Genomic DNA, 52,554 nt, shown 5'->3' with positions numbered 1-52,554 from the left:
CTTCGTATGTGCATTTGGAAGCACTGGAAAACTCCGCAGAATAGAGCAAAGAATCTTATAAAACTTGGAGTTCCTAAATGGGCTGCATGGAGAACCGCATATTCAAAAGGATATGCAAGAGTCTGTCATGCATCTGATATATCCCAAGCTATAAGCAATAAGAGATTAGCCTCATTCGGACTAATCTCTATGGTAGACTACTACACCAAAAGGTGTGTTACTTGTTAAGTTGATTGAACCGCCGTGTACCGAACGGTACGCACGGTGGTGTGAGAGGTCGGAATTTCTCAATTAAGAGAAATTCCTCCTACTCGATTTGTTTGCCTTCCCCTTGGGGGGAAGGTGGCACGAAGTGCCGGATGAGGGGCTACGCTGTAAAGATGAGGGGCTTAAGCCGTAATAAACGTTCCAGCCTTCCCCTTAAGTGCTGTAGAAACTTCCGCAAGCGATGTGATAAGCACGCTGCCTGAAGGGTTCTTCTTAAGGAACTCGATAGCTGCTTCAATCTTGGGAAGCATATCTGTTGCACCAAAGTGTCCTTCTCTGATGTACTGCTCTGCGGTAGATACGTTCATGCGCTCGATGGGAGCCTGGGTATCTTTTCCGAAATCTGTATATACGCAGGGAACGGAGGTAAGGATAATCAGTCTGTCCACATTAAGGTCAGCCGCAAGTTTTCCTGCGATCGCATCCTTCTCGATTACTGCTGATGCACCCTTAAGCACGTGATTCTGCTGGATTACCGGGATTCCGCCACCGCCGCAGGCGATTACGATCTGGCCTGCATCCGAGAGAACGCGGATAGTGTCAATCTCGACAATATCAATCGGCTTGGGAGCCGCTACTATACGAAGATAACCTTTTCCGGGAACTTCCTGAACGAAGTTTCCTTTTTTAATTTCATTATCGGCATCCTCTTTTGACATGTATCTTCCGATAACCTTGGTGGGAGCGTAGAAGGCTTCATCGTAGGGATCAACTGTAACCTGTGTGAGGATGGTACTTACAGGTGTTGATATTCCGCGGCTTGTAAGCTCGCTCTTAAGTGAGTTCTGAAGATCGTATCCTACATAACCCTGGCTCATGGCGCTGCAGACGCTCATGGGTGCGGGGGTATAGTCTATATAAATTCTGTGGAGCTCAGTCATAGCCTTGTGGATCATGCTGACCTGAGGGCCGTTACTGTGGGTGATAGTGAGCTGATACCCGGTCTGGGCGAGGTCTGCAAGAGCCTTCGCTGTGACCTGAACGGCTTCCTTCTGCTCCATTGTGGTATAACCAAGTGCTTCATGTCCAAGGGATACCACTGCCTTCTTGTTTTCCATAGCGTTACTCCTCCGTTAATAACTGTTTTTTAGATTGTACCACATAGACTGTGGTAGGTGTCAGAGAAAATCCTCACATTTTAAGCTTGTTGTGACGTCTGTCGTAGGTCATAATGCCGTTAACCTCTTCCTCAACATCTGAGAGCTGAGTGTAAACAGCACCGGCAAGCCCCTTCTTCTTAAGGCCTTCGATTGTTTCCTTCATAAGAAGGTTGTATGCCTTCTTAAAATCGGCAACAGTATCGAATTTCTTATATCCGTAAACACGGTCAACACTGCTGTGGCCTTCGATATAACATGTGTAGCCGCCATACTCGGATATTACAAAAGCGCGGTGCTTCTTGTCAGGTATAACATCGAGAGGTCTGAAATAATTATGGACACTTCTAAAGTCTCCGCCGTTTTCATCAAACCATCCGCTGGCCTGATCAATCAGTCTGTTATCAGCAAACTGTCTGGCCTGAATTGTTGCCGCGGAAGCATTGAACTGTCCCCAGCCCTCATTAAAGAGTACCCATACTGAAATGCTTGGAACGTTGATAAGATGCTGGATTGTCTCCTCCATCTCTTCAGTCCATTCCCTACGCCCTTCAGAGGAATCTCTTGAAAACATATGATAATTGATGGGGCCATCAGGCATATGTCCGAATACACCCGGGAACAGAGTGGGAAGGTAGCTGACTACCGGCTTTGCATAAGAAGAGCCGCCGCTTACCATGTCCTGCCAGACGATCATACCAAGTCTGTCGCAGTGATAGTACCATCTTGCGGCCTCGATTTTTATATGCTTCCTCAGCATGTTGAAGCCCATTTCCTTCATCTCTGTGATATCAAAGATAAGTGCTTCATCACTGGGTGCTGTGTACAAGCCATCGGGCCAGTAGCCCTGATCAAGAACTCCGTTCAGGAAATATGGCTCACCGTTTAAGAAAAAGAGGGGATGTCCCTCAGCGTCAAGCTGTCTTGTGAAGGAGCGCATGCCAAAATAGCTCCAGGCCACATCATCTCCGGCGGTTATCTGTACCTTATAGAGATATGGATCCTCAGGAGTCCAGAGGTGAGGCTTGGGCATTGTGATCTTGCAAAGATAAACATGCGTTGATGCACCCTTGCCTTCTATGTCAGGGGAGTAGGTGCTAAGCTCATCCGATGAGTGACTGATGGAACCGTAATAGTCCTCAGGCTCGAATCTGTCTCGGGTTTTGTCGCTTCTGTGAACAGTCTCACCTTCGTTTTCAGCGACAAGTATCTGTCCCTCGGAATCATAGATTTTCAGTGAAACAGGGCATACTCCGTTTGTGTGAATTGTGACATAGATCATGTCCAGATCTCTGTCGGGTATGATTCTGTAGGAGGTTATGTGGATATCGGGAACAATCTCCATCCAGACTGTCTGCCAGATTCCGCTCTGAGCAGTGTAATACATACCGCCGCGTTTTAAGGTCTGTTTGCCCCTGCTGTGAAAAGATGTATCGCTGTCATCCTGGACACAGACTGTGAGGGTTCCTTTATATTTTCTTGGAGCATCGGCAGTGCCTTCTCCATCTTCTGAGTCACAAGGAGTAAGGGCATCTGTGATATCAACAGTAAAAGGCAGATAGCCGCCGCAATGTGCTCCTGTGGGTGTTCCGTTTACAAACACTATGGCCTTCTGGTCAATCGCGCCAAAGTGCAGGAGAACTCTGGAATTCTCAGTTGGCAGAACTATATTTTCAAGCTTCTTTCTGTACCACAGATATTCATCCGGTTTTAACTGTCTTTCAACTCCTGAGAGAATCGACTCCGGTGAGAAGGGCACAAGAATTTCGCCGTCCATCTTCTTTGGGTGCACATCACTTTTTGAAAATGCATATTCCCACGTGCCATTGAGGTTAATATAGCTCTCGCGCGCAAATTGCGGGCGGGGATATTCTTTTAACACGTTGTTTTTGTCAAGTGCCTCTCCCCAGATAGTGGTGAGTCTGTGGAGTACATCGTCTTCATGTGATTTGTCTATTGCTTTGATTGCATCGATTAAATCCATTTGTGTTTTCCTCGTAAAAAATTAAAGCCATCCTTTGTTTAATTGGATGGCGCATTAAGTTCGTTTTTAATCATTTGTGTTACGGTTTGATGAAGCGATGAGATCCTGATAAAAAGCTGCATCTGATGCAGATGCGTAAGCTCCGATCCAGAAAAGCGGGATAAAACAGGAGACTGCTCCAAGTAAAACCATTGGAATAAAGCTTATGTAGAGAAGAAGTAGTCTTAATTTGCTTCCTTTCATGAGGCTCATGCTCGCCTTTAGAATATCTGATGACTTCTTATCCGGGAAATCCTGGAGAATGAAGTAGGATTGTGAAAACATCAGGCGTACATATATGTTAGCTACAGTCATCAGGATAGAAGTTACAAGCGCAATCACTATGTAGCGCACATCTATGATGGCTGTGGTTCTGGAGCTTTTCATGAGCATGGCTGACAGTACCTGAAGCGGAATCACTGTAAGAGTGTTTGCAACGGCAATCGGAACGTGCAGAAGGATTGCCTTGTCAGGATGATTTTTAAAGCCATGGAAAAGATCTGCGGTTGACACAGATTGAGAATAGACTACGTTCATAAAAAGGTATGCCAGTCCGGAGTCAAACACACCTAAAAAGAGGTTGACCAGAATGGTAGACCCAAAATAGATAAGATAAGTGAGAAGATTAGCCGGAATGATCGCGGCTGTAACGATGTTTATCATTAAGAATGCAATGATTCTATAAAGAATTAATGCACCGATTGTTGTTCCGTAATGACCAAGAAGCCTGTCTCTTGCTATGGCTTTGATCTCTTTAGCGTTTTTTGTCTGTTTCATTTGCTCCTCAATCCTATACAGCTGCATCGAAGCTTGAACCGATCAGACCACTGGCTGCATCAGCTGACTTGCGATTTTTCTGATATGGATTATCCTCGTTTTTATACATGATCTGAGTGGTGGTAAGACCGCCTGATACATAGGTACGTCCACACTCAGGGCAGATTGCTGTCTGAATTTTGACGGATGCCTGAAGGACTTTGCCATCTCCCTCGGCTGCTTTTTTATATGCGTTGGCTACATGCTCCGCCTCATGGCCACGTACTCTTGCGGGTGCTGCTTCCGGTGAAATGTGAGCAGCGCTCTTAAAGGAGACATTTTCATCTGAACCATCAATATATTTGCGGTTCTTACATGTCTCGCATTCGGCCGGTGATGAGCGCATTCCGGGTTTCTTCTCGACGGATTCGCCGGGATTAAGAGTAACCTTGCCGTCACCAACTATGGCACCTGCCGCTGCTTCGGAACCTGTTCCCTGAGCATTGCTAAAAGCAGGACCAAAAAATCCTGATGCATAAGAACTATTAAATCCAACTCCACCTATAACGCTCATAAGCACACCCTCTACTGACTTTCTACAGGAAGGTCAATGCTGATACCAAGATTGCCTGTCAGCTCCTCAAGCATATCGTCGAAGCTCTGACCGGTTGCGGCCTGAGAGTACTGATTAACCATCCTGTGTGCTTCGGGATCGGTAAATACCGTCACGAAGGATGTAACCATAAGTGCGTATCCCCCCACTAATCCGACAAGACCAAATAGAATTCCCCTTTTAGCCTGCGGATACAGCTTTCCGTTCGATTCTCTCGACAGGATAGCCATTGTGATTGCTATTCCTCCAAGTATTATGGAGAAATATGCACTCAATATGAGTGCGATTGAAATCAGCCCCAGTACAGATGCTGCCGTAGCAAATCCGACTCTCGGATTAAGCATGTTGTGAGTCTGATTGTACTCAAAATTCTCGTTCATTCCTTTATAACTGCAGATCACTTAGATGAATCATGGAAAGATAATAATCTGCAGCTTCCTCCTTTGTCACCAAAAGATGACAATATTTCAACTTAATTGTACCGCAAAATGGGGGCAAAGTGTATTAAAAATTGCTTAATTCTCAGCATTGTAAATACAATTGAAAAAGTGGTCTTTTACATAGTAAAATAAACGAGTGAATTTTATTCTCAGGTTTATAGACCAAACAAGGAGTTAAACAGGCAAAAATGGACATTTTACAGAAAATCACAGAAGAACTTAGCGTACAAAAATGGCAGGTAGAGGCTGCGGTAAAGCTTATAGATGAAGGTAATACCATACCGTTCATTTCAAGATACCGTAAGGAAGTTACAGGATCTCTTAACGACGAGCAGCTTCGTACTCTTGGTGAGCGTCTTACTTATCTCAGAGGCCTTGAGGAGAAAAAAGCGCAGGTCATTTCTAGCATAGAAGAGCAGGGTAAGCTCACAGATGAACTTAAGGAAAAGATTATAGCAGCTGAGACTATGGTTGCTGTTGAGGATCTCTATAGACCCTACAGACCCAAGAGAAAGACAAGAGCTTCAGTTGCTAAGGAGAAAGGACTTGACGGCCTTGCTGATATTATCAGAGCACAGGAGACTACAAAGTCACTGGTTGAGGAAGCTGCACCTTATGTAAATGCAGAAAAAGAAGTTAAGAATATTCAGGAAGCAATCCAGGGTGCGATGGATATCCTCGCCGAGGAGATTTCAGATAATGCGGACTTCCGCACATATATCCGTGAGGAGACATGGAACCAGGGTCTTGTGACATCTTCAGCCAAGGATGAGAAGGCTGAGAGCGTTTACGAGATGTACTACAATTTTGAGGAGCCTGTTAACAAGATCTTAGGACACAGAGTACTTGCTCTTAACCGCGGTGAGGCTGAGAAGTTCCTTACAGTTAAGATCACAGCTCCCGAGGAACAGATTTTACGTTTCCTTGAAAAGAAAACAATAACAAAGGATAATCCTGAGACTACACCTGCACTCCAGGCTGTATGCAAGGATTCCTATGACAGACTTATTGCTCCCGCAATTGAGCGCGATATCAGAAACGAACTCACCGAGAAGGCTGAGGACAGTGCTATAGGAGTATTTGGTAAGAATCTTGAGCAGCTTTTGATGCAGCCTCCCATCGCAGGAAAAACTGTACTTGGATGGGATCCCGCTTTCAGAACAGGCTGTAAGCTTGCAATCGTAGATGCAACCGGTAAGGTTCTCGACACCAAGGTTATTTATCCCACAGCTCCTCAGAACAAGGTTGAGGAAGCAAAGGCAGAGCTTAAGAAGCTCATTAAGAAGTATGATGTAGACCTCATTTCAGTAGGTAACGGTACTGCTTCAAGAGAATCAGAGCAGGTTATCGTAGAGCTTATAAAAGAGCTGGATAAGCCCGTACAGTATGTAATCGTTAATGAGGCAGGCGCTTCGGTTTATTCTGCAAGTAAGCTTGCAACAGAGGAGTTCCCTCAGTTTGATGTTGGTCAGAGAAGTGCGGCTTCAATCGCAAGACGTCTTCAGGATCCTTTGGCAGAGCTTGTTAAGATCGATCCTCAGAGCATAGGCGTAGGCCAGTATCAGCACGATATGAATCAGAAGAAGCTTGGCGAAGCACTTTCAGGCGTGGTTGAGGACTGCGTTAATAAGGTTGGCGTTGACCTTAATACCGCTTCAGCACCTCTTCTTACATATATTTCAGGTATAACCAAGGTTATTGCCAAGAATATCGTTGATTACCGTGAGGAAAACGGTAAGTTTGAGAGCAGAGATCAGCTTCTTAAGGTTCCGAAATTAGGACCGAAGGCTTATGAGCAGTGTGCAGGCTTCCTTAGAATCCATGACGGTAAGAATGCTCTTGATGATACCAGTGTTCATCCGGAGTCCTACGAAGCAGCTGAGAAGCTCATGGACAAGCTTGGTCTTACCATGGATGATGTTCGCGAGGCTCAGAAGAAGACAGCTAAAGACATAAATGCTGCAAAGAAGTCTGAGAATGAAGGAAAACAGAAGCCTGTTAAGAAGAAAAAAGAGCAGAAGGTTTTCATAAAGAATACTAACACTGCTATGGGTGCTGCACTTGCAGCTGCCCTTAACGGAACAAGCCTTGGTGGCAGCTCAGATTCTGATGCATCTACTGATGCTAATAAGGGAAAAGCCGATGCTCCTGCAAATGGAAAGGTAGCAGTTGGCGGAAGCCTTCTTAAGAGAGTAGGAGATAAAAAGAAGCTTGCCGAGGAGCTTGGCGTAGGTGAGATCACTCTTACGGATATTCTCTCAGAGCTTGAGAAGCCTTCACGTGACCCCAGAGAGAGCATGCCTGCTCCTATCCTTCGAAGCGATGTTATGGATATGAAGGACCTTAAGCCCGGAATGGTGCTCAAGGGAACAGTTAGAAATATAGTTGATTTCGGTGCATTTGTTGATATAGGTGTTCACCAGGATGGTCTTGTTCATATCTCTCAGATTACAGACCGCTATATCAAGCACCCGCTTGATGCAGTGAGCGTTGGCGATATCGTTGATGTTCAGGTAATAGAGGTCGATGTGAAAAAGCAGAGAATCGGCCTTACGATGAAAATTAAAAAATAAACCAATCAAGCCTTCTCCCTACAAGGGAGAAGGTGTCAGCGAAGCTGACGGATGAGGGTTTAGGGCATATATGGAAGGGGCTACCCGAAGGTAGCCCCTATTTCATTTTTACTTTTCGTATAGATTAGATTTTTTGAGAGAGGTTATTCTATATACAATAAACAATTTCTTATCCATTGAACGTATTTTTTTAGCACAAACAGATAAATTCTGAGCTAAAAATATGCTCACCATTATGCAACAGTTTATAGTACCAAACTTAACTTGTTTCACATTTTCCATAATCAAGAGTTATATTGGATGTATAGTCTTTTGCATTACTATTATGAAAAAAATTTTAATACTCTACGATGTAAAGATTTGTTTGGATAAAGTCAACGGATTTCCCATTGGCTGTCTAAGAATATTCATGATCAAAGAAAATCCGAGAGAAAACTCCCTCGGACATTTCTTTGATAAAACTTGTTATTTCTTAACACTCATTTTTACCTTTTTATTTGCCTTTTTTGCAGCTTTCATAATCTGCTTGGCAATCCTTGAATCTTTTTTTACGCCTTTAATAATTACTTTCTTTAGCTTTTTAGCACCTTTGAAAGTATTATTATCAACCTTTTTCAGATTTTTGGCATCAATTGTTATTTTTTGAATATTCTTGCCAGTAATTGATTTACTACTTAGCTCGGCGACAGGAAATTTTACGGCGTTAATAGTAATCGTAGATGGAATCTTTATTGACTTTTTGTTTTTGCATGCGACAACCTTTGCTTGGAAGGGATTCGTATACACATTATATGTTATTCCACAAGAATCAATTACTATAGAACAAGGCTTATCATTCGACTCTTCTTCATTGTTTGTTTCAACTAAAGGAGTAGTAGCCTCTGTACTTCCATCTTCTGATCCAGTAGGAAGATCAGATGTTTCATTAGGGATGACGTTTTCTGTAATTTGATTCTCGGATTCAGTATTATCTGATAACTCCTGTTCATTGTTTCCTGTTACAGAACTGTCAGAACTACCAACATGGATCCATATGAAATCATTAACGTTTAAGTTTTCATCAGAAAATACTACGGATATTTGTACGTCTCCGTTCGATATAGCTGTCACCTTACCATTTTGATCAACTTCGGCAACACTCGTGTCAGAAGAATGCCACACTAACTTATCTTTTGTAACTTTATTAGGCAGTATCTCCACGTCAATAGATTTGCTTTCACCAATAGCCATTGATTCAGAAGTTGAAATTATTTCAACTGATGCAAACTCCACATAAAATGGTATATCATCACCTGTAAGATTGTTTGTGAAAAGTTTAAGACCAAACTCATCTGCTGAAGGAACGCGTTCGATAATCGGATCAACGTAGGTGCCACCACAGTCGTCTCTGTATACAAACCATTTGTCTCCGCATACTTTACATACATAGTGAAACTGAAATTTTCGTTGTTCCTGACTTGGGAATGCAAGCTCAACAATTTTTTCTAATTTCGATACACAACTGTCACATGTCTCTTTATTATCATCCGAATTATCGGAATTTATAGTATTCCACTTCGCATATAATGTGTGATTTTCTTTTACACTAACAATTGTATCAGACGTAACCTGTTCTCCGCCATCAGCTTTAGTAAACCAACCTATAAATGAATAGCCTTCCCTAGCGGTTGGAACAGGCAAATTTCCATATTTGTAATTTACAAATACTGGTATTGTTGCGGTTATTTCCTCACCACCATTAGCATCAAATGAAACGGTATATGCGTTTTGTACATCAATTATTCTGTGATCTGATTTCCAACCATAACCTATTAAAACTGAACTCTTTGTTATTAACTTTGTTCTTATTCCTTCAGGAGAACTTACTAAAAACGCGCTATCCCCTATATTTCTTAAATTATTTCCATCATATTCAATCTTTGTTAAACTTGGGCATGACATGAATGCCTGCTTTCCAATTAATTTGATTGAAGAAGGAAGCTTTATCGACTCTAATCCTGGGCATTCCATAAATGCGCCAGCCCCAATTGCTTCTAGGCTATCTGGGAAAGAAGTAATTCTAATGTTCTTACATGAACAAAACGCTAACGTTTCAATTTCTGTCAAGTTATTAGGCAATGACTCAAGCTTTAGCGACTCACAGAATTGAAATGCCGTGTTTCCTATATATGTGATACTATCCGGGAGCATTTTTAATTCCAACTTTTTGCAATTAAAAAAGGCTCCAGATTCTATGCTTGTTACCGAATCAGGTATCGTTACTTTTTCAAGCATATTACAAAATGCAAATGAGCATTGTCCTATCTTTTTTAGCCCTGTTGGGAGCACTACTTCCTTTAGATTTTCACACTTATAGAATTCATATCCATCCTGATACACTGCAGATCCACGACTAGTATATGAAACCTCTTCCATAAAATTAACACCATCCATTATCGTAACAGAAGTAATCACATCGTTTTCTTTAAAAATAGATCCTTGAATTACAACGTTATAACAGCTGTTTCCGATAAATGCATATGGATAAATGATTACCTTATCATCTGTACCAATATATTTCTTTAATTTTATATTCGATTGCTTTATTTCATAATTAAATTCAGAATACCATGTTGTTAATTCTTCCTTGATCACACGATTGTCTGTATTCCAATCATAAGACTGCAGTGCATAGTTATCACTAAATAGTAGGGTTTCAGTTTTGTCTGAAATATAAAAGGCCTTTTCGCCTATCTTAGTTAAGTCCGATCCAGTATATCCGATAGCATTGATTGTCCCACACTCAAAAAATGCTTTTGCCCCAATTTTCTTTAATGATTTTGGAAGCATATTTATAGATAGTTTTGAGCAACCACTAAATGTTTCTTCTTTGATTTCACTTATACCGGATGGTAATGACAATTTTTTTAGGTTACTGCACCCGTAAAATGCTCGTGCTCCTATATCTATTGTTTTTGATGATAAAAGAATTTCTTCAAGTTTACTGCAACCACAAAAAGCATTTTCACCTATATTTATAACAAGATTGTTCATAGAAAAAGCTTTTAAGTTGCTGCAGTTTTTGAACATATTATCGCCAATAGTTACATAATCTGTTAAAATCTCAACCTCTTCTAAGTTTGTACAGCCATTAAACAATCCGTCTGTATTATTTATTATCACTCCACTTTCTATGGACACTGTCTTTATTATTACATTTTTACTAAAAGCTATATTATTAAGACAAACCTTGTATTCCTTATAGTTGTGATATGCAATACTCGGAACTTTTAAATGATTATCTGTTCCTAAATACTTCGACAATGTTATTATTTCACTTGAATCATCAATCGAATACTCATATTCCTCTATCCATTTACTAACAAGGTGCTTAAGAGCACGATTAGAGTCTTCCCAATCATAATTCAAAAGAGCTTCATTCTTTGATGCTAGGGAAGTATTTATGTTTCTCGATGAGTAGAAAGCTTTCTCGCCAATTGTTGATAAACCTGTTCCATCATACGCTATATCCTTTATTAAATAGCAGTTATAAAAAGCCCATTTTCCAATTTTCAACAAACTATTCGGAAATCTCTCAACACTAAGTTTATTGCAATTATAAAACGCAACATTTCCAATTGACTTTATCTCAGTAGGAAACTGATTCATATCTAGTGCAGAGCAGTTATAAAAAGCATAATCTCCAATATCAGTAACTTTTTCAGAAATAGATACCGTCTTCAAATTCGAACAACCATTAAACATGTAATTATCTATTATGGTCATATTATTCGGCAAAACGACGCTTTTTAAAGAAATACAACCGTCAAACATACTTGTGCCATCTTTAATGGTTACTTCGTTATTTATATTAACAGATTCAATGCTTTCATTACCTTCAAATACCGCACCACTCAAACAAATCTTTTTCTTTTTGCCTTCAAAATATTCAAATGAGCCAATGGTTAAATCAGAATTCGGTCCAATGTACCTAGTTAATAATATCTCAGTATCTGTTTGAATGAACTCAAAATTATCATACCAGTCACAGGAAAAATGATTAATGTTTATCTGATGTTCATTCCAGTCATAATCTTTAAGTTTTTTACAATTCGTGCATAAATCCAAATTTATATAGTTCGATTCATCAACTCCATATCCTGATTTATAATGAAATGCTCCTTCTTCTAGTGTTGTTAATTCTCCTTTGAATTCAAGATATGATAAAGAATCACAATTGACAAAAGCCCCATTTTTAACAACCTGTAAATTCGATGGTAAAGTTATTGACTGTAATTTTTTACATTCGTAAAATGCCTTTTCACCTATACTTGTAATATTGTCTGAAAATACTATCTTCTCCAAGTTATCACAATAGGCAAAAGCCTGATTATTAATAATCTGTAAACTTGTTGGTAAAGTTATCGACTGTAGTCTTTTACATTCGTAAAATGCCATTACACCTATACTTGTAATATTGTCTGAAAATACTATCTTCTCCAAGTTATCACAATAGGCAAAAGCCTGATTATTAATAATCTGTAAACTTGTTGGTAAAGTAATAGACTTTAAATTTTTACATCCGTAAAATGCCTTTTCACCTATACTTGTAATATTGTCTGAGAGGACTATCTCCTCCAAGTTATCGCAAGAATTAAATAATTCGTCTTCTATCTCAGTAAGACCTTCCATTCCATATATTTTGCATAATGAATCACAATCTTCAAAAGCGCCGCTGCTTATACTAGTAACACTTGATGGAATTGTTATTTCTTTTATCGTGCTCTTGTAAAAACTACAATTGATCTCTTCTAGTGATTCCGGAAGCCTTACAGAATTTAGTGTATAGTGTCCTAAATATTCAGAGTATTCTCCTATACTATATGTTTGTTTATACCTTCCTGGACCGTAATAACTAAGCACCTTAACTCCATCTGGAATGTAAAGATCTGTAATATCAAATAATGTAAGTGAAAAAACATCAGACACTTCAGCAATTTTGATATCATAATCTCCATCGGCTGGACCAACAGTACGTAATTTCGGGCAGAAATTTAAAGCATTAGCACCCATAGTTATTTGAGTTGAGTAAAAAATAACTTCAGATAATTCATTACATTTATAAAATGCACACGTATCGATATATTTTAAACTTCTTGGAAATTCTACGCTTTTCAAAGTTTTACTGTACTCAAATGCTAGTTTGTAAATCTCTTCAACGCCTTCTGGATATACTACATTCTCTATAGGAGCTCCAAGTCCAGTAATATAACTTATTTTTCCATCACTTGCGAACTCCAAATCATAACCGCCACCAATTGCTCCAGCAGTTTTAATATATTTGGATGCACTAAAATTTAGCCTTTCCAAGCTATGATTTGCAGTTATTGTAATCTTCTTGATATTTTTGCAATCACTAAACGCATATCCCCAATCAGTTACATTTTTAGGCAAAACCAATTCTTCTATTTTGGGGCAATTTTGAAATGTATTATTACTTACAACAGTTAGAGTATCTGGTAAATAAACCCGTTCCAAATTGAGATAATTCTTGCAAATAGCTTGAGATATTGATGTTACCCCTTCTTCAATTTTGACTTCCTTAATAAAGTCTCTGTATTCATCCCAAGGAGAATCTGATGTATATACATATCCAGCCATTTCACCTTGTCCAAATATTGTAAGGGTTCCATTTTCTTCAAGTTTCCATTGAAGATTATCTCCAGATTTACCGCATTCCCCTTTTATAGGATACATAGTTTGGCCTATGCCTTGCTCATCATTCACATTAGTACCTATATAGGATGTTTCGTTATCCTCAGCATGTGAATTTATTAAACATGCGTTAAATAGGCATAATGAACTAAAAATAAATAGGACATTCTTTAAAGTAAAAAAAGATTTTTTCATTAACTTATTTCTCCTGTTAATATTTGGCTTAAATCATGTTTTGCACAAAAAATAGGTGACACCGAAATGTCACCTATAGAAAACATTATTCTAATGACAAACTCCTTAACTATTAAAAGTATAATCTATCTAGTATTTTATATGTATACGAAATATGTATTTTACTATTCAAATTTCGTACTTGACAAGTAATAATTCATATATATTGTTTATAACGAACTACAAAAGTTTTATAAGACATATAAACATTATGGCGAAAGCTTACAAGTTATCTTCTCATATAAGCAAGATGCTGATAAATTGCACTTTCAGATTTACTTTATTGTATGTCCTAACAGCAGCGATTAACCATGTGATAGCCCCAACATCAAAAACAGTTTCATAGAATGGTATGAGCACACGTCTATAACATAAAAAACTATATGGTAAGAAAGTATACCCTGAATGGAGTGTAAAAAAGAGGGTTAAAGCAGAGAGATGTTTAGGAATTTGAGAGAACCATGACAAAATGCATTGCATATACATAACAGAGACCTGATGTAGAAGAAATAAGTCTATAAGCAATTATATAGAAGGAGCTATCGCATTAGATTATCTAAAGCGGTAGCCCCTATTCCTTTGGCTGAAAAACTAAGTTTTATTCAATTACATAAGTGAGAGAGTCTCTGATTGCGCCGGATCCCTGGAATCCGAAGAATGCGCCGTCATGAGGACGGATAGCTGCATTCCAGTCATCGGGGGTGATCACATAGTAATCACCTTCTGTTGCGACCTTTACGCACCATGCGGAGTCGATAGATACTTCGCTCTTCTTAAGCTTAAGTGTCCAGTTATCAACTGCTGTATCGGAATCGTTAACAACCTTTACATTAACTGTGAAGCCTGTGCCCCAGCTGTTAATTGAGAATTCAGCTGTAAGATTGCTATCTACAACTATCGGATCAGGATCTACAGGTGTAGGATCGGGATCAACCGGAGTGGGATCGGGATCAACCGGAGTGGGATCGGGATCAACAGGTGTCGGATCAGGATCAACAGGGTCAGGGTCAACCGGATCAGGATCTACCGGATCGGGATTCGGATTGGGCTTAACGGGAGCCTTGAGAACTATGAAGGAATCGATGTCTGTCTTAGCATAGGTTCCAACAAAGAAGAGGCCGTGTGTGCCCTGAAGATCCGGGAATGAGAAATACTTTGTCTCAAACTGACCGTTTGTATTGGGGAATCTGAGAGTTGTAAGCTTCTCACCTGCAAGTCTGCCATCTCTAACTTCAACGATAGAGGGCTCAGTTGTTCTGAAGGTAACACCAATAGCTGCAGATCCGTCGAATTCTACATTTTTAACAGCAACAAGTGTGCCGTTTGTGATGCCTTCAACATAAGTTACATTGCCTTCTGTCTTAACTTCGACTCTTACGATATCATCAGCGTTCTCAAGCTCAACTGTTGAATAAGGATCAACTGTTGTTACAACAGGCGCGGGCTCCGGATCGGGTTCCGGTGTTGTTGTGCCCGGAGCTGTCAGAGCTTTCCAGTAATCAAAATCTACACTTCCAATCTTTCCAACAAAATAAACTTCATGCTTTCCTGTTACACCGGAAATCTTAGTGGTGTACTCTTTGAAGCTGCCGTTTGTGTTATTTTAGATTTTAAAAATTGTTCGATAATACGGAAACGATTTATAAACAATCAGTTTACGAATACCTAAATTCAATTGTGTGCTATTATGTGAGTAGTAAAATTAATATATTAAATAACGGATATAGATTAAAGAGGAAGTATATATGTTAAAAAAATTAGATGATGAGATGAAAAGACGGTTGGCAATGACCTTTGGCGGTGTGCTCATAGCCGGATTTTCTGTCGGAATGTTTCAGTTTTCACTTATGGGAATGGATCCTTTCCAGGTATTTGCCCATGGAATCTGGACGCAGCTGCAGCACATAATGACAGGAGGAAGCCCAAGATTTTTTACGGACTATGATGCTGCTAATCCTGTGATAGGATATGGTGTCGTTTATATGTTTATCAATATGGTACTTCTGGTTTTTGATTTCTTCCTTGATAGAAAGAAATTGGGAATAGCTACATTTATTAACCTGTTTCTTTTGGGATACGTGGTTGATTTTTCATATAATTTGTGGAGAAGACTTATCCCGAATCCCACTTTCGTTATAAGGATAGTTATTTTGCTGGTTGCAATTGTGATAATATGCTTTGCTTCGGCTCTCTATTTTACCAGTGATCTGGGGGTATCCACCTACGATGCAATTGCCCTTGCACTATCGGAGCAGAGAAAATGGGATTTCAAATTTGTGAGAATTACCTGTGATCTTATTTGTACAGGACTTGGATTTGCAATGGGAGTGCTTCCGGGAATAGGAACTATAATCACTGCATTTTTCATGGGACCTCTTATTGAGTTCTTCAATGTGAAGGTGGCAAGACCGCTTAGATACGGGAAAAACAATATAGAAGCAAAGTGATATGTGGCAGAGCAATATTCGTGAGAATGACATTTTGATTGATTTTATTATGAAGAAATGTGAATAATATTTTCATTTATGAGAAATTTCTTCATTAATCTACTTGCGCTATACATATTGTTATAGTATTGTATCAAGGAGATATGAAAATTCCATATTGTAATTTCTCTTATTCAGAGTGGTGGAGATACATAGGATCTGTGAAGCCACGGCAACCCCGTACATCCGGAAGGTGCCAACCTGAGCGTAGTGAGTAATTGATCGATAGGCAGTAGCCTTAATTGATCTGCGAGCAATAAGAGGATTTGATTATCTGTTATCAGGTCCGCTTGGCGTCGCGCTTAGCGGATTTTCTTATGCGGACAGGATTCGTGCATGAATCCTGGAGTTATTCATTTTTGAGCGCCATATGCGCAGAAAGGATTTTATAATGGCAGAAAAGTTTATTTTTACTTCTGAGTCAGTTACTGAGGGACATCCCGACAAAATTTGCGATAACATCTCTGATGCTATCCTTGATGCATGCCTTGCACAGGATCCCATGAGCCGTGTTGCTTGTGAGACAACAGCTTGCACAGGTTTCGCACTTATCACAGGTGAGATCACAACTAAGGCAGTTGTTGATTACGCAAAGATTGCAAGAGAGACAATCGTTGAGATCGGTTATGACAGCTCAGAGAAGGGCTTCGACGGTAACACATGTGCAGTTATGGTTGCTCTTGATCAGCAGTCAGCAGATATCGCTATGGGTGTTGATAAGGCTATCGAGGCTAGAGAGAACAAGATGACCGACGAGGAGATCGAGGCTATCGGTGCAGGCGATCAGGGTATGATGTTCGGTTATGCTACAAACGAGACAGAGGAGCTTATGCCTTACGCTATTTCTCTTGCTCACAAGCTCACAAAGAAGCTTACAGAGGTTCGTAAGGACGGAACTCTTGCTTACCTTAGAGCTGATGGTAAGAGCCAGGTTTCAGTTGAGTATGATGAGAACGGCAAGCCTATCAGACTTGAGGCAATCGTTGTTTCTACTCAGCATGATGAGAAGGTTACACAGGAGCAGATCCACGCTGACATCAGAAAGTATGTTATCGATGCAGTAGTTGATGCTTCTATGGTTGATGAGAACACAAAGATCTATATCAATCCCACAGGCCGTTTCGTAATCGGTGGACCTCAGGGTGATGCAGGTCTTACAGGTCGTAAGATCATCGTTGATACTTACGGCGGAGCTGCTCGTCACGGCGGCGGTGCATTCTCAGGTAAGGATTGCACAAAGGTTGACCGTTCAGGTGCTTATGCAGCTCGTTACGTTGCTAAGAACATCGTTGCAGCAGGTCTTGCTGACAAGTGCGAGGTTCAGCTTTCATATGCTATCGGTGTTGCACAGCCTACATCTGTACTTGTTGATACATTTGGCACAGGTAAGGTTTCAAACGAGGCTCTTGTAAAGGCAGTTCGTGAGCTCTTTGATCTTCGTCCTGCAGGAATCATCAAGATGCTCGACCTTCGTCGTCCTATCTACAAGCAGACAGCTGCTTACGGACACTTCGGCCGCAACGATCTTAACCTTCCTTGGGAGAAGACAGACAAGGCTGATGAGCTCAAGAAGCTTGTTAATGCTTAATAGAATCGTTAATGAATGACAGACACCCTCTATGCTGATGCATGGAGGGTGTTTTTATGCTTGAAATCACCTATAGTGCGGATGATTAGTTTATTAAAAATTTATAAAATTAATGCGCTATTTCGATAATCTAGTATAATTAACTTAATATGGCGTATTAGCTACATTTTGCAGAGTCTATGTTCTTTTTATGTTGATCCATTATCGAGGGGGATAATATGGGTAATATTCAGACAGACAAGACCGAACTATTTGACAAGACACTGGATATAATGCAGGAGCTTTATGAAAAGATGAGCACTGCTGAGGAAGATGGAGGATGGAACGATCACTTCGGACTTTTCCATCTCTTTGCTGATTTGGGGCGTACTCTTGTGGAAGCGGACAGATGCAGTTTCTGGAAATGGGATAAGATTAACCACAAACTTATAACAAACGCTGCTGTGGGAACCGATCAGATAGTTATCGATGAAGGTACCGGGCTTGTTGGCCGTGCCATAAGGGAAAAGAGACCTGTTGTCACAAATGATCCGTATAACTGTCCCGATTTTAATGTATCCGTGGACAAATCAACCGGTTATGTTACTAAATCTATTCTTGTAATTCCATGTTTTAATTGCAAAGGTGAAATGATAGGTGCTTATCAGGCTATTAACAAGCTGACTGATGAGGGCTTTGTTTTGGAGCGCGATGTAAGACGCCTGTCCGTAGCGGCGGTAGTCTGCGGCATAACACTTGAAGCGGATTCCTTCCTAAGCGACTCCCAGACCGATAAGCTTACAAAGCTTAGAAATCGTATGGGGCTTCACAGCGATTATAATTCCAAGTATCTGAAGATGATGAAGCTCCCTGAGGATCAGAAGCACGAGGTCTCCGTGATCATGTGCGACATAGATCATTTCAAAAGAGTTAATGATACCTATGGCCATAATGCAGGGGATGCTGTTCTTGAACATGTGGCTTCCATACTTAAGAGTAGTGTTAGAGATTCAGACACCGTATACAGATGGGGCGGTGAGGAGTTCATAATTTTCCTGGCAAAAGCTGAGCTTGATCAGGCTGCTTTTGTTGCAGAGAGAATCAGACAAAAAATCCAGGCATCAACCTGTACCTTTGAGGGAACGGATATCAAGATAACCATGAGCTTTGGTGTAGCACAGATGTCTCCGGATATCCCGGTAGAAGAGAATATAAAAATTGCGGACACCAGATTATACATAGCAAAAGAGACCGGACGAAACCAGGTTATCAAGGAAACTATTAAAGGGTATGAAAAGGTAGAATCGTAACTTGTTATAGGATTTCCGGAGGGTTCTCATGGGGGATGAACTTAGACTCACGGTGCTTGGAGCAAGAGGTTCCGTACCGATAAGCGGACAGCAATATGACATATTCGGTGGAGCGACATCCAGCTACCTGATTGAAGCGGGAGAGCATGCAATTTTCCTGGATGCGGGGAACGGAATTATCAATTCTCCACCTGTGGATGAAGATAAAAACATCACAATTTTAATGTCTCATACACATCTTGACCATATAATTGGCCTGCCATTTTTTCCTGAGCTATCAAAAAAGGACAGGTATATAGATTTCTATGGGGCTGATATAGAAGGGCATAGTATTGCCAAGCTGATAGAGGAGGCCTTTTCTGAGCCATATTGGCCGCTAACGATCGGTGCATATCCGTCCAATTTCCATTACAGACAACTAAAGCTCCCTATGACACTGGGGGATGATATCGAAATAACAGGAGTAAAGCTAAGGCACCCAGGAGGATGCATAGGGTTTGGTATCTCATATAAGGGGAAAAGAATTGTTTATCTTACTGACTATGAGATGCTGGATGAACCGGATGAAGAAGTTGTCGAATTCAGTAAGGATGCGGACCTTTTGCTGTGCGATGCTCAGTACTTAGATGAAGAATTTGCGAGTAAAAAGGGCTTTGGGCATTCGACGATATCAAAAGCGCTTTCTCTTTTCAAAATGACGGGTGCCGGGCAAATGCTCCTGGTCCATCATGATCCGAAAAGAAGTGATGAAGAACTAATGAAACTGGAAAAAACAATAGAATTGCCAAATGTCAGATTTGCGAGACAAGGGGAGTCTGTAGTTTTATAAAAATTGAGGATGATTTAGTCTATGAGGGGAAAAGGGAAGAACATTTTAAGATGTTGTATGAGAAAGTCGGAAAGCATTGCAGTTTTGATGCTTTTGATTTCTTTCTTGGTTTCATCATTGGTGATAAATGCAGGTGCCGAAGAAACAAAGAGTGATGCGGCCAGCACTATTCGTATGATGAATACCGAGGGTACTGTTGAGGTTGTTGACAGTGCAGGGAAAGAGTTAAAGGTCTCAAATAATATGCGACTTTTCACGGGTAATCAGATAAGCACGGCTGCCAAGAGCTATGTGTATTTTAATCTCGATGACACAAAGGCAGTAAAGCTGGATGCCGTAAGTGAAGCCGAGATCCGTGAGAGTGGCAAAAAGCAGGAGGTCCTTCTTGTAAGGGGAGGACTGCTTCTTGATGTTGATAAGCCCCTCGAAGCCACAGCAACGCTTAATGTCAAAACTTCAAATATGATCATGGGTATCCGCGGAACCGATGTCAGTGCAGAGATAAAGAGTCCCAAGGAAGTACAGATAACTGTTTATAAGGGCAAGGTTTCGGTTGTAGTTACCAATACTCAGACTAATACAACAAAAGAGTTCACCCTTGAGGGAGGCCAGAGCGGGATTGTCAAAGTAAAATCACAGGAAGAGGCATCTGATAATGATGATTCTGTAACCTATGAATCACAGGGAATTACAGAGGCGGATATCAAGGCATATGTTCTTGCTGAGCTTAAAAGGACAGGCAAGGATAAGGAAATCGGAGAAATCCTTGGAATGGACTTAGAGAGTATTACCGATGATCAGATAGCTGCAAGACTTGCAACTGAGGAAGAGGAAAAAGAGGCAGCGCTTCTGGAACAGCAGAAGAAGGAGGAAGAGCAAAGTCAGCAGGAAGTAAGAGATGATCACTGGGGAGAGGGCGGTGAAACAGAAGGTGGCGGCACCACGCCTGGAACAGGAGAACAGACTGTAAATCCTGAGGGCGCGCCTGCAACAACTCCTACAGCAACAACTCCTGAAAACGGACAGGAAAACGATGAAGGCGATACAACAAATGAACAGACTTCAGGAGGCAATGACAGCTCAACCCAAAATCAGGATAACAATAATGATAATACTAATGGTGATGGAAACCAGAATGAAAATCAGAATAAGAATGATCAGGTAACAAAATATAAGATCACATTAAATGATACTACAAACGGTAAAATCGATTCGGACTATAAGACCGCGGAAAAGGGAGATAAAATCACTATCACGGCGACGCCCAATAAAGGCTACAAGCTAGGTTCCGTAACCGCAAAAACAAGTGACGATACAGTCAGTGTTACGACAAAGGATAATATCGCTACATTCAAAATGCCTGCAGCGGATGTAAAGGTATCAGCGACCTTTAAGAAGAAAAGCTATAGCATTACAATAGCTTCCGTAGAAAACGGAAGTGTAAAGGCGCACACTTCATCAGCGACTATGGGCGAAAAAATAACCGTTACGACCACACCCGAGAGCGGATATGTTACAGACAAGGTAACGGTAAAGGATGAAGACGGAAAAGACGTAACTGTAAAGGAAAGCGAAAATGGTTACAGCTTTACCATGCCTGCAGGAAATGTGACGGTAACAGCAACCTTTAAGAAGATAAGCTATAGCGTAACAGCATCATCCTCTGAGAATGGAAGTATAGAAACCACCAGCACAGCGACAAAGGGTGATACTGTAACAATAACTACAATTCCTGATAGCGGCTACGAGACAGATAAGGTAACGGTTAAGGACGTAGATGGAAATTCAGTAAGTGTAAGCGGAAGCGAAAACAGCTATAGCTTCACAATGCCTGTAGGAAATGTGACTGTATCTGCTACCTTTAAAAAGAAAAATTATAGCATAACGGTATCATCTGCAAGTGGCGGAAGCGCTAGTGCAAGTGCTAATACAGCGACGAAGGGTGAAACGGTTACTGTAACAACTACAGCTGAAAGCGGCTATGAAATTGATAAGGTAACGGTAAAGAATGAAGACGGAAGTGCAGTAAGTGTAAGCGGAAGCGAAGACAGCTACAGCTTTACCATGCCAGCAGGAAACGTAACGATAACAGCTACATTTAAGAAGATCAGCTATAGCGTAACTGTGGCATCTTCTGAGAATGGTAGTGCGGAGAGTGATAAGACAAGTGCAACCAAGGGAGATACTGTGTCAATAACTGTGGCGCCTGAAAGCGGCTATGAGACAGATAAGGTAACGGTTAAGGACGTAGATGGAAATTCAGTAAGTGTAAGCGGAAGCGAAAACAGCTACAGCTTCACAATGCCTGCGGGAAATGTAACGGTAACAGCGACCTTTAAAAAGGCAAACTATAGCGTAACTGTCTCCTCTGCATCAAACGGAAGCGCGGAAAGTGATAAAACAACAGCTAATAAGGGCGATACTGTGTCGATTACGACCACGCCTACAAGTGGCTATGAGACAGATAAGGTAACGGTAAAGGATGCAGACGGAAATGCGGTGGCAGTAAGTGGAAGCGAAGACAGCTACAGTTTCACCATGCCTGCAAGTAATGTGACAGTATCGGCTGCCTTTAAGAAGAGAAGCTATAGCATAACTATATCCTCTGCTGATGGCGGAAGCGCCAGTGCAAGTGCGGATGATGCTACTAAGGGTGAGACAGTTACTATCACGACTACGCCTGATAGCGGCTATGAGACAGATAAGGTAACAGTAAAGGATGCTGACGGAGGTACGGTATCCGTAAGCGGAAGTGGAACAAGCTACAGCTTCACCATGCCTGCTGATAATGTGACGGTGACGCCAACCTTTAAGAAGATAAACTATAGCGTAACTGTTTCCTCAGCATCAAATGGAAGCGCAGCAAGCAATAAAACAACTGCGAACAAGGGCGATACCGTATCGATAACCACCACACCTGCAAGCGGTTATGAGACAGATGTGGTAACAGTCAAGGATGCAAGTGGAAGTTCAGTAACAGTAAGTGGAAGTGGTGATAACTACGGCTTCACCATGCCTGCAAGTAATGTTACGGTGTCAGCTACCTTTAAGCTAAAGTCATATACAATCTCCATATCTTCTGCTACAGGCGGAAGTGTTGTATCCAATAAGGAGACGGCTTCTAAGGGAGATACAGTTATTTTGACTGTTACTGCAAATAATGAGTATGAAATTGGCACTGTAAGCGTAAAGGATGCAGACGGTGGAAATGTTTCAATAACAGAAGAGCCTTTGACTATGAATGCCGATAGTTCCGGAACAGGAAGCGGCGTTGATGATGAACAGGGAGACACCGATAAGAAAAAATATAGCTTCACCATGCCTGCGAAAAATGTAACAGTATCAGCTACCTTCACGCAGAAAACATACAGCATTTCTGTAGCTACTGCCGTGAACGGAAGCGTTAGTACAAATGCTTCGTCTGCTGCAAAGGGAGATACAGTCACTATTACAACGGCACCTGCTTCCAACTATGAGCTCGACGTCATTTCCGTAACGGATGAAGACGGTGGAAGTGTCTCAGTAAGCGGAAGCGGAAACAGCTATAGCTTTACGATGCCGGGTAAGAGAGTTTATGTTAGTGCTGCGTTTAAGGCTGTGCCAATACAACATAATATTTCTATATTTGTCCAGAATGAAGATGGAGAAACACTATCCGATTACGGCTCAGTGAGTGCTCCTTCAAGTGCGGAGGAAGGAACTACAGTAAGTGTCAGCTTTGATATTAATGCAAATTATTCTTTCTTAGAAGCTACTGTCTACTCAGGAAGTGAAGAGTTAATGGTAGCAGAGTCTGAGTCGTTCGAATTTGAAATGGGCGAAGAGGACGTTAGCATTATTGCAAAGCTTTGCCCGATAAGCTTTTACACAGCTACCCTTGATACCACTTATACATCTGCTATAGCGTTTAAGTCGGGAACAGGAACGGAGCAGCAATTTGCCGAAAATAGTGATGTTGAGTTCACTGCGCCGTGTAGAATTGTTGTACCGGACAGTGATGGCTCGTCCTATGGATTTTTGACTGATGTTTCGGTTATATGGAAGAATATCACAACCGGAGGTGGAGAACCGATAGTGGGTTCTGCATCACTTACTTATCCTTCGGATGCTGAAGGGAATGTCGAAGGCGACTTTACGATGCCATACGACGATGTAGAAGTACAACCGAATTATCAGCCGGGATTCTTTATGTATCCGACAACATATACACCTACATATAATGGTGCTCAGATGGGTGTTATTTCAATTTCAAGGAAAGAACCTTCACCAAGCGATGCTCCGATGGATAAGTATCCAAACTATGCAGTACAGGGCGAAACAATGAAATTATCAGTGGAGCTAAATGAGCAATTCTGTGAGCAATACGATGTTAATACGATGGAATATTCAATAGATCCTTCGGATGTATCAATTATATATACTCCAAATAATGCGGGATCTTCTGCGACTATAGGAGCTACGTATGATGAAGATGACGGAATAGTATTTGATTTACCATCAGGAAATATAAGTAAGATTAGGTTACGCTTATATAATGGAGATGAATTAGAAAGTGATGATTGATAAGCACATATGATTAATGAGGGTGGTATGGAAAAGGAAAATTTGCAACAACGTAAAACAAATCATAAAGAAAGAAGAATATCTCGCGGAGGTTTACTCTTTCTTCCGGCTGCACTGGTGGTAATTGTAGCAGCCATTGCCTGCGGCCAAAAAATAAAACAGACAAGTACTGTGAATGAGCCTGGAAAGGCAGCAGATGGTTCTGCATTTGCGATTGACTCCGGTGAAGTCCCTTTGGCAGCAGGCGTTGAAGATGCAGATTCAAGTGCAGGGGAAACAAATCCTCTTGAAGCAGAAAATGTTGATCTGATGCTTTTGGCACTTCCTGAGACTTTTGAACCCTGCGGAATGATTGCTGATGGAGATGAGCTCCTTGTGGCTGACAGTTTTTCCAAAAAAATCTGGAGGATTAGCAGAGAAGGAGCTGAGGTGTATGCGGGAAGCGACACCGTGGTTGACATCTACGAGCGACCTGTGGGCGGTTATAGTGACACAACCCGCGAGGAATCAATGTTTGGCGAACCCTGGGCTCTTACAAAATTCATTAATGGGGTAGCGGTTTCTGATGTGACAAACAATGCGCTGAGATTTATCACAGAAGTTGATGTTCAGAGCCTTAATGCCACATCCTATGTCGGTAACACAAGTAAGAGCAGAGCTACCTATAACTATCCGACGGGACTTGCCACAGATTCCGAAGGGCGGCTTTACGTATCGGATACACACTCTGATTCAGTTTTCAGAATCACGACTGATGGAAAGTGCAAGGTTTTCATAAAAGGAATAAACAGTCCCATGGGACTTAGCTGGTGCAATGGATATCTTTACATTGCAGAGACCGGCGGTAACAGAATCCTGAGGGTTGAAACGGCAGGCGATGCCGAGGCACTTGCACCGGCAAATCTTGAGGTGTTTGCAGGAACAGGCGAAGTGGGTGATCTTGACGGAAAATGTGAAGAAGCAAAATTTTCATCACCTAAAGGAGTGCTGGCCCTTTCCGACGGAACTGTGTTTGTTGCGGATACGGTAAATGGAAAGCTCAGAGAAATTAAGGACGGCGAAGTTACTTCTATAGAAGTAAAGGACGAGGAATCGCCGGAAATTGAACTTACCAGCCCGATAGGGCTCTGTGCTATGGGCGGAAAACTCTACGTCGCCGATAATTTTGCAAGGAAGATTTTTGAGGTTATCCCGAAATAGCCTGCGCTTTTAAACAGGAGGCCCAATGTCCAGGAAAAAAGATTTTGTAGTTAAACTGATAGCAGCAATAGTAGTTGCTTTTATTTTCACGGCAATTGCCGCATCGGGAATCCTGGCGGGGCAGGATGGGATAGCATCTGATGCTCTTTATCAGCAGGAAGTGGCTACTGATGGGCAGATAGTTGTGGTGGGCATGGATCAGAAGGCTCTGGAGGAAATAGGCCCCATGCCCTGGCCAAGAAGTGTGATTGCAGATGTTATTGCGTATCTGAACAGTTCGGGTTCACCGCCGGCTGTTATTGCAGTGGATGTGCTGTATGTGGGAGAAAGTGCGACGCCCACAAATGATACGTATCTGGCAGCAGTTGCTGAGAATGGAGGCAATGTTGTAACTGCGGTTGCAGCCACTTTTGGCAGTGAGATAGAAGAGGATGCCGGGGGGTTCAGATTAAATAACAGAAGCGTTTTGGCGCTTGATGAACCCTATGAAGAGCTTAAAGCGGTTACGACCATGGGCCACATAAATACTATGACGGACAGCGACGGCATCATCAGGCATGCGATGCTTTATATCGATACGCCTGAAAATGACCGTCTTTACTCTTTTTCCAGAGTGATATATGAGAAGTACTGTGAAAAAATGGGGATAACTCCAAATCCGGAGCCTGCTACAACGGAAGGGTTTTTCTATATTCCGTTTACCGGTAAGAGCGGCGCGTATTATGACTATATTTCCGTATCTGATGTCTACTATGGAAGTGTTGATCCTGACTATTTTGAGGATAAGATCGTTTTGATAGGTCCTTATGCGCCGGGGCTTCAGGATGAATACAGAACCTCCATTGACCATGCGGTGGCGAGCTATGGAGTTGAGATTCAGGCCAATCTTGTGGAAGCATTCAGAAAAGGCTTTTATCCTGCTGAGGCATCAAACATTTTGCAGCTGGTGATTTTGTTCATTATTTCATTTGCTGCGCTGATGTTTTTCTATGACAGGAAGGTGGTTCCTTCGGTTGTTGCAGAGGTGGGGGTGTGCCTTGGATGGATAGCACTTGCCTATGTTCTGTACCACAAAGCGGGAGTGGTGTTGCATGTTTTATGGATACCGCTTTTTGTGACAATTCTGTTTGTGGTATCGGTGGCGCTTAACTACATCCGCGCACAGAGGGAAAAGCATAAGATTGAGAACACCTTCGGACATTATGTTGATCCCACAATTATGAATCAGCTTTTAGAGCAGGGGACAGAGGCCTTAGAGCTCGGCGGGAAAACCTATGACATTGCGGTTCTGTTCGTGGATATCAGAGGCTTTACAACCATGAGTGAGGCCCTTGACCCTCCGACCGTTGTGGAGATCATCAACAGTTATCTTACGCTTACTACGGAATGCATTATGAAAAATCACGGAACCCTTGATAAATTTGTAGGGGACTGTACCATGGCGTTTTGGAATGCACCCCTTCCGCAGGAGGATCCTGTCTACCTTGCCTGTTGTGCTGCGATGGATATGGTGGAGGGGTCAAAGGCTCTGGGCGAACAGCTTATGGAGAGGTTTGGAAGGACGGTCTCATTTGGAGTGGGTGTTAACTGGGGACCTGCGGTTGTGGGAAACATCGGTGCGCCGCTTAGAATGGACTACACCGCAATCGGAGACACTGTAAATACAGCAGCCAGACTTGAGGCAAATGCTCCTGGAGGGAAGATTCTCATATCTCGCGCCGTGGCCGATATACTTGGGGATCGGGCGAAGGTAACGTCTCTTGGAGATACAATTAAACTCAAAGGAAAAGCTGAAGGGTTTGAAATTTTGACACTTGATGAGCTGGTTCGCAAATAATTCAGATACAGAAAACTATTGCTTATAGAGGTGAATGCTTATGAAGAGTTATGATCTTGATCGCTTTGTAAAACTTGCCACACTTATGTCGCGTCCCGTTGAACAGGACGTGCTGTTTGATATAGCGCTGAAGGAATGTATGCTGGCAGGAAACTGCGATGGCGGAACAATTTACACAATTGAGGATAACAAGCTCTATTTCCGATATCTTTATACCTTGTCCAAGGGTATATCTATGAATTATAAAAATGCCGCTGACACTTTTCCTCCGGTACCGATGCGCAAGGTTTTTGTCTGCGCATTTGCTGCCATGAAAAAAATGAGACTCAACATAAAGGATGTATATGTGTCTGAGGAGTTCGATTTTGGCGGGGCAAAGTATTATGACGACATGAATGATTATCGCACCTGTTCTATGCTTGTGGTTCCCATTGTTGTAGGAAATGGTGAAGTAATGGGAGTTCTCCAGCTGATCAATGCCAAGGATAAGTATGGAATGTGGACTCCTTTTACAAAGGATCAGGAGGAGCTTGTGGGTGCCATAGCATCTGTCATTGCTCTTTATCTTGAAAACCTGAAGCTCAAGGGACAGCTTCAGGGGGTTCCCAAAAAGAGTGAGGATCAAGAGGAGAAAAAAGAAGATAAGAGCAAAGAAGTCAAGGGCAAAGAAGATAAGGGCGAAGAAGACAAGACTAAAGGAAGGAAATTTAACTGGTTTGAGTGAAGAAAGCGTAGATTAAAATAGAAAAACACCATACTGTTGTTCTCTAAATCATGGTATAGTGATTGGAGTGATTAGGATTAGAGATTTAGAGAGGACAGCATGGATTTACTTAAGAAATTTGTACCGTATTATAAACCGTATTTTGGAGTGTTTTTATTGGATTTGGTGGCAGCTTCTATTCTGTCGCTTATTGATCTTGTGTTTCCGCAGTTACTTAGAATTCTAAGACAGACACTTTTCCTTGAGACTCCGGAAAAAATAGTTGCCGGTGTGATAAAGCTTGGAATCGGACTTTTGATCATGTACACAGTCAGATTCCTTTGTAAGCACTATGTGACTTATCAGGGCCATATGATGGGTGCCCGCATGGAGTCAGGGATGAGAAGTGATCTATTCGAGCAGTTCGAGCGATTTTCTTTTTCCTACTATGACAAAAATAATACCGGTGAGATGATGAGTAAGCTGGTGTCGGATCTTTTTGACATCTCGGAGCTTGCGCACCATGGCCCTGAAAATATCTTCATTTCTGCAGTGAAGCTTATTGGCTCTTTCACTATTCTTATGACAATGAACGTGCCGATGACGCTGATTCTTGCAGCTATTGTTGCATGCATGGCGATTTTTTCATACAGACAGAACGGGGTTATGCGAAGGACCTTCTTCGACAATAGGAAAAAGATCGCCGGCATCAATTCTTCCCTTCAGGATACCCTTGGCGGAATTCGAGTGGTTAAATCCTTCACCGGGGAGGATATCGAGAAAGCAAAGTTTGAGAAGAGCAACGAGGCATTTCTTGATTCAAAGAAGGCCAATTATAAAACAATGGCGATGTTCTTTGCGGGAAATAATTTCTTTGAAGGACTTATGTATATCGCAGTAATAGTCTTCGGAGGACTTTTTATTGCGAAGGGAACTCTGTCGGTTGAAGATCTTGCGGTTTATGCGCTGTACATAAATGTGTTTATATCTCCTGTAATGATACTCATCGAGTTTACGGAGCAGCTTCAGAAGGGCGCCGCGGGATTCCAGAGATTCAGGGATGTTATGGATGTGGTGCCTGAGATCGAGGATGCCCCTGATGCGGAGGTGCTTACAGAGTGCAAGGGAGATGTGGATTACGAGAATGTGTCCTTTGCCTATGATGATGACGAAGAGAGAGTGCTCAGCCACATTGATCTTCATGTTGATGCAGGAAAAAAGGTTGCTATAGTCGGTCCTTCCGGCGGTGGAAAATCAACGCTTTGCAGTCTGCTTCCAAGATTCTACGACGTCACTAAGGGCGCTGTAAAAATCGATGGCAAGGACGTTAGGAGTCTTACTCAAAAATCCCTAAGAGGTGTCATTGGTATAGTACAGCAAGAAGTGTATCTTTTTAATGGAAGTATAAGGGACAACATCGCTTATGGCAGACAGGGAGCGAGCTTTGATGAAATCGTTGACGCTGCTAAGAAGGCAGATCTTCACGAGTTTATCTCGTCTCTTCCCAATGGATATGACACTCTGGTGGGAGAGCGCGGAGCAAGACTTTCCGGTGGACAGAAGCAGAGAATTGCCATTGCGAGAGTTTTCCTTAAGAATCCGCCGATTCTTATTCTGGATGAGGCAACAAGTGCTCTCGATAATGAATCAGAGAGATATATACAGCAGAGTCTGGACAGATTGTCAGTGGGAAGAACAACTATCACGATCGCCCACAGACTTTCAACTATCAGGAACGCGGACGAGATCATTGTACTGGATTCCGATGGAATTCAGGAGAAGGGCAATCATAAGGAACTGCTGGAGAAGAACGGAATTTACGCGAAGTATTATAAGATGCAGGTTGGGGAAGCGTAAGGGGCCCCTCATCCGTCTGCTTCGCAGACACCTTGTCTTCGCTCCGCTCCGGTCGGCGCAGAACAATCGTCCCCCGGACGATTTGCGCCCCCAAGGGGGAGGCAGGAGTATAAAATCCACTGCTATAGATTATAAGAAGATGGCGCATGAAAAATATAAAGCCTTCCCCCTGGGGGGAAGGTGGCACGAAGTGCCGGATGAGGGGTATAAGGAGTAACACATGTCATTTGCACACTTACACGTACATACAGGCTTCTCCCTGTTGGATGGATCCAACAAGGTTGAGGACTACGTAAAAAGAATAAAGGAACTCGGCATGACGGCCGGAGCCATTACGGATCACGGTGTCATGTACGGCGTTATCGATTTTTATAAGCTTGCCAAAAAAGAGGGAATCAAGCCTATCATCGGATGCGAGGTATATGTAGCACCGGGCTCACGTTTTGAGAAGGAAGCGGGCGTTAACGAGAACAGGTACTATCACCTTGTTCTGCTTGCTGAAAATAACAAGGGCTATGAGAATCTCTCACACATCGTAAGTCGCGGATTTACTGAAGGCTATTACTACAAGCCAAGAGTGGATCTTGAGATTTTGAGGGAGTTTAGTGAGGGCATAATCTGCCTTTCTGCCTGCCTTGCGGGTGAGGTTCCAAAGGCGATTTCAAGAGGTGACCTTGAGGAGGCCAGGGCAGCAGCTCTTCGCTATGATGAGATTTTTGGGCATGGCAACTTTTTCCTTGAGATGCAGGATCATGGTATTCCGGAGCAGCATACGGTGAATTCCGCTCTTTTAACCCTGTCAAAGGAGCTTGATATACCGCTTGTTGTGACAAATGACTGTCACTACACCCGCGCGGAGGATGCTGAAGCGCACGATCTTTTGCTGTGTATCCAGACGGGTAAGAAGGTGACAGATGAGGACCGCATGAGATATGAGGGCGGTCAGTACTATGTTAAAAGTGAAGACGAGATGCGTCTTCTTTTCCCATATGCCCAGGAGGCGGTTGAGAATACGCAGAAGATTGCGGACAGATGTAACGTTGAGATCGAGTTCGGCGTGACAAAACTCCCACACTTCGATGTGCCGCCCGGATATGATTCCTGGACTTATCTTAATAAGCTATGCTATGACGGACTTGCTGAGAGATATCCTGATGATGACGGAACCATAAAAAAGCAGCTGGACTATGAGCTTTCGGTAATCCAGAGGATGGGCTATGTTGATTACTTTCTCATTGTGTGGGATTACATCAACTTCTGCAGAGAGAAGGGAATAGCTGTCGGCCCGGGTAGAGGATCGGCAGCAGGCTCTGTTGTTTCATATTGTATACATATTACGAATATAGATCCTGTTAAGTATGATCTTCTCTTTGAGAGATTCCTTAATCCCGAGCGTGTGTCCATGCCCGATATAGACGTGGACTTCGAGTACGAGAGAAGACAGGAAGTAATTGATTATGTAACGAGAAAATATGGCGCGGATAAGGTTGTGCAGATCATCACCTTCGGTACGCTGCAGGCAAAGGGAGTTATAAGAGACGTTGCGAGAGTATTGGATTTGCCCTACAGCTACGGCGATAATCTTGCGAAGATGATTCCGGGTGAGCTTGGCATGACGCTTCAAAAAGCGCTGGACATGAACGTGGAGCTCAGGACAATGTATGAGAGCGATCCGCAGGTTAAGCATCTTATCGATATGTGTAAAAAGCTTGAGGGACTTCCGAGACATACTTCGATCCATGCAGCGGGTGTAGTTATATGCCAGAAGCCTGCAGAGGATTTGGTTCCGCTCTCACGCTCCGCAGAAGGAAACCTGACGACACAGTTCACAATGACCACCATTGAGGAACTGGGTCTTTTGAAGATGGACTTTTTGGGACTTCGTACGCTGACAGTTATCAAGGATGCAGCGAGGTTCGCAAACGAATCAAACGGAGCAAAGCCCGGGGATGATAATTACATCGATATGGATAAAATCGATTACGATGATCCGCAGGTGCTTACTGCCATAGGAAGCGGTCACTGTGAAGGTGTATTCCAGCTAGAAAGTGCGGGTATGCAGTCCTTCATGAAGGAGCTTAAGCCCCAGTCGCTGGAGGACATAATTGCCGGAATTTCGCTGTATCGTCCCGGCCCCATGGATTTCATTCCTAAATATATCGCAGGTAAAAAGGATGCTCAGAACATAACTTATGAGGCTCCGCAATTGGAGTCCATTTTATCACCCACCTATGGATGTATTGTTTATCAGGAGCAGGTTATGCAGATTGTTCAAAAAATGGGTGGATATACCCTTGGACGAGCTGATGAAGTAAGACGTGCCATGAGTAAGAAGAAACTCCACGTTATGGAGGTCGAGCGTGAGAACTTTGTAAATGGTAATGAGGAAGAGGGAGTTCCCGGATGTAAGGCCATCGGTGTTGACGCAGACACGGCGAACCGCATCTACGATTCCATGATGGACTTTGCAAAGTATGCCTTCAATAAGTCACATGCAGCATGCTATGCAGTGGTTTCCATGCAGACCGCATGGCTTAAATACTACTACCCTGTGGAGTTCATGGCTGCACTTATGACTTCCGTAATTGATAATCAGGGAAAGGTTTCCTTCTATATTATGACCTGTCGCAATATGGGAATCGACATCCTTCCTCCTGACATCAACGAGGGTTATTCATGGTTTTCAGCGGTTACTACCGGAGCAGATAATGGCACTGGCAAGGCAATTCGCTATGCGCTCACATCCATAAAGGGCGTTGGCAGACCTATCATTGAAACCATAGTAAAAGAGAGAGAAGCAAATGGTAAATTTAAGAATCTCAACGATTTCCTGACAAGGATGGAGCCCTACGGAGAAATAAACAAGAGGGCTGTTGAGAACTTTATAAAAGCAGGAGCCTTGGATAGTCTTGGTGGCACCAGAAAACAGATGATGTGCGTTTTCGGGTCTCTCCTTGATCAGCTTCATAACAAGAGTAAGAACAGTTTTGCGGGACAGATGTCACTCTTCGACTTCGCACCGCAGGAGGTTAAGGAACAGTTCGAGATCAAAATGCCTGATGTGGGCGAATACCCCAAGGATATGCTTTTAGAATTCGAGAAGGAGGTACTGGACGTATATGTATCTGGCCACCCTCTTGAAGAATTTGAAGGACTTTGGAAGAAGCATATAACCGCAAAGACAACTGATTTTTATCTCGATGAAGAGACCGGTGAGCCTCTTGTAAGGGATAACGATACAGTTACCGTGGGTGGAATCATCGCTGACAAGAAAACGAAGTATACCAAGAATGATCAGATAATGGCCTTCATAACCCTTGAAGACCTTGTGGGAAGTATAGAGGTAATAGTTTTCCCTAAGACCTATGAATCAAATGCGGGCAGACTCAATGATGACGCGAAGGTATTCATTCAGGGCCGCGTTAATGCAGAGGAAGACAAGGATGCAAAGCTCATCGCATCCAAGATTCAGCTCTTCGACGAAGTACCCAGAACTCTCTGGATACAGTTCGAGGACAAGGAAGCCTACGAGCAAAAAGCTAAACTCCTCGAAGAAACCCTCCTCTCCACCGTCAAAGGCCCCGGCGCCAAAGACCATGTCACAGTTTACATTAAGGACACAAAGCAAATGAAAAAACTGCCCACCTCACTAAAGGTTAACGCGAACGAAGAAACCTTGGCCATCCTTGAGGAAAAATTCGGAAAGGACAATCTTCGAGTGGTTTGATCTTAATTTTGCATAACGTCTAATCTGTATATTGAAGCTATTTTCAATAACGTAAGCAGAGAATGGATAGTCCCCAAATAGATAGTTCCCGGACGAGGAGATGATTTACAAAATAAATAAAAAATGGATGCCGACTGTTCCGAATAACATGAGAGAAGGCATCCATTTTTTGTTTCTTTTAGTAAATCACGACGCAGACGAAAACATCTATTTGGGGACTATCCCTTCACTGCGTATATATTAAAAATTGCTAAATTTATGCCCCTAAATAATTGCAGAGTGCTGAATTTTGCGCTAATATATAAATCGTAAAAGTGACAAAGATTTATCAATAACGAGGTACTACCTGATATGGCAAAGGAAATTAAAACTATCGGAGTTCTTACAAGTGGTGGTGATGCGCCCGGAATGAACGCCGCTATTCGTGCGGTTGTTCGTAAGGCTCTTGCAAACGGACTTAAGGTAAAAGGCGTTAAGAAGGGCTACATGGGTCTTCTTAATGAGGAGATTTTCGACATGGATCGCCGCAGCGTTGCTGATATCATTCAGCGAGGCGGTACAATCCTCGGAACAGCAAGATGTATGGAGTTTACAACCGAGGAAGGTCAGAAGAAGGGTGCTGAGATTTGTAGAAAGCACGGCATCGATGGAATGGTTGTTATCGGTGGTGACGGTTCATACAGAGGTGCTCAGAAACTTTCAGCTCAGGGAATCAACACAATCGGACTTCCCGGCACAATCGACCTTGATATTGCATGTACAGATTATACAATCGGTTTTGACACAGCTATCAACACAGCTATGGATGCTATCGACAAGATCAGAGATACATCCTCATCCCATGAGCGTGTAAGTATCGTAGAGGTTATGGGACGCCATGCCGGATATATCGCACTGTGGTGCGCAATCGCTAACGGTGCTGATGACATTCTTCTTCCTGAGAAGTATGACTACAACGAACAGAGAATTATTGATAACATCATTGATAACCGTAAGAAGGGTAAGACACATCACATTATCCTTAACGCAGAGGGTATCGGACATTCAGCTTCCATGGCTCGTCGTATTGAGGCAGCTACAGGACTTGAGACCAGAGCTTCAATTCTTGGTTACATGCAGCGTGGTGGTAGCCCGACCTGTAAAGACCGTGTATATGCTTCCATGATGGGCTGCTATGCAGCAGATATCCTTACAGCAGGTAAGACAAATCGTGTAGTAGCATACAGAAATGGTCAGTTCGTTGATTACGACATTGATGAGGCTCTTGCAATGAAGAAGTCCATCAACGAGTATCAGTACGAGATCAGTAAGATTCTTTAATTTAGATTATTTAATAAGAATAGTTAAACCTTCCCAACAGGGAAGGTTTTTCTGTAAAGGGAATAAACAAGCCTTCTTCCTTTGGGAGAAGGTGGCACGAAGTGCCGGATGAGGGCATATGATAACAAGCACCAATAATTCACGCATAAAACAGATAGCTGAATACAGCAAAAAAGCAAAGGCTCGCCGCAAAGACGGAATATTTCTAGTAGAAGGAATCCGTATGCTAAGAGAAGTGCCCATGGAAATGCTAAGAGAAGTATATGCGACTTCGCATTTTATGGAGAATCTTTCGCCGGATGACAGGGCTGTGATAGGTAAAATCAAGGCAGATGACGGTGTCAGCTTTGAGGAAGTATCTGATGATGTCATGAGGAAAATGGCAGACACTCAGACACCTCAGGGGGTGCTCGCCATTGTTAAGGAAAAGAGATGGGAACTAGCTGATCTCCTTCGTGGAGGTAGTGATTTTTCCGGTAAAGATGATGCTAACAGTGCTACTGCAAGTACGGACAAAGCGGCTCCTCTTCTTCTTGTCCTTGAAAACATTCAGGATCCCGGAAATCTTGGAAATATGTTCAGAACCGGAGAAGGCGCGGGAGTTACTGGAATAATTATGAGTAGCGACATGGCTGACGTATATAATCCCAAGGTTGTGAGATCCACAATGGGAGCAATTCTTCGTGTGCCGTTTATTTATGTGGATTCCATACCGGATACGGTGAAGGAGCTTCGGGAAAAGTACGGAGTGACAAGCTATGCAGCCCATCTGAAGGGTAAGAAAAACTATGACGATATAAGCTATAAAGGAGCTTGTGCTTTTTTAATAGGCAATGAGGGTAACGGACTTACAAAAGAGGCTGCTGATGCGGCATCTGAGTATGTGCTTATCCCCATGCTTGGCAAGGTTGAATCAATGAATGCAGCTACATCCGCTGCGATTCTGACATTTGAAGCTGCAAGGCAGCGAAGACAGTAATAAGTAGAAGGAGGCAAGGTATGACATTAGGTTTTATCGGACTTGGTAACATGGCAAAGGCGCTTATGGGCGGAATTATATCTAAGGGTATCTTTGACCCGCAGGATATCATTGGCTCAGATCCAATGGAAGCTGCAAGAGAAGGCGCGGCAAAGAAATTCGGAATCCAGACAAGGGATAACAATGCAGACGTTGCAAGAGATGCGGACGTTATTCTTCTAGCAGTAAAACCGCAGTTTCTCAAGGTTGCGATTGCGGATATCATGGATGAAATTGATGATAAGAAGCTGATCATAAGTATAGCTGCCGGCAAAAGTCTTGAATGGATAGCAAAGGAATTTGAGAAACCGGTTAAGATTGTCAGAGTAATGCCTAATACACCTGCTCTTGTAGGTGAGGGCTGCGCCGCTGTTTGCCCCAACAATTTGTGCGAGGAGAGCGATCTTTCAATTGCACTGGATATTTTGAGGAGCTGTGGTACCGCAAACGTAGTAACAGAGAATCTTATGGATGTTGTAACAGGCGTAAGCGGCTCATCTCCTGCATATGTTTTCATGTTCATCGAGGCAATGGCCGATGCTGCTGTACTTGGAGGAATGCCCAGGAAGCAAGCCTATGAGTTTGCTGCACAGGCAGTACTTGGAAGTGCCAAAATGGTATTGGAGACTGGAAAACATCCGGGTGAGCTTAAGGATATGGTGTGTTCACCTGCCGGTACTACTATAGAGGCTGTGAAAGTATTAGAAGAAATGGGCTTCAGGGGAATTGTCATGGACGCAGTTCAGGCAGCGACTGAGCGCAGTAAAGAATTGTAAATTGCATACGAAATTCAGATAATTTTTTTGAAAATAAATTCCGCAACAATTTAGAAATGCAGTAATTTCAAGGGCTCCCGGGTTTCTCGGGAGTCTTTTTTTAGATAATTTGGACTAAAATTTGACAAAATAACAACTATTTGTTACAATCGTTAAGTGTTTTGTTTTAACAATTCGTAATAATTTTAAAAAGGAAGCAAAATAAACATGAAGACAGCAGGCACGTTAATGCGAGGAAGCCTTGCATTCGCAGTTGCGATAATTATGCTTGGAACTTCCGATTGCAAGACCGTACAGGCAAGAACATCAAACATATTAAACAGTAATGACGTAGGTGTTGGTAATATTCTTAATCCTACAGAAGTGGCTGAAGTTTCCGACGAAGAGGTTGCTAAGGCTCACGACTTCGCTGAGGACATCAATGATCAGGCGAAGGAAGCTGCTAAAAATGTTGAGGAAGACGATATTGATGAAGAAGAGGATTCCTCAAAACTTGTAATGGCTAATGTTTCTCAGGTAATGAACATTCGTATTTCACCTGAAGATGATGCTGAAAAAGTTGGAGTTCTTTATAAGGACTGCGGCGGTAAAATTATTGAACAAAAAGATGGATGGACAAAGCTCCAGTCAGGTGATGTTGTTGGCTGGGCTAATGACGATTATCTTCTATTTGACGAAGAGGCAAAGGAACTCGCTGAGGAAGTTGGAGTTCAGCTTGTAACAAGTAAGAGCGATGCACTTCGTATCCGTGCAGAGGCAGATGATGGTGCCGATGTCATAGGTGTTATTACAAATAACAGCTTTGTGGATATGGTAGAAGATCTTGGCAATGGTTGGATTGCCGTTGACTACAACGATGAGACAGGCTATGTGCAGGCCGACTATGTAGATACTGATTTCAGGATCGATGCCGGTGAGACCATGGCCGCTATTCAGAAGAGGGAAGAAGAGGAAGCCAAGCGGAAGGCCGAAGAAGAGGCCAAGAAAGCGAAGGCGAAGCTTACACAGAACACCGGTGCCGTATCTGCGGGGGCAGATGAAGCCAGACTTCTGGCCGCACTGATTTACTGTGAAGCGGGGAACCAATCTTATGAGGGAAAGGTTGCTGTAGGCGCAGTAGTTATGAACCGTGTAAAGAGCAGCGCATACGCTGGTACAATTCCCGGAGTAATTTATGCTTCAGGACAGTTCACACCGGCTCTTAACGGTACTGTAGACAGAGTATATGCAGGAAATATTCCTGACAGCTGTATACAGGCTGCGCAGGCGGCGCTTGCCGGAGAAACAACATGTGGAACCGCAACGCACTTCAGACGTGCAGGTGGACATGATGGACTTGTTATCGGAGCTCACGTATTCTGGTAATACTTGATTCATTTTAAGGACCTTGCGTCATCAAGTGACGGATAAAGGGTATATGTGATAAAATAAAGCCTGATTGTAGATTGATTCTGCAGTTGGGCTTTTACTATAACTGCTTGGCGAGGTATTTTCGAGCCTAGCAGGTATAGCAGTTCTGTCGAGCGAAGCGAGAGCAGAACTTCCTTGTGAAAACTGGGAGGGAATGAATATCAGACAGAACATCCTTGTGAAAACTGGAAGGGAAACATTCTAACATATATTAATTATCGGGAGGAGTACAATACCATGGCTGTGAATTTACACGGAAGAGATTTTCTTAAGTTACTTGATTTTGAACCTGAAGAGATAGAGTATCTTCTTGATCTTGCTGCTGACTTAAAGAGCAAGAAAAAGAATGGTGTTCTTCATGATGAATATCGAGGAAAAAATGTGGCTCTCATTTTTGAGAAGACCAGCACACGTACCAGATGCTCTTTTGAGGTAGCTGCACATGACCTTGGTATGGGAACCACCTATCTTGATCCTACAGGCTCACAGATCGGAAAAAAGGAAAGCATAGCTGACACTGCCCGTGTTCTTGCCAGCATGTACGACGGAATCGAGTACAGAGGCTTTGAGCAGACAATAGTGGATGAGCTTGCAAAATATTCAAAGGTACCGGTTTGGAACGGACTTACAAATGAGTTCCATCCTACACAGATGCTTGCCGATCTTCTTACAATTCGTGAGCATTTTGGAAAATTAAAGGGAATACATCTCGTATACCTTGGAGACTCAAGATATAACACCGGTAATTCGCTGATGGTTGCCTGCGCAAAGATGGGTATGCATTTTACAACATGTGCTCCCAAGAAGTACTGGCAGGACGAGGCTCTTGTTAAGACCTGCAAGGAAATCGCTGAGAAGACAGGTGCGATCATCGAGCAGACTGAGGATCCCATGGAGGCAACAAAGGGTGCCGACGTTATTTCAACAGACGTATGGGTATCAATGGGCGAACCTGATGAAATCTGGGAAGAGCGAATTAACGACCTTAAGCCCTACAGGGTAACTTCTGAGATTATGAAAAATGCAGGTGAGCAGGCTGTATTCATGCATTGCCTTCCTGCTTTCCATGACCTTGGCACAGGCATTGGCAAAAAGATAAAAGAGAAATTCGGACTTGATGAGATGGAAGTTACAGACGAAGTCTTTGAATCAGAACAGTCCATTGTATTTCAGGAAGCAGAGAACCGCATGCACACAATCAAGGCAGTTATGTACGCTACTATTGTAAAGTGAAGAAATAATCCAGAAAATACAATAGAGAAGTAAAACAACATCAATAACTAAAAGTGTCAGCGAAGAAAATAAATAATATGCTTTCTCCCATTGGGAGAAGGTGTCAGTGAAGAAAATAAATAATATGCCTTCTCCCTTTGGGAGAAGGTGTCAGCGAAGCTGACGGATGAGGGTAATGAACAAAGAAAAGATAGAACAAGCCCTGAAAACTGCCTGGGCAGCTCGTGAGCTGGAATTTTTTCCTGTAATAGATTCCACCAACAATGTGGCCAAGGCAGCAGGACTGGATGGGCATAAATCAGGATTCCTAGCAGTGGCCGATAAGCAGGACGCCGGCCGTGGGAGCCGCGGCAGGAGCTGGGTAAGTCCTTCAGGCTACAATGTTTTCATGAGTCTGATGGTGAGACCCGAGCTTCCCATGGATAAGGTTTCCGGGCTTACGCTTGTGATGGCTCTCTCGATTGCTGAAGGTATTGAGAAAGTCCTTAATAGGAAGCTTTTTCAGCCGGAAGAATCGAAAAGCAGACTTCAACCAGAGGAATCAGAAAGTAGATTTTGGTCGGAAGAATCGGAAAGCAGATTTCAGCCCGGAATTAAATGGCCTAACGACATAGTGCTTAACAAAAGGAAAATTTGTGGTATATTAACAGAGCTCCACATGATGCCTGATCAGAAGGACTACTTTGTAGTGATAGGCGTGGGAATAAATGTTAATCAGCCGGTGGAGCTTTTCCCTGAGGAAATAAGAGAAACAGCGGGTTCGATTATTTCAGAAACCGGGGAAGAAATAGATCGTGCAGCGCTTATCGCAGCCTGTATGAAGGCATTTGAAGAGAACTTCGAGAAGTATGTCAGAGCGCATAATCTGTCGGAGTTAAGAGAAAGCTATGAAAAGCGTCTTCTTAACATTGGCCGGCAGGTGAGGATACTTGATCCGAAGGGTGAGTATGAGGCGGAGGCTCTTGGCGTTAACGATGAGGGTGCTCTTTTAATAAGGCTCTCTGATGGGAGAGAGGAAACGATAAATGCAGGTGAAGTAAGTGTCCGTGGTCTGTACGGTTATGTATAGTCAGATGATGGTTTTACCTTAAACCATTTTTAATGTAAACAAAAAATATATGCAGCAGATGCTGCGGAGGTGCAAATGTTACTGGCGGTTGATGTAGGAAATACAAATATTGCGTTCGGTGTTTTAAAGGGAGATAAGATTGTGGCATCTTTTCGTATGATGTCTCAGACTGCCCACACATCCGATGAATATGGAAACAACATTATTGCAATGCTGAGGAACAACGGCATCGACAGGGATGAAATAAGCGGAATAATCATTTCAAGCGTTGTGCCTAACGTTATGCATGCGCTGGTGAATTCCATGATCAAATACCTTGGAAAACAGCCATATATCGTAGGCCCCGGCATTAAAACCGGAATAAAGATTGCGACGAAAAACCCGGCAGAGATCGGACCTGATCTTGTAGTTGGCGCGGTTGCAGCTTATGAGATGTATGGCGGACCGGCAATAGTTGTGGATTTTGGTACAGCGACCACTTATGTACTTATCACTGAAAACGGCGACTTTACAGCGGGTGTCGTAAGCCCCGGAATCAGAATCTCCGCGAAGGCACTTTGGCAGGATACGGCTAAGCTTCCCGAGATAGAGATCAAAAAGCCTGACAGCATTCTTGCACAGGAGACAATAAGCTCCATGCAGGCAGGCCTTGTATACGGACAGATTGGTCAGACCAAGTACATCATAAATGAGATGAAGCGCGAGGCAAAGCTGAAGGATATAAAGGTTGTTGCCACAGGCGGACTCGGAAGACTTATTTCAGAGGAATGCGATGAGATCGATATCTACGATCCTAACCTGCTTATTCAGGGACTTCGCATCATCTATGAAAAGAACAAGAGAAATAAGCCAAAGCTTGATGAGTTCGAAGAAGGCGAATAATAGGAGCGAGCTTATAAAGGCAGCACTAACACCGCAGGACCAGCAAGCATGGCCAGTATCATTTTTTCAAGAGGTAATAAGGATATAAATGAAGGATAAAAACGAAAAAGAAATCAGGGAAGTATATAACGATGAGGCGCGTCCGGGCGATGACGAGATAGTTCACTCAGATACGCTGAACGCTGATAAGGCAAAGGGAAGACGCCTGATTATTAATAAGGAAACAGGAAAAATCACTAACGCAGAAACCGGCGAAGAGGTTTCGGATATTCAGGTTGTGACTGAGGACGGATCACTTGGAAGCGTTTCAGCAGGCGGAAGAATAATACTCTGCGGAGCAAATGCATACGAGATGAAGTATTACTTTAATCCGCTTTTCAAAAAGATTCCCGAGAGCATCCAGAAGGAGCTGCACATAATCAGCGTGTTGTTCACGCAGGAAGCAGGCGGAATTTTCACGATCGAATTCGAAGATGACGGAATGATCACCATGGAAACCACAAGGAGCGAAGAGGATATTACTTACGATGAGGTAAGTGCGGGGCTCCTTATCGGTGAGGTCAGAAGGCAGAGGCAGGATCTTTTCGAGGCGCTTCAGATGTATTACAGGGCGATGATCCTTCATGAGGATATGAGCGATATCCTTAGTGAGGATGACGAGTGACGGAGCTTTTTACGGCAGAGATTTTTTATAGAAGGCAGCTCTTGTCAGTCCTTTGAAAGATGCCTGAAATTGCAGTTTAATTTGGAAGGAAGTATAATGCGCAGATTTACAAGTGCGTTTGGAAACGAAGGAATAAAATATAATGATTATCTGCATCCGCTCAGAATCGGGGATGTGGAGCTTAAAAACAATATAATATTAGGACCCATGGCAGGTGTATCAGACCTGCCATTTCGTCTGCTATGCAGTGAAAACGGAGCGGGGCTTGTGTGCATGGAGATGGTAAGCGCCAAGGCAATCACTTACCACAACAGAAACACAGATAATATGATGGAGATCCATCCGGAGGAGAGGCCCGTATCACTGCAGCTTTTCGGAAGTGAGCCGGAGGTTATGGCGCAGGCTACGAGGATGATCGCGGATAAGCCTTATGACATCCTTGATGTGAATATGGGATGCCCGGTGCCTAAGGTCGTTGGAAACGGTGAGGGCTCTGCTCTTATGAAAAATCCGGAGCTTATAGAGGAAATCGTAAAGGCGATGGTGGCAGAGACCGACAGATCAGTGACTGTGAAAATAAGGAAGGGCTTCAATGAAGCAAGTGTCAATGCGGTTGAGTGCGCACTGGCAGCAGAGCAGGGCGGTGCCGCAGCGATCGCTGTTCATGGAAGAACTAGAGAACAGTACTACAGTGGAGAGGCAGATTGGTCGATAATAAGAAAAGTGAAGGAAGCTGTGAGAGTCCCGGTAATAGGAAACGGAGATGTTCGTGACGGCGCAAGTGCAAAGGCTCTTATTGATGCCACAGGATGTGACGGAGTAATGATAGCAAGGGCGGCCGAAGGGAATCCCTGGATTTTCAGAGAGGTGATATCTTATCTCGAAAAGGGAGAAGTGCCTGAGAGGCCAACCATGCAGGAAATGTATGAGATGGTCATAAGACATGCGGATTTGCAGCTCAAATATAAGGGCGAGTACATCGGAATCAGGGAAATGAGAAAGCATGTGTCCTGGTACACAACAGGACTTCCGGGATCAGCAAAATTCAGGGCGCTCATCAATACTATGGATGACATGGACTCTCTTAAAAATGCATGTGCTGAGGTGTTTGGAATCAGAGATTAATAAAATTTTGACTTTACGGCATTATTCATATATAATGCTATGGATTGTAAACACATATTACTTTGACACTATTTATTTGCATGGCGATAGATTCGTCGGCAAAATTCTATATTTATAGAAAGGGTATTTAAAATGGAAGAAAAGAAGAACATTTTAACCTATGAAGGACTCAAGGCTTACGAGGACGAGCTTCATGATCTCAAGGTTGTGAAGAGAGCAGAAGTTGCTGAGAGAATCAAGGAAGCACGTGAGCAGGGAGACCTTTCAGAGAACGCTGAGTACGATGCAGCGAAGGATGAGCAGCGTGACATCGAGGCTCGTATCGAAGAGCTTGAGAAAATCCTTAAGAACGCTGAAGTCGTAGTTGATGAAGACGTTGATCTTGATAAGGTAAGCGTTGGAGCAAAGGTTAAGCTTCTTGACATTGAAGCCAATGAAGAAGTTCAGTACAGCATTGTTGGTTCCTCAGAGGCTAACAGCCTTAAGGGCAAGATCAGTAACGAGTCACCTGTTGGTAAGGCTCTTATCGGTGCTAAGGTTGGCGAGGAAGTTACTGTTGAGACACAGGCTGGAGACTTTAAGTACAAAGTTCTTGAGATCGTACGTAAATAATCCTGAGTACGAGATCAGTAACTGCCGATAATCACGGCATATAGTTTTATAAGGTAAGAAATGAAAAGCGGGGTAATGAAAATTTGCCCCTTTTCTTATTTAAATATTACTTAGTGATTTATATAGAAAGATGCTCTTAAGGTAATGAGCAGCTTTTAGGAACGTTTTTGATAATAGTTGTTAAGTGAAAAGAGGAGTAAAAGTGGCAGAGAATCAGCAGAAGAATCAGAATCAGCAGAAGACAGAAGACATCAATCAGCTTAAGAAGGTTCGCCGTGAAAAGCTTGCAAATCTTCAGGCTGAGGGTAAGGATCCTTTCCAGATCGTAAAGTATGACCAGACGCATCACGCACAGGAGATCAGAGACAACTTCGAGACATTAGAGGTTGTGCCCGAGACAGACGCAGAGGGTAAGCAGATCACTCCCGAGCTTTCAGAGATCCCCGCAGAGAAGATCGTATCTCTTGCAGGTCGTATGATGAGCAAGCGTGTTATGGGTAAGGCATCTTTTGCAAATCTTCAGGATAAGTCAGGACGTATGCAGCTCTATGTTTCAAGAAATGATCTTGGCGAGGAGAGCTACGCAGCATTCAAGAAGATGGATATCGGTGATATCATCGGCGTTAAGGGATTTGCGTTCAGAACCAAGACAGGCGAGATTTCTGTTCACGTTAAGGAGCTGACACTTTTATCTAAGTCACTTCAGCCTCTTCCGGAGAAATTCCACGGACTTACAGATACAGAGATCCGTTTCAGACAGAGATATGTAGACCTTATCATGAACGAAGAGGTTAAGGATACATTTATAAAGAGATCACAGATCATCCAGGAGATTCGTAACTTCCTTTCAGCAAGAGATTTCATGGAAGTTGAGACACCTATGCTCGTTGAGAACGCAGGTGGTGCAGCTGCAAGACCTTTCCTTACACATTACAATGCTCTTGATGAGGAGAGAAAGCTTCGTATTTCACTTGAGCTTTACCTTAAGAGACTTATTGTTGGCGGTCTTGAGAGAGTATACGAGATCGGTCGAGTTTTCAGAAACGAAGGTACAGATACAAGACACAATCCTGAGTTCACACTTATGGAGCTTTATCAGGCATATACAGATTATGAAGGAATGATGGAGTTTACAGAGAGCATGTTCCGTTACCTCGCTGAGAAGGTTTGCGGCACAACTCAGGTTCCTTACGGTGATCATATCATCGACCTTGGCAAGCCCTTCGAGCGTCTTACAATGAACGATGCGATCAAGAAGTACGCAGGTGTTGACTTCGATGCTGTTAAGACAGACGAGGAAGCTAAGGCTATCGCTAAGGAGCACCACGTTGAGTTTGAGGATCGTCACACTAAGGGCGATATCATCAACCTCTTCTTCGAGGAGTTCTGCGAGGAGAAGCTGATTCAGCCTACATTCATCATGGATCATCCGCTTGCAATTTCACCTCTTACAAAGAAGAAGCCATCAGATCCTGATAAGGTAGAGCGTTTCGAGCTCTTCATCAACACATGGGAGATGTGCAACGCATACTCAGAGCTGAACGATCCTATCGATCAGCGTGAGCGTTTCGCAGCGCAGGATGCCAATGCGGCAGCAGGCGATGAAGAAGCTGAGCACACAGACGAAGACTTCCTCAACGCACTTGAGATTGGCATGCCTCCGACGGGTGGTATCGGTTATGGTATTGACAGATTGTGTATGCTTCTCACGAACAGTGCTAACATAAGAGAAGTTTTGCTCTTCCCGACGCTTAAGTCACTCGATAAGTAAAGCCCAGTATTCATGCATGTTTGCAAGGTCGGAAAAGAGGTCTGACAGCAAAAATGTAGCAGAAATGTCGAAATCAGTCGATTTCTATAAGGGTTTTTTGAGCTGATCAAAATGATATTGGCGTGAATTCAAAATAAAAAATAATGTAAATTGAGAGTCATTCTTGAATGTAATTTCAGGAGTGGCTCTTTTTTGTTTCATGTTCAGGTCATGCTTCGTTATCTGCGGGAATCATCCAAAAGAAACGGAGGTAGATGCAAATGGCAACACAAAAAAGGTATCGATACGACAAACCAGAATATTTGAGACTGATTGATGCAGAAAAAGTATTCCCTATGAATCAGGATACGATCAAGAAAATAGCGGGAGAAATTGGCGCATTAAGAAAAGTCAAAAATATGGTTCTGATCAATTATCAGATGATGAAGGATTTTTTTGAGTCATGCGTTTATGTGGATGAAAAGGACAGATAAGGAGGAAAAGAACATGGCAACACCAAAGAGACAAAAGTACGAAGGACTACCGGAATACATCAGACGTGAGGATGCATCTTATTTCTTTCAGATTGGAGATGACACTATTGATAAGCTTGCTGAGGAATGCGGAGCTAAAAGAAAAGTGAGAAGCATGGTCCTGATAAACAGGAAGATTATGAGCGAGTATATTGAATCATTCCAGTATGTTGGAAAGGATTCAAAAACAGTAGGAGGCTATTTACGATGATGGATTACGAAATTGAGCAGTATAAGGATATTGAGAGTAAGCAGGAAATAAGAAATCAGGCGAAGATGCTTCGAAGAAAGTACATAAGGTACAAGGAAGCAGAGTATGTCTATGGTATTCAGCACAAAAAGCTTTTACAGCTTGCAGATAAAGCAGGTGCACTTTACAGAGTTGATGGGTATGTCCTTATAAACATAGAGATTTTTGAGGCATATCTTGAAAGATTTCATCAGCCTCCGAAGATGACTAGGACCGGAGGACGCGAAATATGAGTGGATGCATCTGGAAATTCTCACAGTATCTTGATGATGAAGATATAATGTTCGCGCATAGGATTTTTGTAAGCTATAAAATTGCGGGTGAATATTACGGAATAGGTGAGAAGCCAATGATCAGAATGGCGTGGGCGTCGGGTGCTGTATATAAGGTCGGAAAAAAGGTTCTGATAAAAAGAGAGATATTTGAGGAATATCTGAGACAGCACTACAAGCAGGTAGACAAGCTCATCGAGGGTGATGAGGACGAACTGCTTAAGAAATTTGAAAAAAGAGCGAAGGAGGAAAAGAGTAATGGGTAAGGTCATAGCTATCGCAAATCAAAAAGGCGGTGTAGGAAAAACAACTACTACAGTGAATCTGGCGGCTGGACTGGCAAATCTCGGTGAAAAGGTTCTTGTTATTGATGCGGATCCTCAGGCCAGTCTTTCAATATGTTTAGGACAGACAGAGCCGGACAAACTGGATGTGACAATTGTTGATATTATCGAGAGGCTCATAAATGAAGAAGATATTCCTGAGGATTTTGCAATAATTCATCACGGTGAGAATATCGACCTGCTTCCTTCAAACATAAGTCTTTCAGCAGCGGAGGTTTCACTTGTGAATGTTATGAGCAGAGAGCTTGTTCTTAGCGATTACGTGAATAGGATTAAGGAAAAGTACAGCTACGTAATAATCGACTGTATGCCATCCCTTGGTGTTATGACAGTTAATGCGCTGGCTTGTGCAGATTCAGTTCTTATTCCAGTACAAAGTGCGTTCCTGCCTGTAAAAGGACTCCAGGCACTGATTAAGACAATCTACACAGTAAAACGCAGACTTAACTCAAAACTTGAGATTGAGGGCATCCTTCTCACAATGGTAGATAATCGTACAAATTATGCAAAGGAGATTGTGGCTGAGGTAAATGAGGTTTACGGAAAATCAATTCCGGTATTTCCTATTACTATCCCGCTTTCTATCAGAGCATCTGAAACATCTGCAATGAGTAAGAGCATCTTTGAATATGATCCCAAAGGTAAAGTTGCCAGTGCTTATGCTTCACTTACAGAAGTTGTTATCAAAAATTCATAAGGAGGACCATATGGCTGCTAAGAGAGAAAAAATTCATTTTGAATCAGTTGAGGAGCTGCTTGGTGCTCCTATTGCAAAAGATGTTACAGAAGAGATTGAGATTAAGAAAATACATCCATTTAACAATCATCCTTTTAAGGTGCTGGATGACGACCGTATGATAGATTTAGTGAAAAGCATATCAGTTAATGGTGTGCTTACACCGGTTTTACTTAGACCGGATGGATCAGGTGGTTACGAGATGATCTCAGGTCACAGAAGAATGCATGCTGCTAAACTTGCAGGACTAAAGACAATACCTTCTGTAATAAAGGAAATGTCTGATGATGATGCCGTAATTGCGATGGTTGACAGTAATGTCCAAAGAGAAGAGATATTGCCAAGTGAGAGAGCCTTTTCTTTAAAAATGAAGATGGATGCCATGAGAAGGCAGGGAGCTAGGACGGATAAGGTAGACTCGGAAGGAACTTGTCGACTTGAAGTCGACAAGTTGCAGGACAAGAAAACCTGTGATGTTGTTGGAAAAGATGTTGGTCTTGGCGGTAGACAGGTTCAGCGTTATGTGAAACTAACAGAGTTGATTCCGGATTTGCTCACGCTTGTCGATTCCAAAAAAATTGGTGTAAATATGGCTGTAGATATAGCTTCTTTTGACAAAGAACTCCAAGGTTGGATTTATGAATACGTAAAGGACAACGGATTCCTTAAAACTCAGCAGATTGAAGCACTTAAACAAACTAATAATGTAGAAAACATCAGTCAGAGGGTCATGATAGAAATCATGAATAATGCTCTGCCAGAGAAAAAGATATCCGGTAAAGTAACTCTCTCTGAAAAGAAACTTGATAAATACTTTCCGCCTCACTTTGGTGCCAAGCAAAGGGAAATGGTTATCGTGGGTTTGTTGGAAAAATGGCATGAAGAACATAAAGACTAGGAATTTGGATTTTAAATTCTTAAACACATAGTTGGGAGGGTAATTTCGTGGCTAACAGGTTAGATTTAAATTATTTTTATGGACCGGAATCAGATCAGTTCAATTTTATCAGGATGCCTAAGGCATTATTTTTCGATCCTGTATACAGAGATATAGTTGGTTTTGAAGAGGCAGTTGTATATTCGCTTCTCTTGGATAGGATGAATTTATCTCTGAAAAATGGCTGGTATGATGAGCTTGGACGTGCTTATGTACACTGTTCAATAGATACAATAATGGAGTTTGCACGCTGTAAGAAAAACAAGGCAGGTGAAATTTTGAAAAATCTTGATGCAATAGGACTCATCGACAAGGTGTTAATTCCCGGGAGGGGACTTAAGATTTATGTCAAAAATTTCATTCCTAAAAATGGACAAGAGTTTGAAAAACAAACTTTGGAAAAAGAACAGGAACCAATATCGGAGTTGATAGAAGGCTGTAAGGAGGCTATAGATGGACCACAAATGCCTAATGACTCAGATGAACCAGTTTATTTTTCAAACGACCCAGTTGATTTTTCAAACCGCCCGGTTGATTTTTCAAATGACCCTGCCCCGAAAAACAACCAGGGGGTGGTTTATTTTTCAAACACTAATAATAACAAGATTAATAATACTAATAATATTAATACTAAATCTAATCAGACCTTATCAGTTGTCGGATCGGAAAATGGATGTGATGAGGATGAGATGGGATATGCAGAAATAATTCGTGAAAATATTGATTTGGATATGCTTCTTGAGCGTTATCCATACGACAAGGATTTTATACAGGGGCTCTATGATCTGATTCTTGAGACTGTGTTGTGTAAGAGTGAAACGATTGTTGTTGCAAGTAATGAGTATTCGACAAATTTCGTTAAGGCAAAATTCCTTAAGCTGAATTACATGCATATCGAGTACATAATGGATTCCTGGAGTAAGAACACTGAGAAGCCCAGAAATGTAAAAAAGTACCTGTTAGCAGCTCTGTTTAATGCACCAAGCACTATGGATGCATGTATTCAGGCAGAGGTAAATCATGATATGGCCTATGGAACTGTGTGATGGACAGATTTTTCGGAAAGAGAGGTAGAAAAATGTTTTTACTAAAATGCATATATAAACCTTTTGTACTGATTGTTTTCTTACTGTTTAGCTTTATTGTGGCATTGGCTACCATACTGGCAAAACTAGGAAGTTTCGTATGGGGATTATTTATACTTCTTATTCTTGCGATATTGATCAATACGGGACTACATCATCAGTGGGCAGAGTTTATAGTAGCCTTTGGATTTGGTTTTGTTTCGTTCATATGTGTTGCTATTGTTATGGGATTAGGCTATGTGGCTGAAAATATAAACGATAAGCTGGTTGAATTACTTGTAGCATAAATCGGCGCATAGCATTATTCATGCGGTGGTCAAAACAGGCGTTGTGACCTCGTAAAGTAGATTATGGAGAATGTAAATGAAAGAAAACAAGAGCGACGATAATATCAAAAATGAATATTATAGCTTCGGAGAAGAAATGAAGGATGGGAGATTAACAGAGTCTTCTGATGGAAAGAAATATGACCTGAGAGCGGCAATTGCGTATTCCAAGCAGTTGGGTAGACCTTTGACGAAAGAAGAGATGTTACGCTTTGAGGTATGATTTGAATCTCTGCAAATAATCAGTTCGATAAATATAAAAGAAAGAATACGAAAAATAGATTAAAAATTGCCAATAGGTAGTAGAGAAATTCTGCCCAGAGGCAATTTTTTTTGCTATAGTAGATATATGTTTTTGTTTGGGGAGAGGCATAATTAGTCATAGATATATTTCCAAGGAGTACCGGGTTATGCTAATAGGAATTCTATCTGATACACATGGACTTTTGCGGCAGGAAGTAATAGATGGTTTTCATAATGTGGACCACATCATTCACGCAGGAGACATTGATAATAAGAATGTTATTGAAAGGCTTGAGGAGATAGCTCCTGTTACAGTTGTCAGGGGAAATGCAGATAAGGAATGGGCAGAGTATCTTCCTGAAACAGCAACTTTAGAAGCCTGTGGAAAGAAGATATTTGTTATCCATAATAAAGGGAAGATAGATTCTATTGGCGAGGATGTGGCGGTTGTCATATATGGGCATAGTCATAAATATAGCCTCGTCCAGAAGGATGGACGGTATTGGCTTAATCCCGGATGCTGCGGGAAGAGAAAACCTGAACAGGAAGTATCTTATGCTTTGCTGGAGATAAAGGAAACAGGAGATATCGAATTCAAAAAAGTTGTAATAGATATCCAGGATAAGGAGACAAAACTTCCTAAAAATATAGACAGGATCATCTCCAAGGCAATGAGCCTGACAGACAGTGGTAAAACATATCAGGAAATAGCAAAGAAATTAAAGATTTCTGAGGGATTAGCAGAAAGTATCTGCAGGATGTACCTTACTCATCCCGGAGTGGATGTCGCTGGGATTCTTCAGAGGATTTCATGAGGTTAAAAAATGGGAGTAAGAATTCGTAGAGTACAGCAGGGCGACGAATCAACCTTGGCGTTTATCCAAACTGAGAGCTGGAAAACAGCATTTAAAGAGATAGTTGATTCTGATATGCTTAGAAAATGCACAGATATAAATAAAGCAACTTCAATGTATAGGAACCTTCTGGATAATGATAGGGGAAACGGATATCTGCTTTTTGTTGATGAAAAGCCGCATTGTCTAGCATATTGGGATGCAGCCAGGGATGAAGTGTTTGATGGTAAAGCAGAATTGATAGCTATACATAGCCTGCCTGAAAACCGGCATAAGGGCTATGGTAAGCAGATGATGGAGAGTGTGCTTACTGATATTGCAAGTGATGGATATAAAGAGGTGATCCTGTGGGTATTTACTGATAATAAACTTGCCAGAGCCTTTTATGAACACATGGGATTCGAAGCTACCGAGTATAAGCAGTCTGCGTTGGGGGCAGAGGAAATGTGTTACAGAAAATTCTTGTAGATATCAACCTGGAGGATACATGAAAACAATTCAATTGAAAAATGATGATTATTTAGGCTATGTGGCAAACTTAAGACATGCCTGCAGGGGAATCGTAGTTAAGGATGGCAAGGTATTACTGAGCTATGAAACTAAGGGTAACAAGTATATAATTCCCGGTGGCGGAGTTGAAGGTGACGAGAGTTATGCTGAATGTTGTGAAAGGGAGCTCTTTGAAGAGACTGGAATGGTTGTCCGCGCAGTAGACAATTATCTGGATATTGATGAGCTCTTTGATGACTGGAACCATATCAATCACTACTTTGTTTGTGAACTGATAGAAGATACGGGTAAACAGCATCTTACAGAGGCAGAAGAACGTGCTGGATATACTTCAGTGTGGATGCCGGTAGATGAAGCATTAGATATGTTTGGTGATTATGAAAAGTTTCATGATAACAATATTGCTGATTATGGGCTGTATCGCCGTGAGCATGCGGCATTAAAAGAGTATGTGGAAATAGAAATTCAGAATTAGTAGCAGGAAAATAAGCAATGTCATTTACTTTAGCAGATTTTCGTAAATAACGAAGATCTGCTTTTTTCTTACCCCTAACAAAAATTATTATGAAAAATAGTTGACAAGCCGTTCAAAATGCGCGGCCGCACTCGTTACTGATGCTGTTTAGAGGTAACGAGTGCGGCCCTTGTAGTGAAGGCATAAACGTTACTTTCACTACAAGGAGGCACTTATATGAAACATTCTGACGCAGTTAAGGCACTGTTACTTGCTACCATTAGCGAAATCGCAGATGACCCCAAATTGTATGCAGTCAATCCGGGTAAGGATTTCACAAGAAATCGCAAACTTGGATTTCACGAAACTATCATG

At 42.3% G+C, this 52,554-nt stretch carries 42 protein-coding genes, 2 pseudogenes and 1 riboswitch; of the genes and pseudogenes, 36 read left to right on the top strand and 8 right to left on the bottom strand.

Annotated elements, in window-relative coordinates; genetic code table 11:
- Positions 1-228: pseudogene (locus G586_RS26805) on the top strand (group II intron reverse transcriptase/maturase); the annotation flags it as partial.
- A gap of 161 nt (positions 229-389) precedes the next feature.
- Here G586_RS26805 and arcC read toward each other — a convergent pair.
- The 5 genes from arcC to G586_RS0114455 all read right to left on the bottom strand — a co-directional run bounded on the left by arcC (position 390) and on the right by G586_RS0114455 (position 5,157).
- Positions 390-1,325: a carbamate kinase gene (gene arcC, locus G586_RS0114475; protein ID WP_026528324.1), complete on the bottom strand. Its 936-nt coding sequence runs from the start codon at positions 1,323-1,325 to the stop codon at positions 390-392.
- A gap of 73 nt (positions 1,326-1,398) precedes the next feature.
- Entirely contained in the window at positions 1,399-3,348 is a 1,950-nt protein-coding gene (locus G586_RS0114470) for a glycoside hydrolase family 2 protein (RefSeq protein ID WP_026528323.1), read from the bottom strand.
- Between the two features lie 66 nt (positions 3,349-3,414).
- A complete protein-coding gene (locus G586_RS0114465; protein WP_026528322.1) occupies positions 3,415-4,164 on the bottom strand; it encodes a DUF975 family protein in 750 nt (249 codons plus the stop codon).
- 13 nt (positions 4,165-4,177) lie between these two features.
- Positions 4,178-4,717 carry a hypothetical protein gene (locus G586_RS0114460; RefSeq protein WP_026528321.1) on the bottom strand — a complete coding sequence of 180 codons (540 nt, stop codon included), beginning with the start codon at positions 4,715-4,717 and terminating at the stop codon, positions 4,178-4,180.
- An 11-nt stretch (positions 4,718-4,728) separates the two neighbouring features.
- Positions 4,729-5,157: a hypothetical protein gene (locus tag G586_RS0114455; protein WP_026528320.1), complete on the bottom strand. Its 429-nt coding sequence runs from the start codon at positions 5,155-5,157 to the stop codon at positions 4,729-4,731.
- A 227-nt stretch (positions 5,158-5,384) separates the two neighbouring features.
- Between G586_RS0114455 and G586_RS0114450 the strand changes: the two genes are divergently transcribed.
- A complete protein-coding gene (locus G586_RS0114450) occupies positions 5,385-7,769 on the top strand; it encodes a Tex family protein (protein ID WP_026528319.1) in 2,385 nt (794 codons plus the stop codon).
- A gap of 465 nt (positions 7,770-8,234) precedes the next feature.
- On the opposite strand, the gene G586_RS0114445 is transcribed toward G586_RS0114450, so the two are convergent.
- Positions 8,235-13,658 (bottom strand): leucine-rich repeat protein, encoded by a 5,424-nt coding sequence (locus G586_RS0114445; protein ID WP_026528318.1) that lies wholly within the window; start codon positions 13,656-13,658, stop codon positions 8,235-8,237.
- Positions 13,659-14,295: 637 nt separating this feature from the next.
- Positions 14,296-14,559: a cellulose binding domain-containing protein gene (locus tag G586_RS27050; protein ID WP_242832030.1), complete on the bottom strand. Its 264-nt coding sequence runs from the start codon at positions 14,557-14,559 to the stop codon at positions 14,296-14,298.
- Between G586_RS27050 and G586_RS27045 the strand changes: the two genes are divergently transcribed.
- Positions 14,543-14,797 (top strand): hypothetical protein, encoded by a 255-nt coding sequence (locus G586_RS27045; protein ID WP_155834192.1) that lies wholly within the window; start codon positions 14,543-14,545, stop codon positions 14,795-14,797. The two genes, G586_RS27050 and G586_RS27045, sit on opposite strands and share 17 nt — an antisense overlap.
- Positions 14,798-14,826: 29 nt before the next feature.
- Here the strand turns inward: G586_RS27045 and G586_RS27655 are convergent.
- Positions 14,827-15,027: pseudogene (locus G586_RS27655) on the bottom strand (hypothetical protein); the annotation flags it as partial.
- A 415-nt stretch (positions 15,028-15,442) separates the two neighbouring features.
- Between G586_RS27655 and G586_RS0114435 the strand changes: the two are divergent.
- From G586_RS0114435 to G586_RS0114270, 33 genes are all read left to right on the top strand, one after another.
- The gene (locus G586_RS0114435; RefSeq protein ID WP_026528317.1) at positions 15,443-16,144 is read left to right on the top strand and encodes a YczE/YyaS/YitT family protein; all 702 of its coding nucleotides are present in this window, start codon (positions 15,443-15,445) and stop codon (positions 16,142-16,144) included.
- Between the two features lie 166 nt (positions 16,145-16,310).
- A riboswitch (SAM riboswitch) is annotated at positions 16,311-16,415 on the top strand.
- A gap of 159 nt (positions 16,416-16,574) precedes the next feature.
- Positions 16,575-17,771 (top strand): methionine adenosyltransferase, encoded by a 1,197-nt coding sequence (gene metK / locus G586_RS0114430; protein ID WP_035773394.1) that lies wholly within the window; start codon positions 16,575-16,577, stop codon positions 17,769-17,771.
- A gap of 218 nt (positions 17,772-17,989) precedes the next feature.
- Positions 17,990-19,060: a sensor domain-containing diguanylate cyclase gene (locus tag G586_RS25100; protein WP_051204818.1), complete on the top strand. Its 1,071-nt coding sequence runs from the start codon at positions 17,990-17,992 to the stop codon at positions 19,058-19,060.
- Between the two features lie 28 nt (positions 19,061-19,088).
- Entirely contained in the window at positions 19,089-19,889 is an 801-nt protein-coding gene (locus G586_RS0114420; protein ID WP_026528315.1) for an MBL fold metallo-hydrolase, read from the top strand.
- Positions 19,890-19,946: 57 nt separating this feature from the next.
- Positions 19,947-24,452 (top strand): InlB B-repeat-containing protein, encoded by a 4,506-nt coding sequence (locus G586_RS0114415; protein WP_026528314.1) that lies wholly within the window; start codon positions 19,947-19,949, stop codon positions 24,450-24,452.
- A 27-nt stretch (positions 24,453-24,479) separates the two neighbouring features.
- Positions 24,480-25,652, top strand: a complete 1,173-nt coding sequence (locus tag G586_RS0114410; protein WP_155834190.1) for an NHL repeat-containing protein — start codon at positions 24,480-24,482, stop codon at positions 25,650-25,652.
- 25 nt (positions 25,653-25,677) lie between these two features.
- On the top strand, positions 25,678-27,489 hold the full coding sequence (locus G586_RS23235; protein WP_051204817.1) for a CHASE2 domain-containing protein: 1,812 nt from the start codon (positions 25,678-25,680) through the stop codon (positions 27,487-27,489).
- Between the two features lie 40 nt (positions 27,490-27,529).
- Positions 27,530-28,213, top strand: coding sequence for a GAF domain-containing protein (locus G586_RS0114400; protein WP_026528312.1), 684 nt, complete (start codon positions 27,530-27,532; stop codon positions 28,211-28,213).
- Between the two features lie 99 nt (positions 28,214-28,312).
- Positions 28,313-30,049, top strand: a complete 1,737-nt coding sequence (locus tag G586_RS0114395; RefSeq protein ID WP_026528311.1) for an ABC transporter ATP-binding protein — start codon at positions 28,313-28,315, stop codon at positions 30,047-30,049.
- A gap of 220 nt (positions 30,050-30,269) precedes the next feature.
- Positions 30,270-33,776, top strand: coding sequence for a DNA polymerase III subunit alpha (locus tag G586_RS0114385; RefSeq protein ID WP_026528309.1), 3,507 nt, complete (start codon positions 30,270-30,272; stop codon positions 33,774-33,776).
- A gap of 351 nt (positions 33,777-34,127) precedes the next feature.
- Complete coding sequence (gene pfkA, locus G586_RS0114380) at positions 34,128-35,096, top strand: 6-phosphofructokinase (RefSeq protein ID WP_026528308.1); 969 nt, start codon at positions 34,128-34,130, stop codon at positions 35,094-35,096.
- A 118-nt stretch (positions 35,097-35,214) separates the two neighbouring features.
- Positions 35,215-36,075 carry a TrmH family RNA methyltransferase gene (locus G586_RS0114375; RefSeq protein WP_026528307.1) on the top strand — a complete coding sequence of 287 codons (861 nt, stop codon included), beginning with the start codon at positions 35,215-35,217 and terminating at the stop codon, positions 36,073-36,075.
- 20 nt (positions 36,076-36,095) lie between these two features.
- On the top strand, positions 36,096-36,890 hold the full coding sequence (gene proC, locus G586_RS0114370) for a pyrroline-5-carboxylate reductase (RefSeq protein ID WP_026528306.1): 795 nt from the start codon (positions 36,096-36,098) through the stop codon (positions 36,888-36,890).
- A gap of 207 nt (positions 36,891-37,097) precedes the next feature.
- Positions 37,098-38,255 carry a cell wall hydrolase gene (locus tag G586_RS0114365; protein WP_026528305.1) on the top strand — a complete coding sequence of 386 codons (1,158 nt, stop codon included), beginning with the start codon at positions 37,098-37,100 and terminating at the stop codon, positions 38,253-38,255.
- A 288-nt stretch (positions 38,256-38,543) separates the two neighbouring features.
- Positions 38,544-39,533, top strand: coding sequence for an ornithine carbamoyltransferase (gene argF, locus G586_RS0114360; RefSeq protein WP_026528304.1), 990 nt, complete (start codon positions 38,544-38,546; stop codon positions 39,531-39,533).
- A 175-nt stretch (positions 39,534-39,708) separates the two neighbouring features.
- Entirely contained in the window at positions 39,709-40,602 is an 894-nt protein-coding gene (locus G586_RS23230) for a biotin--[acetyl-CoA-carboxylase] ligase (RefSeq protein ID WP_051204816.1), read from the top strand.
- 75 nt (positions 40,603-40,677) lie between these two features.
- Positions 40,678-41,484, top strand: coding sequence for a type III pantothenate kinase (locus G586_RS0114350; RefSeq protein WP_026528303.1), 807 nt, complete (start codon positions 40,678-40,680; stop codon positions 41,482-41,484).
- Between the two features lie 88 nt (positions 41,485-41,572).
- Positions 41,573-42,148 (top strand): DUF6145 family protein, encoded by a 576-nt coding sequence (locus G586_RS27035; RefSeq protein WP_242832028.1) that lies wholly within the window; start codon positions 41,573-41,575, stop codon positions 42,146-42,148.
- A gap of 96 nt (positions 42,149-42,244) precedes the next feature.
- Positions 42,245-43,273 (top strand): tRNA dihydrouridine synthase DusB, encoded by a 1,029-nt coding sequence (gene dusB / locus G586_RS0114340; RefSeq protein WP_081674386.1) that lies wholly within the window; start codon positions 42,245-42,247, stop codon positions 43,271-43,273.
- 132 nt (positions 43,274-43,405) lie between these two features.
- A complete protein-coding gene (greA, locus tag G586_RS0114335; RefSeq protein ID WP_026528300.1) occupies positions 43,406-43,885 on the top strand; it encodes a transcription elongation factor GreA in 480 nt (159 codons plus the stop codon).
- A gap of 202 nt (positions 43,886-44,087) precedes the next feature.
- A complete protein-coding gene (gene lysS, locus G586_RS0114330; protein WP_026528299.1) occupies positions 44,088-45,656 on the top strand; it encodes a lysine--tRNA ligase in 1,569 nt (522 codons plus the stop codon).
- A 260-nt stretch (positions 45,657-45,916) separates the two neighbouring features.
- Complete coding sequence (locus G586_RS0114325; RefSeq protein ID WP_022763309.1) at positions 45,917-46,129, top strand: DUF6462 family protein; 213 nt, start codon at positions 45,917-45,919, stop codon at positions 46,127-46,129.
- Between the two features lie 13 nt (positions 46,130-46,142).
- The gene (locus G586_RS0114320; protein ID WP_026528298.1) at positions 46,143-46,379 is read left to right on the top strand and encodes a DUF6462 family protein; all 237 of its coding nucleotides are present in this window, start codon (positions 46,143-46,145) and stop codon (positions 46,377-46,379) included.
- Complete coding sequence (locus G586_RS0114315) at positions 46,376-46,651, top strand: DUF6462 family protein (RefSeq protein WP_330363282.1); 276 nt, start codon at positions 46,376-46,378, stop codon at positions 46,649-46,651. Before G586_RS0114320 ends, G586_RS0114315 begins: the two co-directional genes overlap by 4 nt.
- Positions 46,648-46,956: an excisionase gene (locus G586_RS0114310; RefSeq protein ID WP_026528296.1), complete on the top strand. Its 309-nt coding sequence runs from the start codon at positions 46,648-46,650 to the stop codon at positions 46,954-46,956. The genes G586_RS0114315 and G586_RS0114310 overlap by 4 nt, the downstream gene beginning before the upstream one ends.
- Positions 46,949-47,731, top strand: a complete 783-nt coding sequence (locus G586_RS0114305) for a ParA family protein (RefSeq protein WP_026528295.1) — start codon at positions 46,949-46,951, stop codon at positions 47,729-47,731. The genes G586_RS0114310 and G586_RS0114305 overlap by 8 nt, the downstream gene beginning before the upstream one ends.
- A 10-nt stretch (positions 47,732-47,741) precedes the next feature.
- Entirely contained in the window at positions 47,742-48,668 is a 927-nt protein-coding gene (locus tag G586_RS0114300) for a ParB/RepB/Spo0J family partition protein (protein ID WP_026528294.1), read from the top strand.
- Between the two features lie 47 nt (positions 48,669-48,715).
- On the top strand, positions 48,716-49,753 hold the full coding sequence (locus G586_RS0114295) for a DUF6017 domain-containing protein (protein WP_026528293.1): 1,038 nt from the start codon (positions 48,716-48,718) through the stop codon (positions 49,751-49,753).
- Positions 49,750-50,079, top strand: coding sequence for a hypothetical protein (locus tag G586_RS0114290; RefSeq protein WP_207640726.1), 330 nt, complete (start codon positions 49,750-49,752; stop codon positions 50,077-50,079). The genes G586_RS0114295 and G586_RS0114290 overlap by 4 nt, the downstream gene beginning before the upstream one ends.
- A gap of 76 nt (positions 50,080-50,155) precedes the next feature.
- Positions 50,156-50,341 (top strand): hypothetical protein, encoded by a 186-nt coding sequence (locus G586_RS23225; RefSeq protein WP_081674385.1) that lies wholly within the window; start codon positions 50,156-50,158, stop codon positions 50,339-50,341.
- 187 nt (positions 50,342-50,528) lie between these two features.
- Complete coding sequence (locus G586_RS23220) at positions 50,529-51,176, top strand: metallophosphoesterase family protein (protein ID WP_051204815.1); 648 nt, start codon at positions 50,529-50,531, stop codon at positions 51,174-51,176.
- Positions 51,177-51,185: 9 nt separating this feature from the next.
- A complete protein-coding gene (locus tag G586_RS0114275) occupies positions 51,186-51,683 on the top strand; it encodes a GNAT family N-acetyltransferase (protein ID WP_026528291.1) in 498 nt (165 codons plus the stop codon).
- Positions 51,684-51,702: 19 nt separating this feature from the next.
- The gene (locus tag G586_RS0114270; RefSeq protein ID WP_026528290.1) at positions 51,703-52,200 is read left to right on the top strand and encodes an NUDIX hydrolase; all 498 of its coding nucleotides are present in this window, start codon (positions 51,703-51,705) and stop codon (positions 52,198-52,200) included.
- Positions 52,201-52,554: the final 354 nt, after the last annotated feature.

Origin of the sequence: Butyrivibrio sp. VCD2006 (genome assembly GCF_000423925.1) — a bacterium.
GTDB lineage: Bacteria > Bacillota > Clostridia > Lachnospirales > Lachnospiraceae > Butyrivibrio.
Note: the sequence above shows the minus strand (reverse complement) of the source record. Positions and strands in the feature narration are given on the sequence as shown.

Excerpts from the sequence above, each read along its gene's own strand:
- dusB (WP_081674386.1), top strand. The coding sequence starts at position 42,245 with ATGCGCAGATTTACAAGTGCGTTTGGAAACGAAGGAATAAAATATAAT.
- G586_RS0114320 (WP_026528298.1), top strand. The coding sequence starts at position 46,143 with ATGGCAACACCAAAGAGACAAAAGTACGAAGGACTACCGGAATACATC.
- pfkA (WP_026528308.1), top strand. The coding sequence starts at position 34,128 with ATGGCAAAGGAAATTAAAACTATCGGAGTTCTTACAAGTGGTGGTGAT.
- G586_RS0114460 (WP_026528321.1), bottom strand. The coding sequence starts at position 4,717 with ATGAGCGTTATAGGTGGAGTTGGATTTAATAGTTCTTATGCATCAGGA.
- G586_RS23230 (WP_051204816.1), top strand. The coding sequence starts at position 39,709 with ATGAACAAAGAAAAGATAGAACAAGCCCTGAAAACTGCCTGGGCAGCT.
- G586_RS0114350 (WP_026528303.1), top strand. The coding sequence starts at position 40,678 with ATGTTACTGGCGGTTGATGTAGGAAATACAAATATTGCGTTCGGTGTT.
- G586_RS0114470 (WP_026528323.1), bottom strand. The coding sequence starts at position 3,348 with ATGGATTTAATCGATGCAATCAAAGCAATAGACAAATCACATGAAGAC.
- G586_RS23225 (WP_081674385.1), top strand. The coding sequence starts at position 50,156 with ATGAAAGAAAACAAGAGCGACGATAATATCAAAAATGAATATTATAGC.
- G586_RS0114305 (WP_026528295.1), top strand. The coding sequence starts at position 46,949 with ATGGGTAAGGTCATAGCTATCGCAAATCAAAAAGGCGGTGTAGGAAAA.
- G586_RS0114300 (WP_026528294.1), top strand. The coding sequence starts at position 47,742 with ATGGCTGCTAAGAGAGAAAAAATTCATTTTGAATCAGTTGAGGAGCTG.
- G586_RS0114365 (WP_026528305.1), top strand. The coding sequence starts at position 37,098 with ATGAAGACAGCAGGCACGTTAATGCGAGGAAGCCTTGCATTCGCAGTT.
- G586_RS0114420 (WP_026528315.1), top strand. The coding sequence starts at position 19,089 with ATGGGGGATGAACTTAGACTCACGGTGCTTGGAGCAAGAGGTTCCGTA.
- G586_RS0114275 (WP_026528291.1), top strand. The coding sequence starts at position 51,186 with ATGGGAGTAAGAATTCGTAGAGTACAGCAGGGCGACGAATCAACCTTG.
- G586_RS0114445 (WP_026528318.1), bottom strand. The coding sequence starts at position 13,658 with ATGAAAAAATCTTTTTTTACTTTAAAGAATGTCCTATTTATTTTTAGT.
- G586_RS0114395 (WP_026528311.1), top strand. The coding sequence starts at position 28,313 with ATGGATTTACTTAAGAAATTTGTACCGTATTATAAACCGTATTTTGGA.
- G586_RS0114450 (WP_026528319.1), top strand. The coding sequence starts at position 5,385 with ATGGACATTTTACAGAAAATCACAGAAGAACTTAGCGTACAAAAATGG.
- G586_RS0114410 (WP_155834190.1), top strand. The coding sequence starts at position 24,480 with ATGGAAAAGGAAAATTTGCAACAACGTAAAACAAATCATAAAGAAAGA.
- G586_RS0114435 (WP_026528317.1), top strand. The coding sequence starts at position 15,443 with ATGTTAAAAAAATTAGATGATGAGATGAAAAGACGGTTGGCAATGACC.
- G586_RS0114400 (WP_026528312.1), top strand. The coding sequence starts at position 27,530 with ATGAAGAGTTATGATCTTGATCGCTTTGTAAAACTTGCCACACTTATG.
- G586_RS0114385 (WP_026528309.1), top strand. The coding sequence starts at position 30,270 with ATGTCATTTGCACACTTACACGTACATACAGGCTTCTCCCTGTTGGAT.
- arcC (WP_026528324.1), bottom strand. The coding sequence starts at position 1,325 with ATGGAAAACAAGAAGGCAGTGGTATCCCTTGGACATGAAGCACTTGGT.
- proC (WP_026528306.1), top strand. The coding sequence starts at position 36,096 with ATGACATTAGGTTTTATCGGACTTGGTAACATGGCAAAGGCGCTTATG.
- G586_RS0114325 (WP_022763309.1), top strand. The coding sequence starts at position 45,917 with ATGGCAACACAAAAAAGGTATCGATACGACAAACCAGAATATTTGAGA.
- G586_RS0114375 (WP_026528307.1), top strand. The coding sequence starts at position 35,215 with ATGATAACAAGCACCAATAATTCACGCATAAAACAGATAGCTGAATAC.
- G586_RS23220 (WP_051204815.1), top strand. The coding sequence starts at position 50,529 with ATGCTAATAGGAATTCTATCTGATACACATGGACTTTTGCGGCAGGAA.
- G586_RS23235 (WP_051204817.1), top strand. The coding sequence starts at position 25,678 with ATGTCCAGGAAAAAAGATTTTGTAGTTAAACTGATAGCAGCAATAGTA.
- G586_RS0114270 (WP_026528290.1), top strand. The coding sequence starts at position 51,703 with ATGAAAACAATTCAATTGAAAAATGATGATTATTTAGGCTATGTGGCA.
- greA (WP_026528300.1), top strand. The coding sequence starts at position 43,406 with ATGGAAGAAAAGAAGAACATTTTAACCTATGAAGGACTCAAGGCTTAC.
- G586_RS0114310 (WP_026528296.1), top strand. The coding sequence starts at position 46,648 with ATGAGTGGATGCATCTGGAAATTCTCACAGTATCTTGATGATGAAGAT.
- G586_RS0114415 (WP_026528314.1), top strand. The coding sequence starts at position 19,947 with ATGAGAAAGTCGGAAAGCATTGCAGTTTTGATGCTTTTGATTTCTTTC.
- metK (WP_035773394.1), top strand. The coding sequence starts at position 16,575 with ATGGCAGAAAAGTTTATTTTTACTTCTGAGTCAGTTACTGAGGGACAT.
- G586_RS25100 (WP_051204818.1), top strand. The coding sequence starts at position 17,990 with ATGGGTAATATTCAGACAGACAAGACCGAACTATTTGACAAGACACTG.
- G586_RS0114315 (WP_330363282.1), top strand. The coding sequence starts at position 46,376 with ATGATGGATTACGAAATTGAGCAGTATAAGGATATTGAGAGTAAGCAG.
- G586_RS0114465 (WP_026528322.1), bottom strand. The coding sequence starts at position 4,164 with ATGAAACAGACAAAAAACGCTAAAGAGATCAAAGCCATAGCAAGAGAC.
- G586_RS27035 (WP_242832028.1), top strand. The coding sequence starts at position 41,573 with ATGAAGGATAAAAACGAAAAAGAAATCAGGGAAGTATATAACGATGAG.